The sequence below is a fragment of the Kitasatospora sp. Ki12 genome (assembly GCF_054601375.1).
The window spans coordinates 168,175-224,907 of the sequence record NZ_BAAIHT010000002.1 but is presented as its reverse complement, the minus strand read 5'-3'; the positions used below and the strand labels follow the sequence as shown (position 1 = coordinate 224,907).

Annotated in this window: 50 protein-coding genes (2 of these 50 cut by a window edge); 29 read left to right on the top strand and 21 right to left on the bottom strand. The window is 73.4% G+C overall.

Annotation, left to right across the window (positions count from 1 at the left end):
• The 3 genes in view from ACYP53_RS18715 to gcvPA are tightly spaced (each overlapping or abutting the next) and all read right to left on the bottom strand, a layout consistent with a single transcriptional unit that may run on beyond the window.
• Positions 1-923, bottom strand: partial view of an ATP-NAD kinase family protein gene (locus tag ACYP53_RS18715; protein WP_459648158.1) — the 5' portion only. Its footprint begins 208 nt before the window's first position; the window shows 923 of its 1,131 coding nt (coding positions 1-923); the start codon lies at positions 921-923; the stop codon falls past the left edge of the window.
• Positions 920-2,539 (bottom strand): aminomethyl-transferring glycine dehydrogenase subunit GcvPB, encoded by a 1,620-nt coding sequence (gcvPB, locus tag ACYP53_RS18710; RefSeq protein WP_459648157.1) that lies wholly within the window; start codon positions 2,537-2,539, stop codon positions 920-922. Before gcvPB ends, ACYP53_RS18715 begins: the two co-directional genes overlap by 4 nt.
• Positions 2,536-3,894 (bottom strand): aminomethyl-transferring glycine dehydrogenase subunit GcvPA, encoded by a 1,359-nt coding sequence (gcvPA, locus tag ACYP53_RS18705; protein WP_459648156.1) that lies wholly within the window; start codon positions 3,892-3,894, stop codon positions 2,536-2,538. Before gcvPA ends, gcvPB begins: the two co-directional genes overlap by 4 nt.
• 153 nt (positions 3,895-4,047) lie before the next feature.
• On the opposite strand from gcvPA, the gene ACYP53_RS18700 reads away from it, so the two are divergent.
• From ACYP53_RS18700 to ACYP53_RS18675, 6 genes are read left to right on the top strand one after another with little or no spacing between them, the layout of a single operon-like run.
• Positions 4,048-5,382 carry an ABC transporter substrate-binding protein gene (locus ACYP53_RS18700; RefSeq protein ID WP_459648155.1) on the top strand — a complete coding sequence of 445 codons (1,335 nt, stop codon included), beginning with the start codon at positions 4,048-4,050 and terminating at the stop codon, positions 5,380-5,382.
• Between the two features lie 11 nt (positions 5,383-5,393).
• On the top strand, positions 5,394-6,332 hold the full coding sequence (locus ACYP53_RS18695) for a carbohydrate ABC transporter permease (RefSeq protein ID WP_459648154.1): 939 nt from the start codon (positions 5,394-5,396) through the stop codon (positions 6,330-6,332).
• Positions 6,329-7,192, top strand: a complete 864-nt coding sequence (locus ACYP53_RS18690) for a carbohydrate ABC transporter permease (RefSeq protein ID WP_459648153.1) — start codon at positions 6,329-6,331, stop codon at positions 7,190-7,192. The genes ACYP53_RS18695 and ACYP53_RS18690 overlap by 4 nt, the downstream gene beginning before the upstream one ends.
• A 5-nt stretch (positions 7,193-7,197) precedes the next feature.
• Complete coding sequence (locus ACYP53_RS18685; protein WP_459648152.1) at positions 7,198-9,333, top strand: beta-galactosidase; 2,136 nt, start codon at positions 7,198-7,200, stop codon at positions 9,331-9,333.
• Positions 9,330-11,504, top strand: coding sequence for an MGH1-like glycoside hydrolase domain-containing protein (locus ACYP53_RS18680; RefSeq protein WP_459648151.1), 2,175 nt, complete (start codon positions 9,330-9,332; stop codon positions 11,502-11,504). Before ACYP53_RS18685 ends, ACYP53_RS18680 begins: the two co-directional genes overlap by 4 nt.
• 53 nt (positions 11,505-11,557) lie before the next feature.
• Complete coding sequence (locus tag ACYP53_RS18675) at positions 11,558-12,280, top strand: ribonuclease H family protein (protein ID WP_189925608.1); 723 nt, start codon at positions 11,558-11,560, stop codon at positions 12,278-12,280.
• A 108-nt stretch (positions 12,281-12,388) separates the two neighbouring features.
• On the opposite strand, the gene ACYP53_RS18670 is transcribed toward ACYP53_RS18675, so the two are convergent.
• The gene (locus ACYP53_RS18670; protein WP_459648150.1) at positions 12,389-13,651 is read right to left on the bottom strand and encodes a hypothetical protein; all 1,263 of its coding nucleotides are present in this window, start codon (positions 13,649-13,651) and stop codon (positions 12,389-12,391) included.
• Positions 13,652-14,038: 387 nt separating this feature from the next.
• Here ACYP53_RS18670 and ACYP53_RS18665 point away from each other — a divergent pair, with 387 nt between their 5' ends.
• Entirely contained in the window at positions 14,039-14,803 is a 765-nt protein-coding gene (locus ACYP53_RS18665) for a hypothetical protein (RefSeq protein WP_459648149.1), read from the top strand.
• A gap of 75 nt (positions 14,804-14,878) precedes the next feature.
• Here ACYP53_RS18665 and ACYP53_RS18660 read toward each other — a convergent pair whose 3' ends face one another.
• Both ACYP53_RS18660 and ACYP53_RS18655 read right to left on the bottom strand, forming a co-directional pair.
• Positions 14,879-15,451, bottom strand: a complete 573-nt coding sequence (locus ACYP53_RS18660) for a hypothetical protein (protein WP_459648148.1) — start codon at positions 15,449-15,451, stop codon at positions 14,879-14,881.
• Positions 15,452-15,501: 50 nt separating this feature from the next.
• The gene (locus ACYP53_RS18655; protein WP_459648147.1) at positions 15,502-16,203 is read right to left on the bottom strand and encodes a hypothetical protein; all 702 of its coding nucleotides are present in this window, start codon (positions 16,201-16,203) and stop codon (positions 15,502-15,504) included.
• 222 nt (positions 16,204-16,425) lie between these two features.
• On the opposite strand from ACYP53_RS18655, the gene sph reads away from it, so the two are divergent.
• Together sph and ACYP53_RS18645 are read left to right on the top strand one after the other, a co-directional pair.
• The gene (gene sph, locus ACYP53_RS18650; RefSeq protein ID WP_189925618.1) at positions 16,426-17,418 is read left to right on the top strand and encodes a sphingomyelin phosphodiesterase; all 993 of its coding nucleotides are present in this window, start codon (positions 16,426-16,428) and stop codon (positions 17,416-17,418) included.
• Between the two features lie 185 nt (positions 17,419-17,603).
• Entirely contained in the window at positions 17,604-18,434 is an 831-nt protein-coding gene (locus tag ACYP53_RS18645) for a thioesterase family protein (protein ID WP_459648146.1), read from the top strand.
• A 63-nt stretch (positions 18,435-18,497) separates the two neighbouring features.
• On the opposite strand, the gene ACYP53_RS18640 is transcribed toward ACYP53_RS18645, so the two are convergent.
• Positions 18,498-19,823 carry a radical SAM protein gene (locus ACYP53_RS18640; RefSeq protein ID WP_189925622.1) on the bottom strand — a complete coding sequence of 442 codons (1,326 nt, stop codon included), beginning with the start codon at positions 19,821-19,823 and terminating at the stop codon, positions 18,498-18,500.
• A gap of 198 nt (positions 19,824-20,021) precedes the next feature.
• Here ACYP53_RS18640 and ACYP53_RS18635 point away from each other — a divergent pair.
• The 3 genes from ACYP53_RS18635 to ACYP53_RS18625 all read left to right on the top strand — a co-directional run bounded on the left by ACYP53_RS18635 (position 20,022) and on the right by ACYP53_RS18625 (position 23,993).
• Positions 20,022-20,911 (top strand): IS5 family transposase gene (locus ACYP53_RS18635; RefSeq protein ID WP_459648145.1). Its coding sequence is split into 2 segments (ribosomal slippage): positions 20,022-20,376 and positions 20,376-20,911, totalling 891 coding nucleotides; the frame shifts between segments, so codons are not numbered across the junction.
• Between the two features lie 718 nt (positions 20,912-21,629).
• The gene (locus ACYP53_RS18630; protein ID WP_459648144.1) at positions 21,630-23,057 is read left to right on the top strand and encodes a family 2 encapsulin nanocompartment cargo protein terpene cyclase; all 1,428 of its coding nucleotides are present in this window, start codon (positions 21,630-21,632) and stop codon (positions 23,055-23,057) included.
• A gap of 57 nt (positions 23,058-23,114) precedes the next feature.
• Entirely contained in the window at positions 23,115-23,993 is an 879-nt protein-coding gene (locus ACYP53_RS18625; RefSeq protein WP_189925623.1) for a geranyl diphosphate 2-C-methyltransferase, read from the top strand.
• 111 nt (positions 23,994-24,104) lie between these two features.
• On the opposite strand, the gene ACYP53_RS18620 is transcribed toward ACYP53_RS18625, so the two are convergent.
• The gene (locus tag ACYP53_RS18620; RefSeq protein ID WP_459648143.1) at positions 24,105-24,749 is read right to left on the bottom strand and encodes a dihydrofolate reductase family protein; all 645 of its coding nucleotides are present in this window, start codon (positions 24,747-24,749) and stop codon (positions 24,105-24,107) included.
• Positions 24,750-25,079: 330 nt separating this feature from the next.
• Here ACYP53_RS18620 and ACYP53_RS18615 point away from each other — a divergent pair, with 330 nt between their 5' ends.
• Both ACYP53_RS18615 and ACYP53_RS18610 read left to right on the top strand, forming a co-directional pair.
• A complete protein-coding gene (locus tag ACYP53_RS18615; protein WP_459648142.1) occupies positions 25,080-26,144 on the top strand; it encodes a phosphatidylinositol-specific phospholipase C domain-containing protein in 1,065 nt (354 codons plus the stop codon).
• Between the two features lie 89 nt (positions 26,145-26,233).
• On the top strand, positions 26,234-26,584 hold the full coding sequence (locus ACYP53_RS18610) for a 5-carboxymethyl-2-hydroxymuconate Delta-isomerase (protein WP_189925630.1): 351 nt from the start codon (positions 26,234-26,236) through the stop codon (positions 26,582-26,584).
• A gap of 81 nt (positions 26,585-26,665) precedes the next feature.
• On the opposite strand, the gene ACYP53_RS18605 is transcribed toward ACYP53_RS18610, so the two are convergent.
• Positions 26,666-28,282 carry an alpha/beta hydrolase gene (locus ACYP53_RS18605; protein WP_189925633.1) on the bottom strand — a complete coding sequence of 539 codons (1,617 nt, stop codon included), beginning with the start codon at positions 28,280-28,282 and terminating at the stop codon, positions 26,666-26,668.
• Between the two features lie 144 nt (positions 28,283-28,426).
• On the opposite strand from ACYP53_RS18605, the gene ACYP53_RS18600 reads away from it, so the two are divergent.
• The 3 genes from ACYP53_RS18600 to ACYP53_RS18590 all read left to right on the top strand — a co-directional run bounded on the left by ACYP53_RS18600 (position 28,427) and on the right by ACYP53_RS18590 (position 32,595).
• Complete coding sequence (locus tag ACYP53_RS18600; RefSeq protein WP_459648141.1) at positions 28,427-29,779, top strand: MFS transporter; 1,353 nt, start codon at positions 28,427-28,429, stop codon at positions 29,777-29,779.
• Between the two features lie 143 nt (positions 29,780-29,922).
• Positions 29,923-30,750 carry an SAM-dependent methyltransferase gene (locus ACYP53_RS18595; RefSeq protein WP_229929230.1) on the top strand — a complete coding sequence of 276 codons (828 nt, stop codon included), beginning with the start codon at positions 29,923-29,925 and terminating at the stop codon, positions 30,748-30,750.
• Positions 30,751-30,942: 192 nt separating this feature from the next.
• A complete protein-coding gene (locus tag ACYP53_RS18590) occupies positions 30,943-32,595 on the top strand; it encodes a purple acid phosphatase family protein (protein ID WP_459648140.1) in 1,653 nt (550 codons plus the stop codon).
• Between the two features lie 96 nt (positions 32,596-32,691).
• On the opposite strand, the gene ACYP53_RS18585 is transcribed toward ACYP53_RS18590, so the two are convergent.
• From ACYP53_RS18585 to ACYP53_RS18565, 5 genes are all read right to left on the bottom strand, one after another.
• A complete protein-coding gene (locus ACYP53_RS18585; protein WP_459648139.1) occupies positions 32,692-34,179 on the bottom strand; it encodes a cytochrome P450 family protein in 1,488 nt (495 codons plus the stop codon).
• Between the two features lie 149 nt (positions 34,180-34,328).
• Entirely contained in the window at positions 34,329-34,946 is a 618-nt protein-coding gene (locus tag ACYP53_RS18580) for a GTP-binding protein (RefSeq protein WP_189925643.1), read from the bottom strand.
• Complete coding sequence (locus ACYP53_RS18575) at positions 34,927-35,286, bottom strand: DUF742 domain-containing protein (RefSeq protein WP_189925645.1); 360 nt, start codon at positions 35,284-35,286, stop codon at positions 34,927-34,929. Before ACYP53_RS18575 ends, ACYP53_RS18580 begins: the two co-directional genes overlap by 20 nt.
• Positions 35,287-35,357: 71 nt before the next feature.
• Positions 35,358-35,744, bottom strand: a complete 387-nt coding sequence (locus ACYP53_RS18570; RefSeq protein WP_189925672.1) for a roadblock/LC7 domain-containing protein — start codon at positions 35,742-35,744, stop codon at positions 35,358-35,360.
• 17 nt (positions 35,745-35,761) lie between these two features.
• On the bottom strand, positions 35,762-37,504 hold the full coding sequence (locus tag ACYP53_RS18565) for an ATP-binding protein (RefSeq protein ID WP_189925647.1): 1,743 nt from the start codon (positions 37,502-37,504) through the stop codon (positions 35,762-35,764).
• Positions 37,505-37,936: 432 nt separating this feature from the next.
• On the opposite strand from ACYP53_RS18565, the gene ACYP53_RS18560 reads away from it, so the two are divergent.
• From ACYP53_RS18560 to ACYP53_RS18535, 6 genes are all read left to right on the top strand, one after another.
• The gene (locus tag ACYP53_RS18560) at positions 37,937-38,872 is read left to right on the top strand and encodes a class I SAM-dependent methyltransferase (RefSeq protein WP_459648138.1); all 936 of its coding nucleotides are present in this window, start codon (positions 37,937-37,939) and stop codon (positions 38,870-38,872) included.
• Positions 38,856-39,452 (top strand): N-acetyltransferase family protein, encoded by a 597-nt coding sequence (locus ACYP53_RS18555; protein WP_459648137.1) that lies wholly within the window; start codon positions 38,856-38,858, stop codon positions 39,450-39,452. The genes ACYP53_RS18560 and ACYP53_RS18555 overlap by 17 nt, the downstream gene beginning before the upstream one ends.
• 370 nt (positions 39,453-39,822) lie before the next feature.
• Entirely contained in the window at positions 39,823-39,972 is a 150-nt protein-coding gene (locus ACYP53_RS18550; RefSeq protein WP_189925660.1) for a keywimysin-related RiPP, read from the top strand.
• Between the two features lie 56 nt (positions 39,973-40,028).
• Positions 40,029-41,825: an asparagine synthase-related protein gene (locus tag ACYP53_RS18545; protein ID WP_459648136.1), complete on the top strand. Its 1,797-nt coding sequence runs from the start codon at positions 40,029-40,031 to the stop codon at positions 41,823-41,825.
• Positions 41,826-41,904: 79 nt separating this feature from the next.
• Positions 41,905-42,162, top strand: coding sequence for a lasso peptide biosynthesis PqqD family chaperone (locus ACYP53_RS18540; RefSeq protein ID WP_459648135.1), 258 nt, complete (start codon positions 41,905-41,907; stop codon positions 42,160-42,162).
• Positions 42,159-42,593: a lasso peptide biosynthesis B2 protein gene (locus ACYP53_RS18535; RefSeq protein ID WP_459648134.1), complete on the top strand. Its 435-nt coding sequence runs from the start codon at positions 42,159-42,161 to the stop codon at positions 42,591-42,593. The genes ACYP53_RS18540 and ACYP53_RS18535 overlap by 4 nt, the downstream gene beginning before the upstream one ends.
• 41 nt (positions 42,594-42,634) lie before the next feature.
• Here the strand turns inward: ACYP53_RS18535 and ACYP53_RS18530 are convergent, their stop codons facing one another.
• Positions 42,635-43,516, bottom strand: a complete 882-nt coding sequence (locus tag ACYP53_RS18530; protein ID WP_459648133.1) for a S1 family peptidase — start codon at positions 43,514-43,516, stop codon at positions 42,635-42,637.
• 318 nt (positions 43,517-43,834) lie between these two features.
• Here ACYP53_RS18530 and ACYP53_RS18525 point away from each other — a divergent pair, with 318 nt between their 5' ends.
• The 3 genes from ACYP53_RS18525 (at position 43,835) to ACYP53_RS18515 (ending at position 46,180) form a co-directional block, all read left to right on the top strand.
• Positions 43,835-44,341 carry a SigE family RNA polymerase sigma factor gene (locus tag ACYP53_RS18525; RefSeq protein ID WP_189922479.1) on the top strand — a complete coding sequence of 169 codons (507 nt, stop codon included), beginning with the start codon at positions 43,835-43,837 and terminating at the stop codon, positions 44,339-44,341.
• A 74-nt stretch (positions 44,342-44,415) separates the two neighbouring features.
• Complete coding sequence (locus ACYP53_RS18520; RefSeq protein ID WP_459648132.1) at positions 44,416-45,219, top strand: hypothetical protein; 804 nt, start codon at positions 44,416-44,418, stop codon at positions 45,217-45,219.
• A 157-nt stretch (positions 45,220-45,376) separates the two neighbouring features.
• Positions 45,377-46,180, top strand: coding sequence for an alpha/beta hydrolase (locus tag ACYP53_RS18515; protein WP_459648131.1), 804 nt, complete (start codon positions 45,377-45,379; stop codon positions 46,178-46,180).
• 20 nt (positions 46,181-46,200) lie between these two features.
• Here the strand turns inward: ACYP53_RS18515 and ACYP53_RS18510 are convergent, their stop codons facing one another.
• Positions 46,201-48,942, bottom strand: a complete 2,742-nt coding sequence (locus ACYP53_RS18510; RefSeq protein WP_459649785.1) for a helix-turn-helix transcriptional regulator — start codon at positions 48,940-48,942, stop codon at positions 46,201-46,203.
• Positions 48,943-49,383: 441 nt separating this feature from the next.
• Here ACYP53_RS18510 and ACYP53_RS18505 point away from each other — a divergent pair, with 441 nt between their 5' ends.
• Positions 49,384-49,845, top strand: coding sequence for an SsgA family sporulation/cell division regulator (locus ACYP53_RS18505; protein WP_459648130.1), 462 nt, complete (start codon positions 49,384-49,386; stop codon positions 49,843-49,845).
• Positions 49,846-49,974: 129 nt separating this feature from the next.
• A complete protein-coding gene (locus tag ACYP53_RS18500; RefSeq protein WP_459648129.1) occupies positions 49,975-51,426 on the top strand; it encodes a WGR domain-containing protein in 1,452 nt (483 codons plus the stop codon).
• Positions 51,427-51,510: 84 nt separating this feature from the next.
• Here ACYP53_RS18500 and ACYP53_RS18495 read toward each other — a convergent pair whose 3' ends face one another.
• On the bottom strand, positions 51,511-52,518 hold the full coding sequence (locus ACYP53_RS18495) for an NADP-dependent oxidoreductase (RefSeq protein ID WP_189922487.1): 1,008 nt from the start codon (positions 52,516-52,518) through the stop codon (positions 51,511-51,513).
• Between the two features lie 118 nt (positions 52,519-52,636).
• Here ACYP53_RS18495 and ACYP53_RS18490 point away from each other — a divergent pair, with 118 nt between their 5' ends.
• Positions 52,637-53,125, top strand: a complete 489-nt coding sequence (locus ACYP53_RS18490; RefSeq protein ID WP_459648128.1) for a Uma2 family endonuclease — start codon at positions 52,637-52,639, stop codon at positions 53,123-53,125.
• A 34-nt stretch (positions 53,126-53,159) separates the two neighbouring features.
• Here the strand turns inward: ACYP53_RS18490 and ACYP53_RS18485 are convergent, their stop codons facing one another.
• The 4 genes from ACYP53_RS18485 to ACYP53_RS18470 all read right to left on the bottom strand — a co-directional run.
• Positions 53,160-53,903, bottom strand: a complete 744-nt coding sequence (locus ACYP53_RS18485; RefSeq protein WP_459648127.1) for a hypothetical protein — start codon at positions 53,901-53,903, stop codon at positions 53,160-53,162.
• A gap of 62 nt (positions 53,904-53,965) precedes the next feature.
• The gene (locus ACYP53_RS18480) at positions 53,966-55,042 is read right to left on the bottom strand and encodes an LLM class flavin-dependent oxidoreductase (protein ID WP_459648126.1); all 1,077 of its coding nucleotides are present in this window, start codon (positions 55,040-55,042) and stop codon (positions 53,966-53,968) included.
• Positions 55,043-55,287: 245 nt separating this feature from the next.
• Positions 55,288-55,677, bottom strand: a complete 390-nt coding sequence (locus ACYP53_RS18475) for an SCO5389 family protein (protein ID WP_459648125.1) — start codon at positions 55,675-55,677, stop codon at positions 55,288-55,290.
• A gap of 134 nt (positions 55,678-55,811) precedes the next feature.
• On the bottom strand, positions 55,812-56,733 hold the 3' portion of the coding sequence (locus tag ACYP53_RS18470) for an MFS transporter (RefSeq protein WP_459648124.1). The gene runs 623 nt beyond the window's last position; only the last 922 of its 1,545 coding nucleotides appear in the window; its start codon lies beyond the right edge, outside the window; it ends in the stop codon at positions 55,812-55,814.

The window sequence follows — 56,733 nt, the reverse complement described above, 5'->3', positions numbered from 1 at the left end:
CGGCCGAGCAGGAAGCCCTGGCCGCCGATGGGGGAGAGGACGATCCAGGGGGTGGCGGGCAGGGTGCGGAGCTGGTCGGCGCGGGTGTCCCGGAGCACCAGCCGGGCGGCCCCGGTGCTCTCCAGCCGCAGCAGGTCGACGCCGGTGAGGCTGGCGTCCGGCGCGCCGAGGGCGGTGGCGACGGCGTGGGTGGTGGAGCCGGGGCCGAGGACCAGCAGGCCGTCGGGGCCCACCCGTTCGGCGACCTCGGCGGCGAGGGCGGCCGGTGTCGCCGGGTCGGGGCCCGAGCTGCCGGTCTTGCGCTGCTGGACGCGTTCGGGCAGCACCGGGACGGTCAGCCGGCCGTACAGCCGTGCGCCGACCCGGCCCTCGCGCAGCGCCGGCTCGTCGCGGTCCACGACCTCGGCGGCTTCCAGTTGAACGCAACCCCGCCCGGCGGCCCAGGCGGCGGCCACCTCGGCGGCGGCCCGGGGGTGCACGGCGAACACGGCGGAGTGCATCTTGACCCCGGCCGGGATGCCGAGGACGGGCAGCCGGGGCTCGGGCCCGAGCGCCTCGAGCAGGTCGCGGGCGGTGCCGTCGCCGCCGCAGAACAGCAGCAGCCGGGCGCCGGCCGCGACCAGGGCGCGCACCGCCGCGCGGGTGTCCGCGGCGGTGGTGTCCGGTCCGGCGGGCCGGTGGACGACCCGTGCGGCTCGGCCGGCCGCCCGGGCCGCGTCGGCGCCCATCGGGCCGGCGGCGGTGAGCAGCTCCACACCGGGGAGGTGGCGCAGCGTCAGCGCGGCCCGGTCGACCGCCTCCGGCCGCGCCCCGAGCGCCCGGGCTCGCCGCTGGACCTCGGCGCCGTCGCTGCCCTTGAGGCCGACCCGGCCGCCGAGGCCGGCGACCGGGTTGACCACGAGCCCGACGGCCGGTGCCGTCACGGCCGCTCGCCGAGGACCTTGCGGCGGTAGGCGCGCCAGCTGACGGCCCAGACCGCCGGGTCGTCCAGCGGCTCGTGCCGGATCCGGTGCACCGTGGAGCGGTGCGGGGCGGTCCGGACGGTCTCGGGCTCCTCGTACGCCTCGCGGGCGACCTCGGCGAGGATCGCCGCGTACTCGTCCAGGTCGGCGCGGGAGTAGGACTCGGTGGGCTCCAGCGTCATCGGCTCGGGGACGACGTACGGGTGGTGGCTGGTCCAGTAGTGGGTGCCGAAGTCGGCGGCCCGGCGGCCGAGGTCCTCGCTGTGCAGGCCGGTGTCCTCGTTGAGCCGCTGCCAGCTGTAGCGCACCTGCTCGACCCGGGGCCGCCCCTCGGCGTACGGGACGGAGACGCCGGGGATCCGGCGGACCCGGTCCAGCAGGTAGTTGTTGTTGAGGACGGCGGTCTCGGCGACCTCGCGCAGGCCCTCGGCGCCGAGCGACATGATCCAGGCGTAGGCGCGCACCAGGTTGGGGACGACGCCCAGGTACGGGCGGATCTTGCCGATGGACTCCGGCCGGTCGTGGTCCGGCAGGTACCGCTCGCCGTCGAACTCGACGGTGGGGCCGGGCAGGTGGGGCGCCAGCTCGGCGGTGACGCCGCAGGCGCCGGCCGCCGGGCCGCCGCAGGCGTGCGGGGTGGAGAAGGTCTTGTGCAGGTTGAAGTGACACAGGTCGAACCCGGCCTCGCGGGCCCGGGTGATGCCGAGGATGCCGTTGGCGTTGGCCTGGTCGTAGGCGCACAGGCCGCCGGCCTCGTGGACGATCCGGACGAACTCGGCGATCCGGGGGTTGTAGATCCCGGTGTCCTCCGGGTTGGTGATGAGCAGTGCGGCAGTGCGCGGGCCGACGGCGGCGCGCAGCGCCTCGATGTCGGGGTAGCCGTCGGCGTCCGGGGGCAGGGTGATCACCCGGTAGCCCGCGGTCTTGGCGCAGGCCGCGTTGGAGGGGTGCGAGAAGGCGGTGGTGACGACCTCGTCGCGCTGCCCGGCCTCGCCGCGGGCGGCGTGGTACGCGCGGATGACGGAGACGTTGGTCCAGATCGCGGCTGAGCCGGCGCCGGGCTGCAGGCTGACCCGGTCCATGCCGGAGATCTCCTTGAGCAGCTGCTCCAGCCGGTGGACGAGTTCGAGCACGCCCTGGACGGTCGAGGCGTGCTGGTCCGGGTGCAGCACCGCGATCCGGGGGTCACGGACGAAGGTGTCGTTGACCTTGGGGCTGTACTTCATGGTGCAGGTGCCCTGGCCGACGTCCACGTTGAGGTCGGCGCCGAGGTTCTCCTGGGAGAGCCGTAGGTAGTGCCGGAGCACCTGCTGCTGGCCGAGTTCGGGCAGCGCGGGCGGGGCGGCGCGGCGCAGTGCGGGGGGCAGCCGGTCGGCGGGGTCGCCGACGGCGGCGGTGACGGCGGGCTCGGGCAGCGGCGGCAGCACGCCGCGCTCGCCGGGGGCGCCCAGCTCGAAGACGAGCTTCTCGTCCCAGCGGGCCTGGTGGAAGCGGCGCAGCGCGGGTTTGGGGGCGATCCGGGGGTGGGTGGTCCGGGGGTGGGTGGGACGGGGATCGGTGGTCCGGTGGTCCGTCACTTGACGATCTCCTGAAGCGCGTCGGCGAGCCGGTCGATGTCGGCACGGGTGTGCAGCTCGGTCACGCAGTACCGGCCCTCGGCGGGCCCGGCCGGGGTGCCGCCGTGCAGGCCGCGGGCGAGCAGGGCCTCGGCGATCTCGGCGGCGGTGCGGGCTCCGGTGTAGCGGACGGTGAAGTCGGCGAAGTGCACGGCGTCGGGGTCGTCCAGTTCCACGCCGGGGACCTCGGCCAGCCGCTGCCGGGCGTAGGCGGTGGTGGCGAGGATCGTCCCGCCGATCTCGCGCATGCCGTGCGGTCCCATCAGCGCCAGGTAGACCCCGGCGGCGATGCCGTGCAGGGCGGCGGCGGTGCCCACCCACTCCTTGCCCTCCTCGCGCAGGGCGAAGGAGGTGCGCTCGTACGCGACGTCGCCGAAGCCGTACTCGCCGGGGACGTCGGTGGGGGCCAGGCCGAAGAGCCGGCTCGGGTACTCGGCGACCAGGCGCTGGTCGTCGGCGCTGCCGATGAAGCCCGCGTTGCCGCCGCCGAAGCTCGGGTGGATGCCGAGCGGCTGGAGGTCGCCGCAGGTGAGGTCGGCGCCGAAGGAGGCGGGCGGGGCGAGCACGCCGAGGCTGATCGGGTTGACGTGCACCACGGCCAGGGCGCCCGCCGTGTGGGCGAGTTCGACGTACCGCGGCAGCTCCGGGTCCACCCGGCCGGTGTGGTCGGTGAGTTGGGCGTAGACGGCGGCGACGTCGCCGCCGGTGAGCGCGGCCCGGACGGCCCGCGGGTCGGCGGCCACCGGGTGGAGCTCGTGCACGCCCCGGACGTAGTCCTCTATCCGGGAGAGCCGGTCGGGGTCGATCGCGCCGACCAGCAGCAGCCGGCGCCGCCCGGTGGCCCGGCCGGCCATCCGCAGCGCGGTCGCGGCGGCCTGGAAGCCGTCGTACGTGGGCACGTTGACGACCTCGACGTCGAGCAGTTCGGCCATCAGCGACTGGTACTCCCACAGCGCCTGGAACCGGCCGTGGTCCTCGTAGGGCTCGCCCGCGTAGGCGGTGAGGAACTCGCTGCGGTTGACGATCTCGTCCACCACGGCGGGCACGTGGTGGCGGTAGCAGCCGGCGCCGAGGAAGCTGCGGCCCGGCGGGACGGCCGTGTTCCGGGCGAGCAACTCGTCCAGGTGGGCGACCAGTCGGGCCTCGGAGTCGAAGGGCTCGGGCAGCCGCAGCGGGCGGTCCAGCCGGAGCGCGGCCGGGATGTCGGCGTAGAACTCCTCGACGTCCTGCGCGCCGACCGCCGCCAGCATCGCCTGGCGCACCTGCGGGGCGGAGTTGGGGATGTACGGGTGGGTCCGGGGAACGCGTGCGCTCATGCGGGCACCTTCCGCGATTTCCGTCACAAGCCTTGACGGGCTTGTGAATGCTGAGTTCTGTATACAGCATTCGGCATTCACCAGTCGGGAGGCAAGATGTCCGCACGAACCCGGCACCGAAATCATCACCAACCAACCGATGACCAACTGGAGTTGAGGCACGCGCCGACCCGGCGCCGACTGCTCTCGGCCGGACTCGCGGGCGGAGCCCTGCTGTTGACGGGTGCCACCGGTTGCGCCACCGGTGGCGCCGGCACCCAGGACGCCAAACGGCTCACCGGCGGCACCGGCGCCACCCCCACCGGAAAGGTCACCGTCTGGTCCTGGGACGTCGCGGCCAAGGCCCTCAAGCGGCTCGGCGCCGCCTTCGAACAGGCCCACCCCGGAACGACCGTCGAGGTCGTGGACATCGGCTACGACAACGCCTACGACAAGATCACCGTCGGACTCGGCGCCGGCAGCGGCCTGCCCGACATCCTCACCGTCGAGGGCCACAAGCTGCCCGCCTACATCGGCAACTTCCCGAACGCCCTGGTCGACCTCACCAGCCGGGCCGAAGGGCTCAAGTCCCAGTACCCGGCGGCCTCCTGGCGCACGGTGACGGACGCCGGGGGCCGGGTGTTCGCGCTGCCCTGGGACAGCGGCCCGTGCGCCCTGTTCTACCGGCGCGACCTCTTCCAGCAGGCCGGCCTCGACCCGGCCGCACTCGCCACCTGGGACGACTACCTCGCCGCCGGGACCACCCTCAAGAACGCCACCGGCCGGAAACTCCTCATCCTCGACGGCAAACAGGACACCACCTTCGCCCAACTGCTCCAGCAGCAGGGCCAGTCCTGGTTCGTCGACGGCAAGGTGGCGGTCGCCACACCCGCCGCCGAACGCGCCCTCACGCTGCTGAAACACCTCGTCGACCGAGACCTGGTGGACTTCGAGAACGGCTGGGACGGCCTGGTCTCCGGCACCCACGACGGCAAGGCCGCCACCACCCCCACCGCCGCCTGGTGGGACGGCACCCTCACCACCGACCTGGCCGACCTCGGCGGCAAGTTCGGCGTCGTCCCGCTGCCCGCCTTCACCCCCGGCGGCACCCGCACCTCCAACAGCGGCGGCTCCACCCTCTGCGTCACCGCGCAGAGCCGGAACCCGGAGACCGCCTGGGCGTTCGTCTCCCACCTGCTCGCCGACAAGGCCAACCAGGTCTCGATGATGCGGCAGGAAGGGCTCTTCCCCGCCTTCCTCCCGGCCCTGGACGACCCCTACTTCCAGCAGCCCGCGCCCTACTACGCCGGCCAGCCCGCCATGCGGCTGTTCGCCGAACTCGCCCGCGCCATCCCCACCGTGGAGCGCACCGCCGACGACTCCAAGGCCGGCGACATCGTCACCACCGCCGTCAACCAGGTGCTGCACAACGGCGCCGACCCGGGCACCGCGCTGCGCTCCGCCGCCCGCCAGATCGCCACCGCGACCGGCCGCCAACCGGTCTCGTAGGAGCGGGCGCCATGACCAGCAGCCTCCCCGTCCCGCTGCGCAAGCCGGACCGCGCGTCCGCCCCCGCGGCCGCTCCCGCCCGCCGACGGCGCTCCCCGCGCACGGCCGCCTGGCTCTTCGCCGGGCCCACGGCCGCCCTCTTCACCGCCTTCTTCGCCTACCCGCTGGCCGCCAGCCTCTACCAGAGCCTCACCGCCCGCCGCGACGGCGTCGACGTCTTCGTCGGCCTCGACCAGTACCGCCGGATGCTGCACGACCCGGCCTTCCTGCACTCCCTCGCCAACACCGGCCTGATCCTCGCCGTCCAGGTGCCGGTGATGATCGGCCTGGCCCTGGTCCTCGCCGTCCTGCTCAACCAGTCCTGGCTGCGCTTCCGGGCCGGCTGGCGGGCGGTGTTCTTCCTGCCCGCGATCACCACCCTGGTCGCCTACGCCGTCGTCTTCCAGGTCCTGCTGCGCACCGACGGTGGCCTGGCCGACCAACTGCTCCAGGCACTCGGCGCCGGCCCGGTCGACTGGCTCAACTCGCCGACCTGGGCGCGGATATCGCTGATCGGCTCGGTCACCTGGCGGTGGACCGGCTACAACGCCGTCATCCTGCTCGCCGGACTGCAGGCGATCGGCCGCGACCAGTACGAGGCCGCCGCCCTCGACGGCGCCGGCACCGCCCGCACCTACACCGGCGTGATCCTGCCGCAACTGCGGCCCGTGGTGCTGTTCTGCGTCATCACCTCCACCATCGGCACCCTCCAACTCTTCGACGAGAACTACGTGCTGACCCGCGGCGGCCCCGGCGACGCCACCCTCACCCCGGTGGTCTACCTCTACAAGGTCGGCTTCCAGCAGCTGGACTTCGGCTACGCCGCCGCGATCGCCTGGGTCGTCGTGCTCATCATCGCGGCCGTGTCGCTGCTCCAGTTCCGGCTCTACGGAAGGGAACGCCGCCGATGAGCCCGCGACCCGCCACCCGCCCGGGGCGAGCCACCCGCCCGGGGCCCGCCTTCGGCCGTGCCGCCGTCCTCGCCGTGCTCACCCTCGGCGCCGTCCTCAGCCTGGTGCCCTTCGCCTGGATGCTGATCGCGAGCACCCACAGCAGCTCGGAACTCTTCCACTCCCCACCGCCCTTACTGCCCGGCGGCGAACTGCTGCGCAACCTCGCCCACCTCCAGGAGACCATCGGCTTCGGCCGGGTCATGCTCAACAGCCTCGGCATCGCCGCCGTCCACACCGCGCTCAGCGCGCTGCTGTCCGCGATGTGCGGGTACGGACTGGCCAAGTACCGCTTCCGCGGCCGGGGGCTGCTGCTCGGCGTGGTGCTGGCGACCATGATGATCCCGCTGCAGGTGCTGCTGGTCCCGCTGTTCCAGATGATGGCGAGCCTCGGCTGGATCGACAGCTACCAGGCCGTCGTCCTGCCCTTCCTGGCCAACTCCTTCGGCATCCTGCTGATGCGCCAGGGCTTCCTGGACTTCCCCGACGAGCTGCTGGAGTCGGCCCGGATCGACGGTGCCGGAGAGCTGCGCACCTTCTACCAGGTCGTCCTGCCCTGTGTGCGGCCGCAGCTGGGTGCCCTGGTGATCTTCACCTTCATGGGCCAGTGGAACAGCTTCATCTGGCCGCTGCTGATGCTCAACACCCAGGAGAACTACACCGTGCCGGTCGCGCTCAACACCCTGACCGGGCTCTCCCACGTCGACTACTCCGGCCTGATGCTCGGCTCCCTCCTGGCCACGCTGCCGCTGATGCTGCTCTTCCTCCTCTTCCAGCGGCAGTTCGTGGCCGGTCTGCTGGGCGGAGCGCTGAAGGGATGACGACGATGACCGCAGACCACCTCACCCGGGTCCCCGGACTGCTGTACGGCGGGGACTGGAACCCCGAGCAATGGCCCGAGCAGGTGTGGGCCGAGGACGTGAAGCTGATGGCCGAGGCCGGGGTCAACCTGGTCACGGTCGGCGTCTTCTCCTGGGCCAGGATCCAACCCGACGCCCACGACTGGGACTTCGGCTGGCTGGACCGGCTGCTCGACCTCGTCCACCGGCACGGCATCGCCGTCGACCTGGCCACCGCCACCGCCTCGCCGCCGGCCTGGCTGGTACGCGCCCACCCCGAGCTGCTGCCCGTCACCGCCGACGGCGTCCGGCTGGAGTTCGGCTCCCGCCAGCACTACTGCCCCTCCTCGACCGCCTACCGGGCCGCCGCCGTCCGGCTCACCCGGATGCTCGCCGAGCGCTACCGCCACCACCCGGCGCTCGCCCTGTGGCACGTCCACAACGAGTACGGCGACCACGTCCAGGAGTGCTTCTGCCCCGCCTCGGCCGCCCACTTCCGCCACTGGCTGCGCGAACGGCACGGCGGCATCGAGGAGTTGAACCGATCCTGGGGGACGGCCTTCTGGTCCCAGCGCTACAACTCCTTCGAGCAGATCGAGCCCCCGCGCACCGCGCCCGGACCGGTCAACCCGACCCAGCTGCTGGACTGGCGCCGGTTCTGCTCGGACGCGCTGCTCGACCTGCACCGCGCCGAGAAGGCCGTCCTGGACGAGGTCTCGCCCGGCGTGCCGGTCACCACCAACTTCATGTCGATGCTCAAGGCCCTCGACTACTGGGAGTGGAGCCGGCACGAGGACTTCGTCTCCGACGACGCCTACCCCGACCCGGCCGACCCCCGCGCCCACGTCAACGCCGCGATGACCTACGACCTGATGCGCTCGCTCAAGGGCGGCCGGCCCTGGCTGCTGATGGAACAGGCCCCCTCCGCCGTCAGCTGGCGGCCGGTCAACCTGCCCAAACGCCCCGGCCTCTACCGCCTCTGGTCCCTCCAGGCGCTGGCCCGCGGCGCCGACGGCGTGCTGCACTTCCAGTGGCGCGCCTCCTCCGCCGGGGCCGAGAAGTTCCACAGCGCCATGCTCCCGCACCGCGGCACCGCCTCCCGCGGCTGGCAGGAGACCGTCCGCTTCGGTGCCGAACTGCGCCGCCTCGGCGAGCTCGCCGGCAGCCGGCTGCGCGGGGACGCCGCCGTCCTGCTCGACTGGGACAGCTGGTGGGCCCTGGAACTGGACGACCACCCCTCCGCCCGGATGCGCTGGCTCGACCTGCTCCGCCCCTGGTACGCCGCCCTGTACGACCGCGGCGTCACCGTCGACTTCGTCCCGCCCACGGCCGCCCTCGACGGCTACCGGCTGGTGCTCGCCCCCAACCTCTACCTGCTCGACACCGCCACCGCCGACCGGCTCACCGCCCACGTCCGGGACGGCGGCCACCTGCTCTGCGGACCGTTCAGCGGCATCGCCGACCGGGACGACCACATCCACCCCGGCGGCCACCCCGGCCCGCTGCGCGAGCTGTTCGGGCTGGTCGTCGACGAGCACTGGCCCATCCCGGACGGCGCGACCACGACCGTCACGCTCGACGGCGCCGACCAGCACGCCGGTACGGGGCTGAACACGGGCACCGAGCTGCACGCCGAGCACTGGAGCGAGTGGATCGAGACCGAGGGCGCCGAGACCCTCGCCCGCTACGGCTCCGGCGTACTGGCCGGCCTGCCCGCCGTCACCCGCCACCGGTACGGGAAGGGCAGCGCCTGGTACCTCAGCTGCCACCTCGGCGCCGGCCTCGGCCGGGTGCTCGACCTGCCGCTCGCCGAAGCCGGGGTCGGCCCGGTGCTGCCGGGCCTCCCGGCGGGCGTCGAGGCCACCCGCCGGTACGCCGCCGACGGCCGCCGGTACCTCTTCCTGCTCAACCACGGCCCCGCCGAACGCCGGGTGCCGCTCGCCGAGCCCGGCACCGACCTGCTCACCGGCACCGCCACCGGGGAGGCCGTCACCCTCGCGCCGCTCGGCGCCGCCGTCCTCCGGCTCCCCGCCGTCTCGCGCGACCCTGCCGATCCGCGCACCCCCGCCGTCCACCCGCCGACCGCCGTCCAGTCGCCGACCGCCACCGAGGAGCACGAGTGACCCCGCTGACCCGCCGCCACCTGCTGGCCGGCTCCGCCGCCCTCGCCGCCGCCGGCAGCCTCGGCACCGTCGGCGCCCCCGCCGCACACGCGGAACCGGCGGACGCCGCAAAGCCCGACGAGCGCTACGCCGACGTGCTCGACCTGCACGGCACCCCCGCCCAGGCCTACCCTGGCGACCAGGGCGGCAACAACCCGATCAACGTCTTCGCCGACCTCGGCGCCTGGCACGCCTACGCCCTGCCCCGCCCCGCCGACCCGCCCGGCGGCTTCACCGGCCCGCTGTACCTCGCCCAGGAGTACCCCTGGTGGCTCAGCGACGGCCTCACCCGCCTCCACCTCAGCGAAGAGGGCCGCGACCTCGACCTCACCGCCGGCGGCCCCCCGCGCACCGCCGCGCTGCCCGGCCTGCTCCGCCAGGCGTACGACCTCGGCGGCGGCCTCTCCCTCACCCTGGACCTGCGCTTCGCCGGCAGCCGCACCGCCCTGCTGCGCGCCCGGCTCGCCAACACCGGCACGGCAGCCCGTACCCTGAGCGCCGCCTGGACCGGCGGCCTGCTCCGCCCCGCCACCGGCCCGCAGCGCGAGGCACCGCGGCTGGTGGCGGGCGAGCAGGGCGTGGAGGTGCACTTCGCCCGCGTCCGGCAGACCTGGGACTACCTCACCGACGGCACCGAGCGCTTCGCCGTCCGGCACGCCCGGCCCGTGCGGGTCACCCTGACCGGCGACACCCACCGCACCGAACTCACCGAAGCCGTACGGCTGGCGCCCGGGCAGACCCGCACCCTGGACTGGACCGAGAGCTACACCTTCACCGAGGCCGAGCGGGCCCGGGCGGCCGCCGAATCGGAGGCCGCGCTGCGCGCCCCCGAGCGGATCGCCGCGGCGGGCGCCGCCCGCTGGGCCGGGTACGTCGCCCGGGCGACCGAGGGCGTCCCGGCCGCCCGGCGCCGCACCGCCGTCAAGTGCGTGCAGACCCTGGTCACCAACTGGCGCAGCCCGGCCGGCCGGATCCGGCACGACGCCGTCACACCCACCCTCTCCTACAAGTGGTTCAGCGGCGTCTGGGCCTGGGACACCTGGAAGCAGGCCGTCGGCACCGCCCTCTTCGCACCCGGCCTCGCCGCCGACCAGATCCGGGCCGTCTTCGACCACCAGGTGCCCGCGGGCTCCGCCGACCGCCCGCAGGACGCCGGGATGGTCCCGGACTGCGTCTTCTACAACGACCCGGCCACCGGCGGCGGCAACTGGAACGAGCGCAACTCCAAGCCCCCGCTGGCCTCCTGGGCCGTCATGGAGGTCTACCGGCGCGGCGGCGACCGGGCCTTCCTGCGCGAGATGCTGCCCAAGCTGACCGCCTACCAGGACTGGTGGTACCGCACCCGGGACCACCACGGCGAGGGCCTGTGCGAGTACGGCGCCACCGTGGACCCGGCCAACGCCACCCCGGAGGACTGCCGGCAGGCCGCCGCCTGGGAGTCCGGCATGGACAACGCCCCGCGCTTCGACGCCGCCTCCGTGGTCCCCAACCGGGCCGCGGACGGGACACTGCTCGGCTGGTCGCTCACCCAGCGCTCCGTCGACCTGAACGCCTACCTGGCCGCCGACCACCGCCACCTGGCCGCGATCGCCGCCGAACTGGGCGACCGCGCCACCGCCGCCCGGCTGCGCGCCCGGGCCGAGCGGATCGACACCGCCGTGCGCGACACCATGTACGACCCGGCCACCGGCTGGTTCCACGACACCGACCTGGCCACCGGCGCCCGGCTCACCGCCCGCGGCCGCGGCATCGAGGGCGCGATCCCGCTCTGGTCCGGCACCGCCACCCCCGCCCAGGCCCGTACCGTCCGGCGCCTGCTGCTCGACCCCGCCGAGTTCGGCACCGCGCTGCCCTTCCCGACGGTCGCCCGCAGCTCGGCGTCCTTCGACCCGGCCGGGTACTGGCGCGGCCTGGCCTGGCTCGACCAGACCTACTTCGCGATCGAGGGCCTGCGCCGCCACGGCTGGGACGAGGACGCCCGCCGGACGGTCGAGCGGCTGCTGGCCACCGCCGCCGGGCTCGCCGGTGACGGTCCGCTGCGGGAGAACTACGACCCGCTGACGGGGGAGGGGCGCAACTCGACCAACTTCAGCTGGTCGGCGGCGCTGCTGCTGCCGCTGCTCCGCATCTGAAACGGGGGCGGCCGGCTTTGGCTCCCGGCGGCCCGACCAGGCATGATCGGGGCATGGTCGAACGAGTCATTGCAGCGTGTGACGGAGCAGCCAAGGGCAACCCCGGGCCGGCGGGCTGGGCGTACGTGGTGGCGGACGCCACCGGCGCGCCCCGGCGCTGGGAGGCCGGCGCGCTCGGGCACAGCACCAACAACGTGGGCGAACTGACGGCGCTGCGGCGGCTGCTGGCGGCGACGGACCCGGCCGTCCCGCTGGAGGTGCGGCTGGACAGCACCTACACCCGCGACTCGGTGACCAAGTGGCTGAAGGGCTGGAAGCGCAACGGCTGGAAGACGGCGGCCGGGAAGCCGGTCGCCAACCAGGAGCTGATCCAGGCGATCGACGCACTGCTGGAGGGCCGGGACGTCACCTTCGTCTACGTGCCGGCCCACCAGGTGGACGGCGACCCGCTGAACGCCATCGCCGACAAGGCCGCCAGCGACGCCGCCCGCACCCAGCGGGACGCCTCCGGCACCGACGCCGACCTGCCGGTGCCCGACCCGGCCGCCGCCCCGAAGGCACGCACCAGCCGGGCCGGGGCCCGTACGGGCGGCGCCGGCGCCACCGGCGGCTCCGGTGGGACCGCCGCCAAGCGCAGCTCCTCGGGCACTTCCCGGACGCTGGCCGCCCGCTTCCCGGGCACCTGCCCGTGCAGCCGCGCGTACGCCAAGGGCGACAAGATCACCAAGGTCGGCGGCAGCTGGGGCCACCCGGAGTGCGCCGCCGCCCACGCCTGACGGGTCCGTGCCTGACCGGCCCAAGCCTGGGGAAGGCGCCGGAAACGCGACCGGCCGACCGCGGGTGCGGTCGGCCGGTCGTGGCTGAACAGGGGATCGGGGGAGGGATCAGCCCTCCTGCGCGATCTCCTTGATGTCCTCGAAGGTCATGCCGAGGGAGTTGAACGAGCGGGCCTGGGTCTCCGGGACGCCGAGCGCGGCGAGCTCCTTGAGCTGCGCGGCGGTCAGCGGCGCGGCGGTGGTGGCCGGACCGCCCGCGGTCCCGGGGATGAGGTGGCTGCCGGCACCGGCACCCGGACCGGCGGCGAAGCCGAGCACCGCCTTCATCAGGTCCTCGGAGGTCAGCTTGGTCGCGTCGGCCGGGGCCTGGACGTTCGGGGCCGACTTGTCGAAGGCCAGCTTCACCGGGAAGTTGACGCCGGGCTCGATCTTGTCCGCGAGCTGGGCGAAGTCGAAGGTGGCCGAGGAGAAGGCGCCGTCCTTCAGGTAGAGGTCCACGCCGACCTTGCGGTCCGGCACGTCGCTCGGGGCCTTGCTCGGGAACTTCTTGAACTGCTGCGGGAACTTGTCCGCGACCGGCTTGACGGCCTTGAACAGCTCGTCCACCAGCTGGCGGGCCGGGGCGCTCATCCAGATGTGCTCGGTGCCGTCCTTCTTGCCCTTGTCCTCGTACGTGACGGTGCGGCCGAGCACGTCCTTGAGCGAGTTGAGGAGCTGCTTGGCGGCCTCCGGGTCGGCGGTGGGCGCGGCGCTCGGGCGGGCCTTCTTGCCGTCGTTCTTCTTCGCCTCGTCGGCGAGCGCCTGGAGGTCGAGCTCGACCCACTTGCCGGCCAGCACGTCCTTGACCGCGGCCATGTCCGGCGGCAGGTCCTTGCTGACGGCGTCCACCTCGGACGGGTCCTCGCCGGTCAGCTTGACGACGCCCTTGGCGTCGACGTGCAGGTAGCCCTTGGCGTCGACCTGGCGGTACTCCAGCAGCGGGGTGCCGTTGCGGTCGGCGACCACGTAGGAGACGCGCACCGACTTGTCGAGCGTCAGGTCGTTGTTCGCGGTCGAGCCCTTGGCGTTCTTGAAGGCCTCGATCTCCTTGAGCGGCTTGTCCGCGGAGACGGCGACGGCGAGCGAGAGCCCGGACATCGCCTTGGCGCTCTTCTCGTCCAGCCCGTCGTCGGCGCCCTTCTCCCCGGTGGCCTTGGCGAAGGCGACGATCTGCTCGGGGGTGGCGTCGATGGAGAGCTTGAAGCCGGCCGACTTGCCGTCACCGACCTTGCCGAAGGCCTTGGACACCTTCTGGGCGGCGTTGAGCTGCTCGACGGTGCCGCAGGCGGCGAGAGCGGTGGCGAGGACGGATGCGGTGACGGCGACGGGCATCGCACCGCGAGCGGCCTTGCGGATGGCGGTGTTGATGGTGCAACTCCTGTGTGACTGGGCCCGATCGGTCGACCGGGCCTTTCTCTCCCCTGTGGCCTCAAGCGCCACAGTGCATACACATGTGATCACATTATCAGCAAGGCGTCGCACCATTATTTGGGGCAGGCTTTAAGCGATGTGGCTGGAATCGTCCGCAATGGCCGGATCCGTCCGACGGCCTCCGCATACCGTCCGGCGGACCCGTCCCGCACGACGGCGAGCCATGGCGAAGCATGGCGGAACCTTTGCCAAGAAGGGGTGTTCAGACCCTCACCACCGGCTGCTAGCCTCAGCCGATTTCCCGCCGGGCAAGGTCGGCGGACATGACGGGTAAGAGGTACCGGAAGCATGGCAATACGCCGGGCGAAGCAGAAGGCCCAGGTCATCGAGAAGCTCTCCCAGGTGGCACCGCCGGGGGACGCGTTCATCGCGTGCGTGCACGTGGAGACCGGACCCAGCCCGTGGCTCAACGCGGTCTTCGACGAGATCCCGCTGCTCGGCCTGATCGTCGCACTGACCCGTCGGTTCTACTTCCTGACGCTCACCAACAGCTCCGTCGTGGTCAACACGGCCAGCCGTTGGACCAACCGCCCCGGCGAGGTCGTCGCGGTCTTCCCGCGGCACGCCTTCCCGGTCAGCCGGGTCAAGCGGGCCTCGATCTGGAGCTCGATGTACCTGCAGCTGCCCGACGGCGCCAAGCCGACCCGGCTGAACGTCCACCGCTACTGGCGGGCCGAGCTGGACCAGTTGAGCACGGTCTTCCCGCCCGGCTCGATCGACCCGGGCTCGCAGTCCTTCGAGCTCGCGCCGAAGGACACGGGCTACCCGGGGCCGCAGGGCCAGCCGTTCCCGCAGCAGCAGGCCTACCCCGCGCCGCCGGCCCAGCCCTACCCGCCGCAGCAGGCCTACCCGGCGGCACCGCAGGGCCAGCCGTACCCGCCCCAGCAGCCGTACCCGGCGGCACCGCAGGCGCAGCCCTACCCGCCGCAGCCGTACCCGTCCCAGCAGGCCTACCCGGCGCCGCAGGGCCAGCCGTACCCGCCGCAGCAGCCCTACCCGGCGGCACCGCAGGCGCCCTACGGCGGGCAGCCGGGCTACCCGTCGCAGCGGTGACCCGGCCCGCGGGAGGCTGAACGGACGTCGGCCCCGGCTCCCACGAGGGAGCCGGGGCCGTTCCGTTGCCGCGACTTACGACGACTGCAGGCCCACCACGAGGACCACCGCCGTGACGATGACGAATGCGAGGAGCAGGCCCACCACGGTGGGCGTCAGCCGGTCCCGGAACTGCTTGGCCGGCCGGATCCGCCAGGTCGGGTGCGTGCTGTACTCCCACCAGTTCACCAGCCGCTGGAAGTTGACGTCGAACTCGGCGGCCGGGTAGATCGAGCTGGTCTGCAGGCCCGGCAGCGAACGGCGCCGCCCGCCGGCGAGGAAGATCCGCGCGGAGGACGAGGCCGTGCCGTTGCCCTTGGTCTCCCGGACGTCGACCCACCGGATCTCCGGCCACGGGTAGGTCCGGCCGCGCCCGAGGCCCCAGCAGATGGTGACGCCCTGGGCGTCGACGCGGCTCCAGCAGCGCCAGCTGAGCGCGAAGGACCCGCCTGCCAGCACCAGGGTCCCGAGGACCAGCCAGAAGGTGCCCATGGCACCGAGATGCGTGCTGCCGATGGCCAGCTGGAGCACCAGCACGATGACCAGCGGCCCGAGATTCGACCACGAGGGCCGGAACAGGTCTTTCCCCCGGAAGATCAGTTCGTTCACACGGCGCACATTACGCCTGCGCCCCCGGGGGCGGGCGAGGGGGGTACGGCTCACGCCTTGCGGCCCCGCGCACCCCCGGCCGCGGCGGTCTCCCGCAGGGTGCGGCGCGTGGCGGCCAGCGTGAGCAGGCCCCACAGGGCGGCGAGCACGGCGGTGACGTACACGCCGGTGCCGAGGAAGTCGAGGTCCTCCTCCGTCGAGACGGGCGGGGCCCAACCCGCCGGGTCGACCAGCACGTTCATGGTGTCGCCGATGTCGGACCGGCCCGAGCAGCCGAAGCCGCCGACCTGGCCGTGCGGCAGCGGCTGCCCGTCGGTGCGGCGGATGTCGCAGGTCCAACTGACCCGGCCGCTCCTGTCCTTGGCCTTGTGGGCGTCGGTGATCACCACCTCGGTCTCCACCGCGCGGTGGGCCATGAGCTGCGCGCGGATGCTCGTCGTCGGAAGGACCATGAGCAGTACCCCGAACAGCACGGCGAGCAGGATCACCCAGCCCTTGGGCCGGATGAGCCCCATGCCGATGATCCCGGCCGAGAGCGCCAGGAAGGCGGGGATCATGCAGAGGACCTGGTAGTCCGGGTTGGTGGCGACCGCCAGCAGGCCGACCATCAGCACCGGGACGGACCCGACCAGCCACGCCGCGCGGCGGACCGTCCGGGGTGACGGCGGTGGCGCGGGTCGTCTGCGCACCCGCTTCGGGGGCTTGGCCACCCCTTCGGCGAGTGGCCGCTTCCGCTTCTTCCTGCCTGCCATGGGGCCCCCGTTCGGTGTCTTCCGTGCCTGCGACAGTGTGACCGCAGGTCCTGACGTCCGGAAGGGCGGGTGCCGGTCTCCGGCCGGTCCGGAGTTACCGACGAGTTCACCGAATGCTCGCCGGAAGTCTTGCGGGTCGTGCCGACGGGCAAGTTGGATACACAACATCCCTCGACCCGACGGGTCCACGACACCTTCCACGACACCTTCCACGGAGCCCAGATGCCGCTGTCGTCCGTCCGCCGTGCCCTCGCCGCCGGCGCCGCCGCCACCGTGATCGCCACCCTCGGCACGGCCCCCGCCTCGGCCGAGACCGCGCCGGCCCCCTCCTCGACAGAGAGTGCGCCCCCGCTCGACGTGCTCACCTACAACGTGTTCCTGATGAGCACCTCGCTCTACCCCAACTGGGGCCAGCAGTACCGGGCGCAGGCGATCGCCTCGGCGGACTTCTTCCAGGGCCACGACGTGGTCGTCCTGGAGGAGGCCTTCGACAACGCGGCCTCCGACGCGCTGACCGCCAAGGCCTCGGCCGCGTACCCGTACCACACCCCGGTGGTCGGCCGCTCGACCGCCGGCTGGGACGCCACCTCCGGCAGCTACAGCTCCACCACCCCTGAGGACGGCGGGGTCACCCTGCTCAGCAAGTGGCCGATCCTGCACAAGGAGCAGTACGTCTACAAGGACGCCTGCGGCTCCGACTACTGGTCGAACAAGGGCTTCGTCTACGCCGTGCTGGACGTCGACGGCCGCCGCACCCACGTGGTCGGCACCCACCTGCAGTCCACCGACTCGGGCTGCTCCAGCGGCCAGGCCGCCGGCATCCGGGCCAAGCAGCTCACCGCGATGCGCGCCTTCCTGGACGCCAAGCGGATCCCGGCCGACGAGCCGATCGTCCTCGCGGGCGACCTCAACATCGACTCGCACGGGTCCGAGTACCAGGCGCTGCTGACCAACGGCAACCTCGCCCCGGCCTCCGCCCGCACCGGCTGGCCGTACTCCTTCGACACCGTCGACAACTCCGTCGCCGCCTACCGGTACCCGGGCGAGCCCAAGGAGGACCTCGACTACGTCCTCTACCGCGCCGACCACGCCCGCCCGCAGCAGTACACCAACCAGGTGGTCCGGGTGCACAGCGCGCCCTGGACGGTGAGCAGTTGGGGCAAGAGCTACACCTACACCGACCTCTCCGACCACTACCCGCTCGCCGCGCACTGACGCTCCGCCGGAGCGGGGGCCGGCCGCCGTGTGCGGCACGGGGTGCGGGACGCCCTGTGGGATGCGTCACCGTCACGCCCGGCAAGCGGTTCGGCCCCTTACGATCCTGAACGCCGAGGTCGGGCGCCGTCGTACCCCGGCGGCGCCCGCCCGGCGCCCAGTGATCCGCCCGAGGAGAAGCGCACGTGACCACCCCCACCGCCGCGCCCGACAGCTACGACCAGAGCTACTACCAGCGCACCGGCGAGAACCGCTACAAGCCCACCGCCCAGGCCCAGGGCGCCTGGCACCCCGACGAGCAGCACTTCAGCCCGCTCGGCGGCCTGATCGTCCACGCCATCGACCAGTACCGCGCCGACCGCGGTCACGCCGGCGGCTCCGGCGACGGACTGGCGCTGGCCCGGATCAGCTTCGACATACTCGGCCTGATCGCCCTGGAGGAGTTCGAGGTCACGGTGGAGACCGTCCGGCCCGGGCGCACCATCGAGCTGATCGAGGCCACCGTGGTGATCGGGGAGCGCGCCGTGGTCCGGGCCCGGGCCTGGTTCCTCGCCGAGCTCGACACCACCGCCGTCGCGGGCACCCACGACCCGCGGCTGCCCGCGCCCGAGGAGTTCGAGCCCTGGGAGATGAGCGGGCTCTGGGGCGGCGGCTACATCTCCTCGATCGACGTCCGCCACCGGGCGACCGCCCCGGGCCGGGCCGCCGCCTGGATCGCGAGCCGGGCCCAGCTGGTCGCCGGGGAGCCCTGCAGCCCGCACGCCTCCTTCGTCGCCCTGGTGGACACCGCCAACGGCATCGCCGCCCGCCAGGACCCCACGGAGTGGATGTTCCCCAACACCGATCTGACCATCCACTTCCACCGCTGCCCCGAGGGCCGCTGGACCGGCCTGGACACCGGCGTCAGCTTCGGCCCGGCCGGTCACGGCGTCACCAGCACCGTCCTGCACGACGAGCGGGGACCGGTGGGACGGGCCGAGCAGATCCTCACCGTCCGCCCGCAGCCGGTGAGTTGACGGGCCCGGTCACCACGTCGGCGCCGCCACCGTTCTCGGTGGCGGCGCCGACGACACCCGTGCTCAGCCGGACAGCGAGTCCATGAAGGAGCTGACCGAGAACACCGCGTTCCCCGGCCCGGCCGGGCCGTAGCCGGGCGGGGAGGAGAGGCCGAACTCCTCCAGGGTCGCGCGGTAGGTCCGCAGCAGCCGGATGTGGTACTCCAGCGGCGCGCCCTGCGGGTTGGCCTTGCCCAGCGGGGTGGTGGGCTCGGGGCACCAGGTGGTGAAGCGCGGGACCACGCCGTGCGACATGAAGAAGCGCAGGCCCTCCTCGGTGGAGGCGATCGCCTCGTCCACCGTGGTGAAGCCGAAGGGCTCCGCCATCTCCACGCCCGCGACGAAGTTGGGGATCACGTTCTCCGGGCCGAACACCTCAGTGGAGTCGAGGATCCGGCGGTGCCACTCGTCGCGGCCGACGTAGCGCTCCTTGCCCGGGCAGTAGAGCTCGAAGAGCCGCTTGTCCCACACCTCGAAGTTGGGGTGGTAGATCCGCACGCCGTAGTCGTGGAAGCGCTGGACGTCCTCGCGCGGCAGCGCCTGCGCCACCACCTTGCCGATCCAGCGCCCGGGGAAGCGCTCCTCGATGGCCTTGGCGTACTGCCCGTAGAAGTCGGCCTCGTCCCGGCCGCCGACCTGCGAGGTGATGGCGCCGCCGGTCAGGGTGTACGCCTGGGAGGCCCGGGCGGTGTCGTGCTCGTCGATCAGCGCCAGCGCCTCCAGCACCTCCTCGACCGGCTTGACCCCGGTGTACGGGCGGCCGGCGGCCTTGTGCTGGCGCCAGTTGTGGTTGATGTCGCAGTACTGGCACTCCTCCTTGGCGCCGAAGTACTGGCAGACCCGGAACACCGTGAGGTAGATCAGGTAACCCCACTGGATGGTCGGGGCGACCTCCATCACCGACTTCCCGTTGGCGAGGGTGTGCCGGTAGTAGTCGGGCATCGGCGGCAGGCCGACGTCGGCGATCCGCGCGCCGTCCAGGTAGAGGCCGAGCGTGCCGTCCTCCCCGGCGCCGACCCGGTACGGCGAGTCCGGGTTGACCCGCACCGACACCACCGTGCGGCGCAGCCCGTACGGTCCGCCGGTCAGCACGACCTCCTCCGGCGGCCGGTTGAGCGCGGCGGCGCCCAGCTCGGGCAGGGTGCGGTGGTCGAAGGAGAAGATGAAGTAGGACTTCGGCTTGACCTCGCCGCCCCCGTCGGCGCCGGTGCTGCCACTGAGCGCGGACTCGTCGAAGGCCATGCCGCCGCGCAGCAGGTCCTCCTTGATCACCGCCTCCCGGGGCACGTCCGGATAGCGCTCCATGAGCCCCTCGACGAGTGCGGTGCGGCTACGGGCCTGGCTCTCCATGCGCGTGGTCTTCCTTCCTGGCCCCGATCCTCCACGGCGCCGTGCCCATTCTCGTCCTCCTTACGGGCACGGCCGTGAGCGGCCGCGCCCGGGAAGATCAACTCGTCCATGGTGGGGGCGGGGACGGCGCGCCGCCTCGGCCCGCGGACCCACGGCCGACGGGACTCGAGTCCTAAGGCCTGTCTGATAATTGATCTCGTGGCAGGTCGAGGTGAGTTGACGGACGCGGCGTGGGAGCGGATAGAGCCCCTGTTGCCGCAGGTGGATGGGCGTGGCCGCCCGTGGCGTGATCACCGGCAGGTGGTCAACGGTGTGCTGTGGCGGCTTCGGACCGGGGCCCCGTGGCGCGACCTGCCCGAGCGGTACGGACCGTGGCAGACCGTCTACGAGCGGTTCGCCCGCTGGGAAGCGGACGGCACCTGGGCGAGGCTGCTGGAGCACGTCCAGGTCCGCGACGACGCCGTGGGCCGGGTGGAGTGGACCGTCGCCGTCGACTCCACGGTCAACCGGGCCCACCAGCACGCCGCCGGCGCCCGCAAAAAGGGGACGCGGACGGGGACGAACTGGAAGATCCGGGCCGCTCACAGACGCGCCAGGCCCTCGGCCGGTCCCGAGGCGGGCTGACCACGAAGGTCCACCTCGCCGTCGACGGCCGCGGCCTGCCGCTGTCGATCGTGCTCACCCCGGGCAACGTCAACGACGCCACCACGTTCGCCGAGGTCCTGGACGGGATCCACGTCCCGCGAGCCGCAACAGGCCGCCCGCGCACGACACCGTTGCGGGTGCTGGGCGACAAGGCCTATTCCAGCAGGGCGATCCGGCATCTGCTGCGGCGTCGGGGCATCGCTGCCACGATCCCCGAACGCCGCGACCAGGTGGCCAATCGCCGACGCCGCGGGCGCCTCGGCGGTCGGCCGCCCGCCTTCGACAAGGAGATCTACCGCGATCGGAACGTGGTCGAACGATGCTTCGCCCGCCTCAAGCAGTTCCGCGCGATCGCCACCAGGTTCGACAAGCTCGCCGACCGCTACCGCGCTGGAGTCGTCCTGGCCTCCCTGATCCTCTGGCTCCGCGAACCGGCCAGATGATCATTTGTCAGACACGCCTTAGGGCGTGTCTGACAATTCCCGCCGGGCGCGCGACGCCGGGGCACGCACCTCGCCGCGTTGTCGTCGGTCGCCGATGCTCCGCATGGACTCCCTCCTCCGCCTTGCGATGCACGCACCCCAACGCCGCGCGCTGATCCGACGCGAATTGTCAGACACGCCCTAGGCCGACGGACCGCCGGGACCGCCGGAGTGGGAAGTCGGCCGGGCCGACTTCCCACGCGGTCCCACGCGGTCCCCCGACGCGGCGGTCTCGCGCCGCATCGTGAGTGCGGTCGATCGGTGCCGAGGCGCGGCGGGCTGCCGCCGGTCGGTCGTTGGTGTTCGAACAGCCCTGCCGCGAGCGGCGCTACGCGGGCGGTGGGGGCTGGACACGGGTGGGAGTCACCGGGTTGACGCGGGGTGGTGCGGGCGGGGCGCCACGGCGTGGGGCGGGCCGATGCATGACAGGGGCTCATTCAAACGCCGTCAGCCCGAACGTTCACTCTATCGGGTGTAGAAGATCGTCCGTTGCGTTCCGGAACGGGCCCACCCACCTACGGTTGGGACCCGAGCGACACGGGGCCCGCCGCGTGGAGTTCCCCTCGCTGCGGGCGAGCTGACGGCCCGTCTCATCGTGCGACCTTTCCAGAGGAGGCTCCATGCCCCTGCGTGTCAAACCGGGCTCACCACCCGGGCTCGCCGCCCCGGCGGTGGGTCCATGAGCACCCCGGCGATCGAGCGGATCCTGCGCGGGCCCAGCGGACTGGGCACCGCCGGCCTGCGGCTGACGCCGTCGGCCCCGGCTGTCGAGGCCCCGAGTGTCCAGGCGCCGGCTGTCGAGGCGCCGGACGTCGAAGTGGCCGCCCCCGACGTCGTCGTGCCCGAGGGCGCGGTGGCCGAGAACCCGGTGCCGGAGTTCGTCGCGCCCGGTTCTCCGGCGTTCGAGGCCCCGGCTGTGGGGGCCCCGGCGGTGTCGGAGGCCGTGGTGCCGGACGTCCAGGCGCCCTCCCTGGCCGAGCCGTCCCTACCGGCCCTGGACCTACCCGCCCTGGACCTACCCGCCCTGCCCCTGCCCGGCCTGGCACCGGTCGGCGCGGCCTCGCTCGGTGCGGCCCTGCTCGGGGCCGCTCCGGCCGCCGCGGCGCCGAGCGGCGGCAAGCCCGGGCTCGGCGACCCCATCCCCGGCCTGTACCACCACCCGATCGCCGAGCCCGACCCGGCCCGGGTGGAGGCGCTCAGCCTGAAGATCAAGGCCTGGGCGATCGACGAGATCGAGCTCTACCCGCCGGAGTGGGAGAAGGACTTCGACGGGTTCTCCACCGGGCGCTACATGGTGGCCTGCCACCCCGACGCGCCGAGCATCGACCACCTGATGCTCGCGGCCCGGCTGATGGTGGCCGAGAACGCGGTGGACGACTGCTACTGCGAGGACCTCGGCGGGTCGCCGGTCGGCCTGGGCAGCCGCCTGCTGCTCGCGCACACCGCGCTCGACCCGCTGCACACCACGCCGGAGTACCAGCCGGCCTGGGAGGCCTCGCTGTCCGAGGACGCCCCCCGGCGCTCGTACCACTCGGCGATGGAGTACTTCGTCCGTGCCTCCACACCGTCCCAGGCGGACCGGTTCCGGCACGACATGGCGCGGCTGCACCTGGGGTACCTGGCCGAGGCGGCCTGGGCGGAGACCGACCACGTCCCGGAGGTGTGGGAGTACCTGGCCATGCGCCAGTTCAACAACTTCCGCCCCTGCCCGACGATCACCGACACCGTCGGCGGGTACGAGCTGCCGGTCGAGCTGCACGCGCTGCCCGCGATGCAGCGGGTGATCGCCCTCGCCGGCAACGCCACCACGATCGTCAACGACCTGTACTCGTACACCAAGGAGCTGTCCAGCCCCGGACTGCACCTGAACCTGCCGACGGTGATCTCCGAGCGCGAGGGCGTCTCGCGCAAGGAGGGCTACCTGAAGGCCGTCGAGGTCCACAACGAGCTGATGCTCGCCTTCGAGGCCGAGTCGGCGGCGCTGGCCGCGGCCTGCCCGGTGCCGACCCTCCTACGGTTCCTGCGCGGCGTGGCCGCGTGGCTCGACGGCAACCACTACTGGCACCAGACCAACACCCACCGCTACACCCTGCCCGACTTCTGGTGACCGCCCCGCGCGACACCCGTACTCGGTAACCACTCGTAGAAAATTTGGAGTTGACCCATGTCCCTGACCGACGACCTCACCACGACCGGTAACGCCATCCCGGGCCCGGCGACTCCGTACCAGGGCGACATCGCACGCTACTGGGACCACGAGGCACGCCCGGTCAACCTTCGGCTGGGCGACGTCGACGGCCTCTACCACCACCACTACGGCATCGGCGCGATCGACCAGGCCGCGATCGGCGACCCGGCCGACAGCGAGCGGGAGAAGAAGGTGATCGCCGAGCTGCACCGCCTGGAGTCCGCCCAGGCCGACGTGCTGCTCGACCACCTCGGCGACATCCCGGCCGACGGCACCCTGGTCGACGCGGGCTGCGGCCGCGGCGGCTCGATGGTGATGGCCCACCAGCGCTTCGGCTGCCGGGTCGAGGGCATGACCCTCTCCACCCAGCAGGCGGACTTCGGCAACAAGCGCGCCGCCGAGCTCGGCATCGGCGACTTCGTACGGTCCCGGGTCGCCAACATGCTGAACATGCCCGTCGACACCGGCTCCGTCGCGGGTTCCTGGAACAACGAGTCCAGCATGTACGTCGACCTGCACGACCTGTTCGCCGAGCACTCCCGGGTGCTGAGCGTGGGCGGCCGGTACGTGACCATCACCGGCTGCTGGAACCCGCGGTACGGGCAGCCGTCGAAGTGGGTCTCGCAGATCAACGCCCACTTCGAGTGCAACATCCACTCCCGCCGCGAGTACCTGCGGGCGATGGCCGACAACCGCCTGGTGCCCCAGGCCGTCATCGACCTCACCCCGGACACCCTGCCCTACTGGGAGCTGCGGAACACCACCTCGCTGGTGACCGGCATCGAGGAGGCGTTCATCGAGTCCTACAAGGACGGTTCCTTCCAGTACGTGCTGATTGCGGCCGACCGGGTCTGATCCGGCCGGGTCCGACGCGAGCGCGACTGGCGCGAGCGCAGCCGGCCCGAACGGCTGACGGCGGCCTCCCCGCGGACGTGGGGGAGGCCGCCGTCGTGCGTCCGGGGGCCGCTACGGCCGGGTGAAGGTGAGATGGGTGACCCCGCTCGGGGTGGTGACCGCCTCGGTGCGGAAGCGCTGCTCCAGCCCTTCGAGCCCGGCCCAGAGCGGCTCGCCCCGGCCGAGGACGATCGGCACCACGACCACGTGCAGGTGGTCGATCAGATCGGCCTCCAGGAAGGCGCGGACGGTGCTCGGGCCGCCGCCGATCCGCACGTCCTTGCCCCCGGCCGCGTCCCGGGCCTGCCGCAGCGCCTCCTCGGGCGTCGCGTCGATGAAGTGGAAGGTCGTGCCGCCGGCCATCTCCAGCACCGGGCGCGGGTGGTGGGTGAGCACGAAGACCGGGGTGTGGAACGGCGGGTTCGGCCCCCACCAGCCCTTCCACTCCTCGTCCTGCCAGGGGCCTCGCTGCGGGCCGAACTTGTTGCGGCCCATGATCTCCGCCCCGATGTCGTCGCCCCAGGCGCGGGCCATCGCGTCGTCCACGCCGGTCTCGCCGCTCTCGTCGCCGTGCATCCGCCGGAACGTCCGGGTGCGGAAGAACCAGCTGTGCAGGCGGTCGGTGGCGTGGCCGAACGGTGCGTCGAGGCTCTGGCCCTCGCCGGTGCCGTAGCCGTCGAGGGAGATCGAGAAGTTGTGGACCCGGACCAGGGACATCGGCTTCCTCCGCCGTTCGGCGCCTCGGTGCGGGCGGGCCGCCGCACCCTGTTCGCGGGCCCACGCTAACCCGCGGCTCCGACAGGCTGACGCTGCGACACCAGGCGCGGTCGCCGTCGGCGCGGCCCGGTGCGGAGTGCCAGGTCGGGAGGGGTGGGGCCGGTGGGGTGGATGTGGACGAAGGGGAAGGGGCCGGGGGAGAAGCAGTGCAGCCGTCACGCTATTGTCGTGCCTTCTTCACGCGGAGCACGTCCTGGTGGGCGATGCTCCGTCAGGCTGCCCGGAGGAGGGCAGCCGGCACGTTCCGAACCTCGGGGGGTTCCCATGACCATGCGCCGTACTCTGTCCGGATTCCTCGCGGCCGGCCTGCTCGCCGGTGCGGCCGCCCTGATGTCCACCGCCCCGGCGGACGCCGCCCCGACCGGGACGGGCGACCTGCCGTTCGGCTCGGCGACCACCGTCGGCCTGCACAACACCTACGACCCGGCCGCGTTCCCGTTCCTCGCCCAGGGCCTGGACACCGGCACCGGCATGATCGAGCTCGACCTCTGGCCGAACATCGTGACCAAGGAGTGGAAGGTCAGCCACTCCAACCCGCTCGGCAACGGCAACAACTGCACCGCCGCGACCACCCCCGCCCAGCTCTACAGCGGCGGCACCAACAAGAATCTGGAGAACTGCCTGGACGACGTCCGGGTCTGGCTCGCCGCGCACCCGGCGGCCGGGCCGCTGGTCATCAAGCTGGAGCTCAAGCCGGGCTTCTCCGCCAACCTCGGGATGGGCCCCGACCAGCTGGACACGCTGATCGCCCAGCACCTCGGCTCCGCCGTGCTGCGCCCCGCCGACCTGCTGGCCAAGCCGGGCGGCGGCTCGTACGCGAGCCTCGACGCGGCGGTGCGGGCGGGCAACTGGCCGAGCCGTTCGGCGCTGGCCGGCAAGGTGCTGCTGTACGCGATCCCGGGCACGGTCGAGCTGGACAACCCCTTCGACACCCTGCACACCGACGTCGAGTACGGGCGGCACCTGCGCGACCTGGCGGCGGCGGGCCGGATCGGCCAGGCCCAGGTGTTCCCGTCCGTGCTGGGCGCCGCGGCCGGTGACCCGCGCGGCCGGTACACCGGCGCGGACGCCTCGATCCGGCCGTGGTTCGTGGTCTTCGACGGTGACGCCTCGACGTACGTCAACGGCATCGACACCGCGTGGTACGACGCCGCGCACTACCTGCTGGTGATGACGGACTCCCACAAGGTCGCGCCGGAGATCAGCGGCACCGACCCGACGGCGGACCAGGCCCGGGCCCGCGCCGAGCAGTTGGCGAAGGCGCACGCGAGCATCGTGTCGAGCGACTGGCGGAAGCTGCCGACGGTGCAGTCCCTGGTGCTGCCGCGCGGCTGACGCCCGGTGGCGGCGGGCCCGCGCCCCAGGACGCTCCCCGGCCGCGATAGCGTCGGCGCCCGCAGCGTCCGACTCCCTGGGAGGTTCCCGTGCCACAGATCCTGGTCGACCACTCGGCCGAACTCGACATCGACCGGGCGGCCCTCGCCGACGAGGTCCACCAGGCCATCGCCGGCGTCATCGACACCACCGTGGCCGAGTGCAAGACCGTCTTCCGCACCGTCGCCCACCACCGGGTCGGCGACGGCACGACCGGCGAGGCCGTCGTCCTGGCCGAGGTCAAGATCCTGGCCGGCCGTAGCGCGGAGCAGCGTGCCGCACTGACCGACCGGGTCCTCGCCGTCCTGCGCTCGCGGATCGGCGTGCCCGCCGCCATCGGTGTGCAGGTCACCGAACTCGACCGCGACACCTACCGTTTCGTCCACCACCCCGGCCACTGACCGGCGGCCGGAGACGGAAACGGTCCCGTGCGAGCCGGCCGGAGAGGCCGGGCGCACGGGACCGCTGTCCTGGACCGGGGATCAGTCCGTCGGGCAGTGGGTGCCCGCCGTCGGCACGGTGCCGTCCAGCAGGAAGGCGTCGACCGAGGCGCGGATGCACTTGCTCGCGCCGTACGCGGTGTGGCCCTCGCCGTCGCGGGTGAGCAGGACGGCGTTGCCGAGCTCGGCGGCGAGCTTCTCGGCCCACGCGTACGGGGTGGCCGGGTCGCCGGTGGTGCCGACCACCACGATCGGCGCGGCGGCGGCGGACTTGATGGTGTGCGGCTTCTCGGTGGCGCGGAACGGCCAGATCCGGCAGTCCGGGTCGAAGAGCGACGAGAGCGGGTCGTGCTTGCTGACCAGCGGGGCCTTGGCGGCGAGGTCGGTGAGCGCGGCCTGCAGCTGTTCGCCGACCGGCGCGTCGGTGGCGCCGTCGGCGCAGTGGATGGCGGTGTAGGCGTCCGCGGACGCCGAGTAGCGGCCGTCCTTGTCACGGCCGTTGTAGCCGTCGGCCAGGGTGAGCAGGTCGTCGCCCTTGTCGCGGACCATGGCCCAGCCGATGGCGTTGCGCAGTCCGCTCCAGGCCTTCTCGCCGCCGTAGAGCCGGCTGAGGACGCCGGTCCAGGCCGCGCTGGAGGTGAGGGTGCGGCCCTTGGAGGTCTTCAGCGGCTTGTCCTTGAGCCCGTCGAGGAAGTCGGCGAGCTTCTGCGGGGCCCGGGCGGCGTCGGTGCCGAGCGGGCACGGGTTCTTGGTGACGCAGTCGGCGGCGAAGGCCTTCAGGGCGCGTTCGAAACCGGCCGACTGCTCGATGTTGTGCTGGACCAGGGAGAAGGACGGCGAGGTGGCGCCGTCCAGGACGAGCCGGCCGACCCGGTCCGGGAACTCCTCGGCGTAGAGCGAGCCGAGGTAGGTGCCGTAGGACATCCCGAGGTAGCTGAGCTTCTGGTCGCCGAGGGCGGCGCGCAGCACGTCCATGTCCCGGGCGGTGTTGCGGGTGCCGACGAAGGGGAGGACCTGGGCGTACTTGGCCTGGCAGGCGTCGGCCAGCTGCTTGCCGTGGTCGTCGCCGGGCGCGTCGGTGTTGAGCCAGCCGTCCCGGGCCTGGTCGTCGAGGCACTTGAGCGGGCTGGTGCCGGCCACGCCGCGCGGGTCGAAGCCGACGATGTCGTACCGGTCGTGCACCGGGCCGTCGAAGTCCTTCGGGCTGTAGGTGACCATCTGGACGCCGGAGCCGCCCGGGCCGCCCGGGTTGAGCAGCAGGGAGCCTATCCGCTGGTCGGCCTTGGTGGCGGGGTTGCGCACCACGGCGACGTCCAGGGTGCCGGTGGCCGGGGCGGTGTAGTCGAGCGGGACCTTGAGGGAGGCGCACTGCAGGGCCGAGGTGTCCGCCTCGTTCTGCGGGTCCTTCGGGCAGGGCGCCCAGGCGAGTTGCTGGCCGTAGAAGGTCTTGAGTGCCGGGTCGGCGGCGCCGGTGGGCTTGGCCGTCGGCGTGGGGCTGGGGGTGGCGCTCGTCGCGGCGGCGCTCGTGGCGCTGGTGGCGGCGGTGGTGGTGGGCGCGGCCTTGCCGCCGCTGCCGCTGGTGCAGCCGGCCAGCAGGGCGGTGGTGGCGAGGGCTGCGACGGCGGCGGGCAGGGCGCGCCGTGAGGTCCGGGTGATCATCGAATGCACCGCACACAAATATCACCAGCTGGTCACATCAGTCACATCGGTTTGTTCGTGGCCACTCGCAGCCGCCCGCAACCATCCGTGAGCACGCGTGAATGCCCGATTCCACCCGCCCCCGAACGGTGCCATGCTGGGGCCATGACAGAAAGCAAGGTGGTCGCCCCGCTCCGTGACGAACCGGAAGTCGGCGGCCGACGGCGGGAATTGGCGGCGGCGACGGTGGGCTCGGTGGTCGAGTCCTTCGACTGGAACATCTACGCCGTCCTCGCGCCGTACTTCGCGGCGGACCTCTTCGGGCACGGCAAGCACGGGTTCAGCGGGGTGCTCGGGGCGTACGTGACCTTCGCGGTGGGGTTCGTGGCCAGGCCGGTCGGCTCCTACCTGATCGGGCGGCTCAGCGACACCCGGGGACGGCGCTTCGCGCTGAGCCTCGGCATGGCCGTGATCGCCGTGGCGAGCCTGGGCATCGCCGCGATTCCGGGCCAGCGCACGATCGGGTTCTGGGCGGCGGTGCTGGCGGTGCTCGCCCGGGTGGTGCAGGGGCTCGCCTTCGGCGGCGAGGCGCCCAGCGTGGCCGCGTACGTGACCGAGACGGCCCCGCCGCGGCACCGCTTCGCGTTCAGCTCGGTGTCGTACGGCGGGATCATCCTCGGCTCGCTGCTCTCCTTCGGCGTGCTCACGCTTCTGATCCACACCATCGGCAAGTCCGGTCTGGAGAACGGCGGTTGGCGCTGGGGGTTCGTGGTCGCCGCGCTGCTCGGACTGGCCGCCGTCTGGGTGCGGCGGTGGGCGCCGGAGAGCGCGGAGTTCCGCCGGGCCCGGGCCGCCGCGGGCGGGGGCGGCCGTCCGCCGTTCCTGCGCACGCTCCGCGAGCACCGCTGGGCGGCGCTCACCGTCTTCCTCAACACCCTGGGCGGGACGGTCGGTTACTACTTCGCCCTGGTCTACCTGCCGCAGTACGCCGCCGCCTACCACGTGATCGGCAAGGAGGAGGCGGCCTCGTTCATGACCGTGGTGCTCGGCGTGGTGCTGGCCACCATGCTGCTCACCGGCGCCGCCGCCGACCGCTTCGGCCTGCTGCCGGTCGCCCGGATCGGGTTCGGCCTGCCGATCCCGCTGGTCGGGCTGGGGCTCGCCGGACTACGCCAGGGCTGGCTGCCGTTCCAGGTCACCGCCGTGCTGCTGGGCATGCTGGTGGCCACGGTGCTCGGCACGCTCAACGTCTTCACCGGGCTGCTGTTCCCGACCGAGGTGCGGGCGGTCGGCCTCGGCGTGGTCAACGCGGCCACCATCGCCGCGTTCGGCGGCACCTTCCCGCTGCTCGCCGAGTGGCTGGGCGACCGGCACCTGCTCGGGGTGATCCCCTGGTACGTCACCGTCTGCACGACCGGCCCGGCCCTCGCGCTCTTGACGGCGACGAAGGTGCCCTCGTTCACGGCCGCGATCCGGGACTCCGGTGCCGTGACCGGCCGTTCACCGGGATCCACCTGACGAACGATCATCGGCTGTGGTTGAGTGGTCCGGACAAACGCCGAACGGGGAGGGCGAGCGTGGACACCGACACGACGGGCAACAGCCCAGCGGACCGGGCATGGGAGGGCGGCGCGTTCGACATCGGCGCGACCGAGAGCTGGCTGGTCGAGGCCGGTTTCGAGGAACCACCGCAGGTCGACCTGCGGACCGACCGGGCGCACTCCGCCCGGGTCTACGACTACCTGCTGGGCGGCAAGACGAACTTCCCGGCCGACCGCGAGGTCGGCGACCGGGTCCTCGCCGACCTCCCCGGCGCCGGTGAGGCGGCCACCGCCGCACGCGCGGTGATGCACCGGATGGTCCGCCGGCTCGCCGAGGTGCACGGCGTCCGCCAGTTCCTCGACGTCGGCACCGGCATCCCCACCACGCCCAACCTGCACGAGATCGTCCAGTCGATCGACCCGGCGTGCCGCGTGGTCTACGTGGACAACGACCCGATCGTGCTCGCCCACTCGCGCGCGCTGCTCAGCAGCACCCCCGAGGGCCGCACCGCCTACGTCCAGGGCGACCTGCGCGAGCCGGAGCTGTTCCTCGCCGACCCGGCGGTGGCCGCCACGCTGGACCTGAACGAGCCGGTCGCGCTGACGCTGATCAACATCGTGCACTTCCTGTCCGACGAGGCCGCGCACCCGCCCGTGCGCAAGCTCCTGGACGCCCTGCCCGTGGGCAGTTTCCTCGCGCTGAGCGCCGGCACCGCCGACACCGCGCCCGACCGGGCCGAGGCCGGCAGCCGCCGCTACGCGGAAGCCGGGATAGAGGTCCACATGCGCTCCCACGAGGGCGTCGAGCGCTTCTTCGCCGGGCTGGAACTGGACGCCCCGGGCGTGGTCCTGATCAACCGCTGGCACCCGGAGCTGGGCGCGGCGCCGTCCCCCGGGCTGCCCGACGAGCTGGTCCCGGTGTACGGGGGCGTGGGGCGCAAGGTCTAGCCGTCCGTGCGGTGTGCGGACCGACCGCGACCGCCGGTGCCGTCCGCGACCGCCAGTGTCGTCCGAGACCGCTGATATCCCGTCAACTCGACGGCCGTCGAACCGGAGCTTTGTCGAAACGATCGTCTTTACGTGTACGTGTCATTAAAGTGACTGCTTGTCGAACCCCCCACTCGGCAAGCGGAGTCCCCCATGACCATCGCACGCAGGTCCATCCTCAAAGGCACGACCGCGGCCGGCGCCGCCCTGGTGGCGGCAGGCCCGACGGCGGCCGCGCAACCCGCGGCCGCCCAACCGGCCGACGACGCCCCCACCAGCCCACTCCTGCAGAGCACCCCGCACCGCAGCGGAGCCGCCGGCGTGGCCGGCCTGCACCTGCAGTTCGGCACCGACCCGAGCACGGAGATGACCGTCTCCTGGCTCACCCCGCAGTCCGTCCGCCGCCCGCTGGTGCGCTACGGCTCGACGGACGGCGGCCTCGGCCGGGCCGTCGAGGCCGAGACCCGGACCTACCGGGACTCGCTCGACAAGGTGGAGGTGTACGTCCACCACGCCCGGCTCAGCGGGTTACGGCCGGGCACCACCTACCTCTACAGCGCCGGCCACGACGGCGCCAACCCCGAGACGGGCACCTTCACCACCGCCCCGCGCGGCCGCGCCCCGTTCACCTTCACCAGCTTCGGCGACCAGGCCGCGCCCAACCTCCGCCGCCTGGTCACCTTCCCCGACGGCATGCCCTCGCCGCTCGGCAAGTGGCCGGTGTTCATGAGCAGCCAGGTCGGCACCGCCGCCTCCGCCGACATCGTCACCGCGGTGGAACGCGTCGGGCCGCTGTTCAACCTCATCAACGGCGACCTCTGCTACTCCTCCTACGCCGGCCGGCACGGCCAGAGCCGCACCGCGACCTGGGCCGACTGGTTCATCAGCAACAGCCGCTCCACCCGGCTGCGTCCCTGGATGCCCTGCGTCGGCAACCACGAGAACGAGGGCGGCAACGGCCCGATCGGCGCGTCCGGCTACCAGGCCTACTACTCCCTCCCCGACTCCGCGGCCTCGGCCGACGAGGAGACCGCGGGCATGTGGTACGCGTTCACCGTCGGCTCGGTCCGGTTCATCAGCCTCGCCAACGACGACGTGGCCATCCAGAACTCCGGCGACATCTACCTGCGCGGCTACTCCGGCGGCGCCCAACAGCGCTGGCTGGAACGCGAGTTGCGGACGGCCCGGAGCAACCGGTCGATCGACTGGATCGTGGTGTGCATGCACCACCCGATGATCTCCAGCTCCATGCACGGCGCCGGCAGCGACCTCGGCATCCGCGAGACCTGGGGCAAGCTGTTCGACGCCTACGGGGTCGACCTGGTGGTGTGCGGGCACGAGCACTACTACGAGCGCTCCCACCCCGTCCGCGGCACCCTGCCCAACGACACCCGCACCCCGGTGCCGACCGAGACCCGCACCGACCTGATCGACACCGGGCGCGGCACCGTCCACATGATCATCGGTGCCGGCGGCAACGCCGCCACCACCCAGGACGACCTCTTCCCGCAGCCCCAGGGCCGGGTGGTCATCGGGCTGCAGGACCCGAAGCCGGGCATGCCCTATCGGGAGTCGGTCTGGCTCACCGAGGACGCGCCCTGGGCCGCCGTCCAGGACCGGCGACACGGCCACGGCTTCGCGGCCTTCGAGGTCGACCCCGGCGACCGCCGCGGCGGCACCACCACCATGAAGGTCACCTACTACACCTTCGACGGGCCGCACGCCGAACTCAGCCCGGTGGACACCTTCACCCTGTACCGGCGGCGGACCGACGGGCGGGGCGGGCGGGACGGTAACGACGGCTGAGCCCGGGGCGGGCCGGTGCCAGGAGCCCTCGAGAGTCCGGCACCGGGCCGCCTGACTCGTAGGGCTCCTGACTCGTCCGCCCCCGACCGTCCGAGCTCAGCGCCGGAAGAGACCGGTCAGCACGTCCCACCAGCTGCGCCGCTGCGCCGGGACGGCCTGGCGGACGGGCCCGGCCGTCCCGCCGGCGCCCGCGGCCGCGGCCTCGATCCGGGCGGCCCGCTCGGTGTCCGCCCGCCGCTGGGCCTCCGCCGCCACCGCGGCCGCCCGCTCGGCCTCGGCGACCGACTCCGGGTCCGGCTCGATGTCGCGCGGGGTGAACTCCACCGGCAGCGCCGTCAGGTGCCGGGAGATCCAGGCCGAGCTCCAGCTCAGCTCCTCCTCCGGCACGGCCAGCCGGACGTCCGGCAGCAGGGTGAGCAGGATGTCGATGCCGGCCTCGGCGACGTGCCGCCCGATGTCCTGGCCCGGGCACTCGTGCGGCCCCGCGCCGAAGGACAGGTGGGAGCGGTTGCCGTACAGCGGGGTGGCCAGGTCGGGACGGACCACCGGGTCGACGTTCCCGGCCGCGAGCCCGAGCAGCAGCAGGTCCCCCGCCTTGATCTGCTGCCCGCCCAGCTCGGTGTCGGCGGTCGCCCAGCGGCCGGCCACCAGGGACATCGGCGGGGAGTCCCAGAGCACCTGGTCCAGCGCCTCGCCCAGGGTCATCTGGCCGCCGGACAGATGGGCCCGGAAGCGCGGGTCGGTGAGCACCATCTTCAGCGAGTCGGCGATCAGGTTGACGGTGGTCTCGTTGGCGGCGAGCAGCACCACCCGCAGGTGCTCCATCACCTCGTCGTCGGTCAGCCGGGCCGGGTGCGCCAGCAGATGGCTGGTGAGGTCGTCGCCGGGCGCGTCGCGCTTGATGGCGATGGTCCGGCGCAGGCCGGCCACCACGTACTCGTTGCTGGCGATGGCCGTCTCGGTGCCCTTCATCAGGTCCCGGGCGGCGTTCACCAGTTGCGGGCCGTACTCGTCGGGCATGCCGAGCAGCTTGGTCATCACCAGCATCGGCAGGTGCTCGGCGAACTGGGTGATCAGCTCGGCCCGGCCGGTCGGCCCCACCACCTGGACCAGGTCGGTGGTGAAGCGCCGGACGTGGCGGCGGATGCCGCGCCGGTCGAAGCGGTTCAGGCCGTCCAGCACGGCGCCGCGCAGCCGGCGGTGCTCGTCGCCGTCCGCGAACACGCAGATCGGCTGCCAGGCGATCACCGGCATCAGCGGGGAGTCCATCGGGAGTTCGCCGGTGCGGAACGCCGTCCACAGCCGCGAGTCGCGGGAGAACAGGGTCGGGGTGCGCATCGCGGTGATGTTGGCGCCGTGGCCGAGGATCAGCCAGGCCCGGTGGTCGCCGTGCAGCAGCACCGGGGCCACCTCGCCGTAGTCGGCGCGCAGCTTCTCGTAGAGGCCCGCCGGGTCGGCCTCGGCCTCCGGACCGTACAGGCGCCGCAGGCCACCGGGGCCGATCGGGCCGACGGGGCCGTTGGCGTGCGCCGGGCAGCCGGGCGGCGGGGTGGGGACGGCGTCCTCGGGGAACGGGGTGCTCACAGGGTCTCCGGTCGAAGGGGTCGGTCGAGGCGTTCGGTCGGGGTGGCTCGCGTCTGGGTGATGCGGGTCGGGTGACTCGGGCCGGGTGACCCGCGTCGGGGTGGCTCGGGGAAGGCGGCCCGGGGCAGGTGGCCCGGGCCGGGCGCGCGTCAGCGGGCGGGCGGCGCGGCGAGCTCGTACAGGTAGTGCATCAGCGTCATCAGGGTGTCCCGGCTGGACTCGCGGCTGCGCGCGTCACAGGCGACGATCGGCACCCGGTCGGGCAGGTCGAGCGCGCCGCGCAGCTCGTCGAGCGGGACGGCCGGTGCCTCGGGGAAGCCGTTGACGGCCACCACGAACGGCACGCCGCGTTCCTCCAGCCGCCCGATCACCTCGAAGCTGACCTCCAGCCGGCGGGTGTCCACCAGGACCACCGCGCCCAGGGCGCCCTCGAACAGGCCGTTCCAGAGGAACCAGAACCGCTCCTGCCCGGGGGTGCCGAAGACGTACAGCACGAGCCGCTCGCTGATGCTGATCCGGCCGAAGTCCATGGCCACGGTGGTGGAGGTCTTCTGCTCGACCCCGGTCGGGTCGTCCACGCCGACCCCGGCCTGGGTCATGGTCTCCTCGGTGGTCAGCGGGCGGATCTCGCTGACCGAGCCGACCAGCGTCGTCTTGCCGACGCCGAAGCCGCCCACGATCACCACCTTGACCGCGGTGGTGACGGTGTCCGGCAGCAGGTCCGTGCCGGCCGGGCCCACCACCGTGTCAGAGCCGCTGTAGTCCATGGATCACCGCCTCCAGGAGGGCCCGGTCGGGAAGTTCCGCCGCCGGAACGGCGGCCCGGGCCTCGATCAGTTCGTCGTCGAGCAGGTCCGCCAGCAGGACGGTGACCACGCTCGTGGGCAGCTCCAGGTAGGCGGAGACCTCCGCCACCGAGAGCGGGGAGCGGCACAGCCGCAGGATGGCCGCGTGCTCGGGCTGCAGGGCGGGCGTCGGCTCCGCGCGGGAGACGATCAGGGTGACCAGGTCGAAGACGCCCGGCCCGGACGGACCGCTGCGGCCGCGGGTGATCACGTACAGGCGGTCGGGCTCGGGGCCGTCCCAGCCGCCCTGGTCTGCCGTCATGCATCCGCCTCACTGTGCTCGTTCATGTGCCCGTCCCGCCGCTCGGCGCGGAGGTGGGGCCGGGGGCCGCGTCACACGACCACCTCGGGATTGCGCGGCGGGGTGGACAGGTGCTCGCCGATCCGGGCCACCAGGTCACGCATCTGGTGGCTCACCAGCCCGGCGTCCACGCCCTCGTCGGCGAGCACCGCCAGGTAGGCGCGGTCGCCGGCCGCCATCAGGTAGAAGTAGCCGCCGTCCACCTCGATCACGACCAGCCGCATCGAGCCGTCGCCGTGCGGGAACTCGTGCCCGATCGCGCCCGCCAGGCTCTGCAGCCCGGCGCAGGCGGCCGCGAGCCGGTCGGCGGTGTCGGGGTCGGTGCCGTACTGGGCGATCCGCAGCCCGTCCCCGGACAGCACGATGACGTGGCGCACGCACGGGACGCTGTGCGCGAGGTCGTTGAGGATCCAGTCCATGTTGCTGCGGTGCGGAATCACTGCTCGCCTTTCCCTGCCGTGTCTTCACTGGGGTGTCCGGAACTCGGGTGCCCGGTCCCGGGCGCACCGGCCCGGTCGGCCGGACCGGCGGACGGCCCGGGCCCGGTGCCCTTGATGCCGTCCATGAACGCCTCCAGCCACAGGCCCGGCTGCTTCGGTTCCTTGGCGGGGCGGGGCGCCTGCGCCGCCGGGCCCGGCACGGGCCCCGCCGTCGGACCGGCGGGCTGCGCGCCGGCGGAGCGCATGCCGGTGGACTGCATGCCGGACGACTGCATCCCGGAGGACTGCGCGGACTGCGGCCCGGTGGCCGCGGTGCGCGAGGGCGGGGCGAAGGCGCGGGTCATCGGCGGGCGGCGCCGCCGCTGCGGCAGCCCGTTGGCGGTCCGCTCGGTCACGATCACCTCGTCGTCCCCGGCCGGTGCCGCCGAGGCGGGCGGCGAGCCCCACGGGCTGGTCGAGCCGTAGGACGGGCCGACACCGGCCGAGGTGGTCCGGGCGCCCCACGGCCGGGCCGGCGCCGCGTGCCGCGGCGGGCTCGGCGGGAGCGGACGCGGGCCGGAGAAGGCGCCGATGCCGTGCGCCCGGCCGGTCGGGGGAGCGGTGGTGAGCAGTTCCTGCGGCACGACCAGCACCGCGCGCACACCGCCGTACGCGGAGCGGCGCAGCGACACCTGGAAGCCGTACGCCTGGCAGAGCCGGCCCACGATGGCGAAGCCCAGCCGGGGGGACTCGGTGAGGTCGTCGAAGTCCTTGGAGACCATGGCCTCGCGCATCGCGCGCTCGGCGCGGGCCGTGGCCTCGTCGGTCAGGCCGAGGCCGCCGTCCTCGATCTCGATCGCCATCCCGCTCTGCACCTCGGAGGCGCTCAGGTGCACATGGGTGTGCGGCGGGGAGTAGCGGGTGGCGTTGTCGAGCAGCTCGGCGACGGCGTGGATCAGTGGTTCGACCGCCGGGCCGGTGACCGAGATCTGGGCCACCGGGTGCAGGTCCACCCGCTGGTACTCCAGGATCCGGGACATGCCGCCGCGCAGCACGCTGTAGAGGGCGATCGGCCGGGTCCACTGGCGGCCGGGGCGGGCCCCGGACAGGACGGCGATACTGTCGGCGAGGCGGCCGGTCAGGGCGTTGCCGTGGTCCAGCCGCAGCAGGTCGTCGAAGACCGCCGGGTCGTTGCCGTGCCGGTCCTCCATCTCCCGCAGGTCCTTGGCCTGCCGGTGGATGATCGCCTGGACCCGGCGGGCGATGTTGACGAAGGCGCGCTCGGCGGAGTCGCGCCGGCTGACCTCGTCGTCGACGGCGACCGCGATGCCGCGCGCGACGGACACCAGGGACTTGCGGAACCGGGGCGAGACCGCCACGGCGTCCTGCTCGATCGGGTTCAGCAGGACGTCCATCGAATAGCCGTACCGGGCCCCGGACACCACCCGGCGCAGCTCGACCTCCGCCAGCCGCGCGAGCTCGTCCTCCTGCCCGGCCAGCCGGCGCTGGAGGTCCTCCACCTGCCGGGCGCCGCGGTCGCGCAATTCGGCCAACGCCCGCCCCCGGCGGGCCGACTCGGCGGCCACCACGGCCACCAGCACGGTGCCCGTCGCCCCGCACCACAGCACCCCGGCCCGGGCCCCGGCCGACACCACCGCCGCGGCGCACGCCACCGCCGCCGCCATCACGGCCGTCGGCAGCAACCAGCCGAGCAGGGGCGCGGGGCGCCGTCTGGCGGGTGACGATCCAGCTCGAAGCATTCAGCATCCTCAAAAACGATCGGAACAGTGACGGGGACGGGACGGCGACCGGCTCCGGAGGCGTGGTGCTGCAGCATAGCCAAGTTCAGGACAATCCTGACCGAAACTCAAAAATACTGTCTCTCAACCGACTTGTGGCAACTTGCCGGACATGACCGACATCTCGCACACCAGTCCCGCTCCCGGGCGAACGCCGCCCCGCACCAGGCTTCTCGCCCCGCCCTCCCCGCACCGCCAACCCGGCCCGGATTCGCCCATGCGAAGGGTTTCCCCGCCAAGTCCCGGCGCGCCGAGACGAGTTCGTGCTAGGCGAGGCTCGGAGTCGATCCGTGATCACCCATGTGGGGGATCATGCCGCCATGAGCAACAGATGTTGCTCTGCCAGGCAACGATCATTGACGGATCAAGGCGGGGGTCCCTACAGTGCAGCCCATGGAGACGGGCGATCTTGGTCGGCGGGTGGCGGAGGATGTGGCCGGTGGGGGTGGTGTGGCGGGGTTGCGGCGGTTGTCGGAGGTGATCGGGGCCCTGGAGGAGCGGAGGACGGAGCTGGTGGAGGAGTTGCGGCGCGGGCGGGAGGCGACCTGGGAGGAGATCGGGCAGGCCTGCGGGATGACCAGGCAGGGGGCGACGCGGCGGTGGGCCGGGCGGCTGCGGGCGCGCTCCTTCGGGGTCGCGGCGGCCGCGTACCAGGCCGGGCGGCCGGGCTACCCGCAGGCGCTGATCGGCTCGGCGGTGCCGAGGGAGGCCCGCCGGGTGCTCGATCTGGGCGCGGGTACGGGCAAGTTGACCCGGCTGCTGGTCGACGCGGGCCTGGACGTGGTGGCCGTCGAACCCGACGGGGGGATGCGGGCGCAGCTGGCCGCGGCGGTGCCGAAGGCGGCGGTACGGGCGGGCTCGGCGGAGCGCGTCCCGCTGCCGGACGGGAGTGTGGACGCCGTCGTGGTGGCGCAGGCCTGGCACTGGTTCGACCCGGCCGTCGCGGTGCCGGAGATCGCCCGGGTGCTCGCCCCCGGCGGGACGCTCGCCCTGGTGTGGAACGTCCGGGACGAGTCCGAGCCGTGGGCCGCCGAGCTGGGCGCACTGATGCACCGCTCGACCCGGCAGCGGATCGACACCGAGCCGGTCCTGCCGGCGCCCTTCGGCGCGCCCGAGCGGCTGGAGATCCGCTGGGAGCACGCCACCACGCGGGCCGGGATCGTCGACATGGTCGCCTCGCGCAGCTACGTCATCGCGCTGCCGGAGCCCGAACGGGCCCGTCTGCTGGCCGACGTCGAGCGACTGCTGGTCACCCACCCGGACCTGGCGGGCCGGGACGCGATCGCCCTGCCGTACGTGACGAGGTGCACCCGTGTCCGCCTCGGCTGAGCCCACGCCCGTAGCCACGCCTGTAGCCGAGCCCGTAGCCGCGCCCGGCCCCGAGCCCGTCACCGTCCGCCGCCTGGGGCGCGCGGACGCCGTGCCGTACCGGGCCTTCCGGCTGGCGGCCCTGCGCGAGACGCCGAGCGCCTTCACCTCCAGCCACGCCGAGGAGCGCGCCAAGCCGCTGTCCGCCACGCTGGAGCGCCTGGCGGAGGCCGAGGACGGGCCGGGCGCCCTGTTCGGCGCCTTCGACGGCGCCGGCGTGCTGGTCGGCGCCGCCGGGCTGAAGGTGGCGCGGCGGAGCCAGGAACGGCACAAGGGCACGCTGTACGGCATGGCGGTGGCCCCCGAGGCCGCCGGGCGCGGGATCGGCCGGGCCCTGGTGGGCGAGGTGCTGCGGACGGCCGCCGAGGACGGGCTGCTGCGGCAGGTGCTGCTGACCGTCTCGGAGGGCAACGAGGCGGCGCTGCGGCTCTACACCGCCTGCGGGTTCGAGGTCTGGGGCCGGGAGCCGCGGGCCGTGCTGGTCGGCGGGCTGGCGGTCGCCAAGCTGCACCTGGTGCGGCTGCTGGACACCGGGCGCTGACCGGTCGCCCGGGCCGCCCGGCCGGGAGAATGCCGCTCCGGCGGGTCCGGAAATTTCACCCGATTTCTGTTCCTGGAAGCGCTGTTGGTGAATCAATGAATTCAGCGAACGCCCGCTCCAGCGTTCTTGCCCCCCGCCTCGCCGGTTATCCGGCAGGGTTGCCGGTTGCCGACTGAAGAACCCGTGGGTAGTGTCTGTCTCTGCGTCAGGGAGACCGCCACGGGGGTGTGTTCATGGTCCGGCACGCATTTCACGACAGCTGACCGGACATCGGTCATGCGCATATCGATCCCCCCAGGCGGACGTGGAACGTTCTGTGAGCGTTCCTTCCCGCGCGGACATGTTTCGCACCATGAGGGAGGAAAAGGTCATGGACAACAATTCCGTGGAGACCGCTGAGCTCCAGGCTTACGAGACCCCCGAGGTCTTCGAGGTGGGCTCTTTCAGCGAGGACACCGGCTACATGGGCTTCGTCGGCGGCGAGCCCTGGGTGACCAGCATTCCGCGTAGCTGGTGGTAGAACCGCGCCACGGGTGACGTGGCGCGCTGATCCGCGAAGAAGGGGGAGACAGTCCGGTGGATTTCGGTGAGCAGTACTTCGTGGTCCTTCCGGACCAGCAGAGGGCAGTCGCCGCCGCCGACCGGCTTCCCCCGGACGCCACGCCGCTCATGTCGCACCCGTCCGGCCGGCCGTTCCTGGCCGGCCGGACCGGTGCGGGGCAGTTCCTGAAGGCCGAGGCGGGGGAGACGGCGCTCGCGGTCGTGGGTGTCTGCTCCGCCACCCAGGCCGAGCTGGACGCCGAGGCGGCGCGCATCACCCACCCGTCCCAGCTGGACGGGGCGGCGCTGCGCTGGTCGGGCAGCTACCACCTGATCGCCTCGGTGGGCGGACGGCTGCGGGTCCAGGGCACGGCCTCGGGGCTGCGCCGGATCAGCCACGGCAGCTCGGACGGGCTGACCGTCGCCGCGGACCGGGCCGACCTCCTCGCCGAACTGATCGGCGCCGAGCCGGACCGGGGCGCCCTCGCGCTGCGCCTGCTGGAGAACCTGCCGTACCCGCTCTCCGAACGCCCGCTCTGGAAGGGCGTCGAAACCGTGCCGCCCGGCAGCTGGCTGTCGGTCCCGGCGGACGGCCGGGGCGCCACCGTGCACGCCTGGTGGCGGTCGCCGGAGGCCGAACTGCCCCTCGCCGAAGCCGCGGTGGCGCTGCGCACCGAGCTGGCCGCGGCCGTCGACGCCCGGCTCGCCCGCACCACCCGGCTGACCGGCGACTTCTCCGGAGGCCTGGACTCGACCTCGCTGATCGCCCTCGCCGCCCGGGAGACCCCGGTCGTCGGGTTCACGATGGCCAACGACGACCAGGCCGACGACGACCTCCACTGGGCCGAGCTGGCCGCCGCCGAACTGCCCCACCTCGAACACGTCGTCTTCGGGACCCACGAGGTGCCTGGCTCCTTCGCGGGCCTGACCGGACTCGACGCCGTCACCGACGAGCCCAGCCTCGCCCTGCTGAGCGCGCCCCGGCTGCACGCCATGCGGCGGTTCGCCGTCGACCGCGGATCCACCCTGCACCTGGACGGTCTCGGCGGCGACCAGGTGCTGACCGGCCACTTCGCCCACTACCACGCGCTGCTGCGCCGGCGTCCGCTGACGGCCCTGCGACGGCTGCGCACCATCCGGCTGCTGAGCCGACTGGACGTCGGGGCCTCCCGGCGCACCCTGCTGGACGGCAGCTCGTACCGCTCCTGGTTCACGGCCGAGCTGAACGCGCTCGCCTCGGGGCGGGACCGGCGCCGCAACCGGGTCTTCGACTGGGGCGGCGGGCTGGCCTTCCCCGAGTGGCTGACGGCGGAGGCCAGGGAGCTGATCCTGGCCGAACTGCGGCCCGCCGCCGAGCGCGCCCGGCCGCTCGACCCGAACCGGGGCCGGCACGCCGACCTGGCGGCGGTCCAGGACGCCGGGCAGCTGGTCCGGTCGCTGCACCAGGTGGTCGCCCAGCCGGGGTACAGCGGCTCCTCGCCGTTCCTGGACGACCGGGTGGTCGCGGCCTGCCTCGCGGTGCGGCCCGAAGAACGCGTCACCCCCTGGGAGTTCAAGCCGCTGATCAAGAGCGCCATGGCCGGCGTACTGCCCCGGCGGGTGCTGGATCGGCGCACCAAGGCGGACGGCGCGATGATCGCCGCCGAGGGCTTCGCCCGGCACCGGCTCGAACTCGACGAGCTCTGGCGGACCTCCGCGCTGGCGGAGTCGGGGCTGATCGACCCGGCGCCACTGCGCGCGCTCTGCCGCCGCCCGTACGCGACCGCCACGCACACGGGGCGGATGCCCGTGGCGCTGAGCGCCGAGCTCTGGGCGAGGGACCGGCTCGCCTGAACCCCGCTCGGCTCCCTGCCCCTGCCCCTGCCCCTGCCCCTGCGCCTCCGCCCTACCACCACGAGAGGGAACCACCGGCATGACCTTCGCGCTTCACCCGGACGTGTCCACCGCCGACACCGAGTACGGCATCGTGCTGCTGGACGGCCGGGACGGCCGGTACCTCCAGCTCAACGGGACCGCCGCCACGGCCTTCCGGGCCCTGCTCGACGGCGGCACCGTCGAGCAGGCCGCCGAGCGGCTGACGACCACCTTCGACGTCGCACCGGACCGGGCCGGCCAGGACGTCGAGCGGCTGGTCGCCAAGCTGGTCGCGCTCAAGGTGGTGGCCCGGTGAGTGACACGGTGGTGCCGGTCAGGACCGGCCCGAAGCTGACGATCCGTCAGAAGCTGCTCGCGAAGTCGGCGGTGGGCCTGGCCCGGCTGCTCGCCCGCAAGCCGCCGGCCAGGATCCGGGTGCTGCTGGCCCGGCTGAGCAAGGGCGCCCGGCCGGCGACCCACGCCGAGGCGGAGGCGGCACGGGACGCCGTCGTCGCGGTCAGCCTGCGCTGCGCGGCCTTCGAGGGCTGCCTGCCGCGCTCCCTGGCCACGGTGCTGGTCTGCCGGGCCCGCGGCACCTGGCCCACCTGGGTGGTGGGGGTCCGTGCCCGGCCGCCGTTCGGCGCGCACGCCTGGGTGGAGGCCGAGGGACGGATGGTGAACGAGGGCGTGGACCCGGCGTACTTCCGCAGCCTCTTCACCGTCGGCGTGCCCGGCGACCGGCCGTAGAGCCGGCCGCCGGGCACGCCGACCCCGCTCTGGGGGGGCGGTCAGTAGACGCTGACGCCGTACCTGGCGAGCGCCTCGTTGACCGGCTGGAAGAAGGTCGTGCCACCGCTGGTGCAGTCGCCGCTGCCGCCGGAGGTGATGCCGAGGGCCTTGGCGCCGTCGTACAGCGGGCCGCCGGAGTCGCCGGGTTCGGCGCAGACGTTGGTCTGGATCATGCCGCGGACGGTGCCGCCGTCGGAGTAGCGCACGGTGGCGTTGAGGCCGGTGACCGTACCGCCGTGCGTGCCGCTGGTCGATCCGGTGCGCTTGACCGACTCCCCGACGTACGCGTTCGGGGCGGAGGTGTAGCCGCCGGTGTGGCTCAGCGAGCCGTTGTCGTAGCGGACGAGCGCGTAGTCGTTGCCGGGGAAGCTGGAGTCGACGGTCGCCCCGATCAGCGTGGTGTGACCGGAGTTGGTGTACCAGGTGCTCGCGACGTTGCCGCAGTGCCCCGCGGTGAGGAAGTAGTACGTGCCGCCGCTCACCACGTTGAAGCCGAGCGAGCAGCGGTACTGGCCGCCGTAGACGGCGCTGCCCGCGCCGAGCAGCGGGCGGAAGGTGCCGGGGGAGCGCTCGATCCGCATGGCGGCGTCGGGGCCCGCGGCCTGCCTGAGCCTGGCGATCGCGGCCGGGGAGACGGTGTCGTCGGCGGTGACGACGACCCGGCCGGCCGACTGGTCGACGTACCAGGCGATGCCGTTGACGTCGGCCCGCTGCACGGCGTCGCTCACCGCCGTGAGCCGGGCCGCTCCGGTGGGGGCGGCGGGCGCGGCGACCGCACCCGGCGCGGCGACGGCGGTGGCGGACAGCAGTCCGACGGCGGCGGCGAGCAGTCGGGTGGTCCTCGCGGTGCCGGTGTGGGGGGTGGTGCGCGTGGTCCTCACTGATCTCCTCCTGGGTGTGGGGGCCGTGAGGCGCGGTCAGGGAGTGCGCGGACACCCGACGGTGCCCATGGGGGAGCCACCGCGGTGATCTGCCCCTGACAGGCGCTGACGGGAAGTATGAGCAGGCCCGGCGGGTGCCACAAGGCCCCGGACGCGGCCTGCACACCATCTCGACAATCCGCCGGGCCGCAGCCGGGCCGGCGTCGGGCCGGCGTCGGCGGAGAATCGGGCGGCCCGCCCGCGCGACATTCCGCGGTCTCACGTAGTCATCAGGGGTATGCACGAAGATCACAGCATGAGGGAACGGGCGGGAACCGAGTGAAGTCAGCACAGGAGGCCGCGTACGTGGAGTTCGTGGCCGCGAGGGCGAAGGCGCTCTACCGCTCGGCGTACGTCCTCGCGGCCGGGGACACGCACCTCGCCGAGGACCTGGTCCAGGAGACGCTCGGCCGGGTGTACGTGCACTGGAAGCGCGTGTCCGGGGCGGACAGTCCGGAGGCCTACGCCCAGACGGTGCTGGTCCGCACCTTCCTCAGCCTGCGGCGGCGCCGCAGCTCGACGGAGCGCCCGACCGGGGACCTGCCCGACGGCGCGGCGAGCGGCCCGGACACGGCGCTGCGGCTCACCCTGCTCGACGCGCTCGGGCAACTCCCGCCCCGCGACCGGGCGGTGCTGCTGCTGCGCTACTGGGAGGACCGCAGCATCGAGGAGACCGCCGGGATGCTCAGACTGAGCAGCAGCGCGGTCCGCTCCCAGGGCACCCGGGCACTCGCCAAGGTGCGCGCGCTGCTCGGCGACAGCCTGTCCGACCTGGTACCGCGCTGAGCACCGTGCCCGCAGGTCGAGACCACCACGAAACCCCCGTCCGTGACAGCGAAGACAGAGAAGGTGACACCGGCATGCCGTTCGAAACGGACCTCGCACGCGCCTTGGACCGCACCACCGACCCCCTCGAACCCGACCTCACCGCGCTCCTGGCCGGAGCCGTCGACCGCGGGCGCAGCCGCCGGCGCCGGCGCACCGCGGGCCTCGTCGCCGGGGCCGGGGTCGGCGCCTGCGCCGTGCTCACGGCAGCCGGCCTGGTCCTCTCCGGCACGCTCCCCGGGTTCGGCTCCGGCGGATCCGACCTCGAACCGGCGGCGCAGTCGGCGCCCCGTTCCGTGATCACCGGCGCCCAGATGATCCAGACGCTGGAGGCGACGTTCCCCGGGGCCCGGTTCAGCCAGCAGACCGGGCAGGACAACAACCCCTCGGACCCGTCCAGCGGGGCGGTCGCCAACGGCGGACTGGTCGTCGACGACGGACAGGGCGCCGCCACGGTCGGCATCTCGGCCGTACGGCTCAGGCTGCCGCTCCGGGACGGCGACGGGCTGGGCTGCGACCAGAAGCACACGCGCGGCGGCGACACCTGCACGATGAGCGAGCTGCCGAGCAGCGCGGCGATCCCCGGCGGGGCCCTGGTGATGTCGGAGCAGAACGCCTCCCACCAGCCCGCCCAGGCCGACACCCCCCGCCGCTGGACGGTGACGGTGACCCTGAAGTCGACCGGCGCGCAGCTCCAGCTGGTGCAGTGGAACACCGCCCTCGGCACCGGCCCCGGCACGGTGAAGCCGACGCGTGCCGCTCCGCCGCTCTCCGAGCAGCAGGCGGTGGCCGTCCTCACCGGGCCGGTCTGGGCACCGATCCTCGCCGCCGTGGGCTGACCCGGGGACGGCACGGTGGCTCAGCCGGCTTCGGCTCCGGAGGTGTTCCCGGACGCAATTAAGTCATTCGACTGTTTCGGTGCCGCCGTTCCCGTTCGATCCTGGCCGGGTGCCCACACGTCGGTGCTGGGCGGTCATCACACCTGGAGGCCCCGCAGTGCCCGGAACACCCGTCGTGTTCGTCCATGGAGCGTGGTTCCACGCACTGTGCTGGGAGGCGTGGGCCCAGCGCTTCACGGCCCGGGGCTTCACCGTGGTGGCCCCGGGCTGGCCGGGCGAGCTCCCGACGGCCGACGAGGCGCGGCGCCGCCCGGACCGGCTCCCGGACCTCGGACTGGCGGCGCTCACCGAGCACTTCACCGGCGTGGTGGGGGAGTTCGACAACCCGCCGGTGCTCATCGGGCACTCGGTGGGCGGGCTGGTCGTGCAGCGGATGCTGGCGGACGGCCTGGGGCGCGCGGCGGTGGCCATCGCCTCCGCGCCGATCAACGGCGTGCCGCTGCCGAGCCCGCTCGCCGGGCCCGGGGCGCCGCCGGAGGAGAAGGCCGGCCGGGAGGGTGCGCAACTTCCGCTCTCCGCAGGTCAGTTCCGGCACTTCTTCGCGAACACCTCGGACGAGCGCGGCGCCGCCGAGCTCTACCAGCGCTACGCGGTCCCGGCCCCGCGCCGGCTGATCACCGAGGTGGGCGGCGGCCCGTCCGCGCTGACCACCGTGGACGTCGGCCGACGGGCCCGCGGGCCGCTGCTGCTGATCTCCGGCCAGGAGGACCTGCTGGTGCCCGACGCGGTGACCCGCGCCGTCTACAAGCAGTACGGCGACTCCACGGCGGTGACCGAGCTCAAGCAGTTCGCGGACCGCAGCCACTCCCTGGTGGTGGACAGCGGCTGGCGCCCGGTCGCGGACCACGTCCTGGAGTGGCTGGCACGGCAGGACATCCGGGCCGTCGACTCCGGGGCGTAGGTCGAGCACACGTGTGCGCCTCACCCCGCGCCGGGGGCCGGGGCACCGCCGAGCGCGTCGCGCAGGGCGGCCCGTGAGGTGATGCCGAGCTTGGGGAACACCCGGTACAGGTGGGAGCTGACCGTCCGGGGGGACAGGTGCATCCGCTCGCCGATCTCCTTGTTGGTCAGGCCCCCGGCGGCGAGGTCGGCGATCCGGTGCTCCTGCCAGGTGAGGGTGGCCAGGTGGGCCGAGGAGGCCCGGGCGGGCAGCCCGGAGGTGCGCAGTTCGCCGCGGGCCCGCTCGGTCCAGGCAGTGGCGCCGAGCCGCTCGAAGGCCTCGGCCGACTGGGTCAGCGGCCGCCGGGCCGCCGCCGGGCCGCGGGCGAGCCGGGCCCGGTAGCCGTGGGCGAGCCGGATGCGGGCCAGCTCGAACGGGAAGCGGTCGGCGTCCGGCAGCGCCTCCACCCGCTCGAAGAGCCGGGCCGCCTCCTCGGCGTCCTCGGTCGTCATCGCCAGCGCGCCGTACGTCACCAGCGCCAGCCGGGGCGAGATGTCGGGCAGCCCGGCGTCGCGCGCGGCCAGCGCGTGCCGCCGGGCCTGCTCGGTGCGCCCGGTGTGCAGGGCCGCCTCGACCAGGTCGAGCAGCGTCCGGGACGCCTGGTGAGCGTACGGCGTGAACGAGCCCGGGGTGGTGATGCCGATCGCGTACAGGTAGGCGGTCTCGAAGTCGCCCTCGCTGAGCGCGGCGATCGTGCCCACCGAGTCCGTGATCTGGGTGAGGAACCCCACCCCGCGCGGCCGCGCCCAGGCGTCCACGGCGGCCTGCAGCTCGCGGGCCCGCTCCAGCCGGCCGCGCATGGCCGCCACGAGCGCGAGGTAGGCGCGGCTGTGGTGGGCGAAGAGGTCGTGGCCGTGGCCCGTGGCCAGTTCCAGGCCGCGCAGCCCGGTCCGCTCGGCCTCGTCCCACTCGCCGAGGGCCAGCTGGTCGAGCATGATCAGGTGCAGCATCGTCATCCCGGCCGACATCACGCCCGTCGCCACCTCGCGGTCGACGACCCGCTGCAGGTACGGCCGGTACGGGCCGAGGACGTCCAGGTGGTAGGCGGCGACACCGAGCCGGGTGACGTCCCAGAGCTCCAGGTCCCGGGGATCGGCGAACGCGGCCTCCAACCGCTCCCGCACCCCGGCGCCGTGCCGCACCACATCGCCCCAGGCGTCGCGGTAGATCAGCGAGCGGGCCGGCACCAGGTCGCCCAGCCGCTCCAGGAACTCCCGGGTCTCCTGCCACGCGGCGCCGTCGCTGCCGTACTGACAGATCGCCAGCAGCAGGGTGATCAGCCGGGGCGCCGTCTCGTCGCCCTCCCGCGGGCCGTCCGCGTGCAGGGCCTCCAGCGCGGCCATGACCCGGCGGCGCGAGGACCGCACCTCCCCGTCCTGGTACAGCGCCAGGTAGGCGGCGGCGAGCACCGCGGCGGGTGATTCGCCGCCGCCCGGGACGAGGTCGGCGTGCGCCAGCCGCTGCGCCCGGTCGAGCAGCCCGGCCTGCCCGGCGAGGAACGCCGCGTCGCCCAGCCGCCGCGAGCGGTCCGCGTGGTTCTCGCTGAGCTCTGCGGCCCGGGTCAGCCAGGCCACGGCGGCCACCGCGCCGCCGCGCCGGGTCGCGGACTCGGCGGCCGCCTCCAGGTCGGCGGCGACCCGCTCGTCGGGGTCCAGCGTCGCGGCCGCCAGGTGGGTGGCGCGCCGTTCGAGGTCGTCGCGGTGGAAGCGGGCGAGCGTCGCGTGCGCCGCGCGGCGCTCGTTGGGGGTCGCCAGCTGGACGACGGTCGAGCGCACCAGGGGGTGGCGGAAGACGAAGTCGCCGCTGATCGGGTCGATGTCCAGCAGGCCGCGGACGGCCGCCTCGTCGGCGTCGGCCATCCGGTAGCGGGCGCCGCGGGCGTGCCCCGCGGCGGGCCCGGCCGTCACGCCGTCCAGCGCCCCGCGCAGCAGTTCCGTGCGCACCGCCCCGTCCAGGGCCTCGATCCGGGTGCCGTAGACGTACTGGAGGCGGCGTGGCAGCGGGACGCCCGGGTAGTCCGGCGCCTCCTCGGCCCCGTGCGCCGGCCGGCCCCTCAGGTACGGCGGCAGCTCCAGCAGTGCCAGCGGGTTGCCCTGCGCCTCGTGCAGGACGACCCGGCGCAGCTGCGGGTCGAGGCCGGGGTGCCGCCGGTCCAGCAGCACACCGGCCTCCTCCTCCGACAGGGGGGCCACGGACAGTTCGGGCAGGGCCGCGGTGTCCAGCCGGGACGGGATGTCGGAGCGCAGCGCGACGAGCAGCTTCACCGAGCCGCCGCTGAGCCGGCGCCCGGCGAACCCGACCACCTCCGCGCTGGCGGTGTCGAACCACTGCCCGTCGTCGAGGACCAGCAGCAGGGGCTGCTGCGAGGCGGCCAGGGACAGCAGGTCGAGCACCGCGATGGCGAGGGCCATCACCGACGGCGGCTTCTCCTGACTACGGCCGAACACGACGTCGAACACCCCGCGGTAGCCGTTGTCGAGCCGGCTGAGCTGGGGGAGCAGCGGGTGCAGCAGCTGGTGCAGGCCGGCGAACGGCAGGTCCGACTCGGCCTCGACACCGGTCGCCCGGATCACCCGGTGGCCCCGCTCGGCCGCGAGCCCGACGGTGTGGTCGAGGAGCGCGCTCTTGCCCACACCCGTCTCGCCCTTGAGTACCAGCGCCTGCCCCTGCGGTGACGTCACGAAGGACGACAGCACGTCCCCCTCGTACCGGCGGCCGACCATCGTGCGGACGGTCCTGACCGGCTGGTTCACGGGCTCTCCCTACGACTTCGGTTGCACACGGGAAGCCCAGCGGCTGCCGTGTCCTCCGGTCAGTTTCCCACGGGCGAGCAGGTGTTCCGATCACGTTTTCGGCCGAGGTGTGGGGCGGGAAGCCGGTGGGGGTGTCGGTGGGGTGTCGGCGGAGGTGTCGGCCGGCCCGGCTCACACGTGGGTGTGACCGACGCGGGCACGGCGGCACACCCGTCATCTGACGGTTGCTCCCGCCGTCCGGGCCCGCCGAACGCCCCGGTCAGGCCGGCGGAGCGGAGGGTGACGTACGGAAACCGTGGGTCAAGTGACGGATGCCCCGGACCGGCCGGTGGCGGAAGAGTCGGGGGACGGCCGGAACGTCGGGAGACGGCCGGGACCAGGAGACCGGAACGAGGAAAGGGGAGCACCGCCATGAGCGGCGAAAGGCTCGGACACGGCGGCTGCCGCGAGGTGCCGAAGGGCGTCCACGCGCTCGCCCTGGACGTCCACCGGGTGCTGGGGCGGACAGCGCGCCAGCCGCTACGGGCGGAGTTCCGCTTCGACCCGGCCACCCCGGACCTCGTCACCCTCACCCTCACCCCGCCCCGCGGCCGCGCCGTCACCTGGCGCATCGGCCGCGGGCTGCTGCACCGCGGCCTCACCGAGCCCAGCGGCGAGGGCGACGTCCGGATCTGGCCGCTGCCCGGTGAGCGCGGCGCCCTGGCCTGGCTGCGCCTGGCCTCCCGGGAGACCGGCGCCGTCCTGGAACTGCCCGTCGGCGAACTGGCCGAGTGGTTCGAGGAGACCGATCGCCTCGTCCCGCCCGAGCGCGCCCGCGAGGCCGCCGAACGCGACTGGCAGGCCTTCCTCACGGAGCTGCGCACCGACCGGTGAGCCCGGCCGTGCGCGGCCCGGGGCGGGCCCGGAAGCGGACTGTCGGTGCCGGGGCATAGCGTGTTCCACGTCGGCGGGCCGGAGCAGCCCCCGCGCCTCCATCTCCGTTGTCCGAAAGGGGCTTTCGCCGTGTCCGTCGCCGTGGAAGAGCAGGTCACCTACCTCGAACTGTCCGAGGACGAGGGGAGTGCGCACAAGTTCTACGAGGTGCGGCTCGCCGGGACGGTCGTGACGGTCCGGTACGGGCGGATCGGTGAGCCGGGGCAGAGCAAGGCCACCGGCTACCCGACCGCGGAGAAGGCGGCCTCGGCGGCGGCCAAGAAGGTCGGCGAGAAGGTCCGCAAGGGCTACGCGCCCGCCGTGCGGGGCGTGCGCCAGCGCCGCGCGGTGACCAGGCGCCAGATCGTCAGCAGCCGCTCCACCGCCCGTCAGGCGCCGCTGCTGTGGCGGTTCCGCTCCGGCTCGCCGGCCTTCGGGATCTTCGTCGGCGAGGAGCACGCCTGGGTCGGCAACGAGCGCGGCGACGTCTACACCCTCACCCACGACGGCGAGGTCACCGCCCGCTACGGCCTCCCGGACGGCGTCAAGTGCATCGTCGCCGACGACTGGTGGATCTACGCCGGCTGCGACGACGGCAAGGTGTACGACCTGGGCGGCAAGGTCCCGCGGGTCGCCTACGAGATAGCCCAGGACGTCGACATCTTCTGGCTCGACATCCACGACGGCGTGCTCGGCGTCGCCGACGAGCGCGGCGGACTGACCACGGTGGACCACGAGGACGAGTTCCAGTGGCGCCGCCAGGCCGACGGCCGCGACGGCTGGATGGTGCGCTGCGACGCCGACGGCGTCTACCACGGCCACTCGCGCGGCGTCGCCCGCTACGACAACCGCAGCGGCGACCCGCGCTGGCACACCCCCACCAAGGGCGAGGTGCTGTTCGGCTGGCAGGAGGCCGAGGAGGTGTTCGCCGGCACCGGGCGCGGCTGGGTGCACCGGCTGCGCAAGTCGGACGGCTCCGAGGTGGCCTCCTACCGCTGCGACGCCGCCGTCTTCTCCTGCGCGGCCTCCCCGGACGGCGAGTACGTCTTCGCCGGGGACAACCACTCCTCGGTGTACTGCTTCGCCGCCGACGGCACCCGGCTGTGGAAGCTCGCCACCGGCTGCGGCTCGGCGTACAGCATGCAGTACCGGGACGGCCGGCTCTACCTGGTCACCACCGACGGCTCGCTGGCCTGCCTGGACGCGAGCGAGCAGGCCGTCCGGGCCGCCGAGGACGGCACCCTGCCGAAGACCGCCGAGGTGAAGGGTGCCGGCTGGGAGCCCGTGCTGGCCGGTGCGGCGCTGGAGACGGTCGAGGTCACCGCGGTCGGGGCGGCCGGCGGCGGGATCGAGGTCGAGTGCGTCCAGGACGGCGCCCGGCTGCGGGTGCGGGTGGTCTCCCAGGGCTTCGACCCGACCTGGCGGGTGCAGTTCCCGAAGGACGTCCGGGTCGCCGGGGCGCGCTACCTGGTCGCCGAGGTGCGGGAGTCCGCCTCGGGCGGCTTCTACCGGGCCCGCGGCGAGATCAAGCGCCTGCTCTGACCGGGTCCTCGGGCGGCCGCGGCCGGGGGGATCCGGCCGCCCGAGGATTCCTGTCCCGCCGAGGCGGGACCAGGTGAGGCGGGATCAGGCGAGGCGGAGCACCAGCTTGCCGGTGTTCTCGCCGCGGAACAGCATCTGGAAGGTCTCCGGGAAGTCGTCCACGGTGCCCTCCACCACCTGCTCCTTCACGGCGATCCGGCCGTCGCCGATCCAGCCCGCGATCTCGGCGGCGGCCTCCGCGTACCGGCGGGCGTAGTCGAACACCACGAAGCCCTCCATCCGGGCCCGGCGCACCAGCAGCGCCAGGTAGTTGGACGGGCCCTGGACGGCGCTCTCGTTGTTGTACTGGCTGATCGCGCCGCAGACCACCACCCGGGCGTGCAGGGCGAGCGAGGTCAGCGCGGCGTCCAGGACCGGACCGCCGACGTTGTCGAAGTAGACGTCGACGCCGTCGGGGGCGTGGGTGCGCAGCGCCTTGCGGACGTCCTCGGCGCGGTAGTCGATCGCCGCGTCGAAGCCCAGCTCCCCGGTGAGCAGCGCGCACTTCTCGGGGCCGCCGGCGATGCCGATCACCCGGCAGCCCTTCACCTTGGCGATCTGCCCGACCATGCTGCCGACCGCCCCGGCGGCGCCGGAGACGAGGACGGTCTCGCCCTCCTTGAGCGCCCCGACCTCCAGCAGCCCGAAGTAGGCCGTCATGCCGGGCATCCCGAGGGCGCCGAGGTAGGTGGACAGCGGCGCGAGCGCGGGATCCACGGTGATCGCGCCCTTGCCGTCGGAGAGCGCGTACTCCTGCACCCCGAAGGCCCCGACCACGTGCTCCCCGACCGCGAACCGCGGGTGGTTCGACGCGACGACCTCGACCACCGAACCGGCCCGCATCACCTCGCCCAGCCCCACCGGCGGCAGGTACGAGGGCCGGTCGTCCAGCCACCCCCGCATCGCCGGGTCGAGCGACACGTACTTCGTCCGCCCCAGGAACTCCCCGTCCCCGGGCACCCCCACCGGCTCGCTCCCGTGCCCCCAGTCCTCCGCCCGGACCTCCCCGACCGGCCGACGGGCAAGGCGGATCTGACGGTTGACTGCGGTCATGACGTCTCCTGGTCACACATCGGGGCTCTGAAACCGAACGAGCCCCGATTCTAAGCAAGCGCTTATTCATCTGACCAGGGGCCTGCGCAGAGGAAAGAGCCGAGCGGAAGACCCGCGTATGCTGCGCTCCGTGGAGACGGAGATCATCGAGGGAGTGCCCACCCCGGTGGCGCACTCCTGGGCCCACCAGACCACGGTCGACCTGGTCCGGTTGCAGATCGGCCCGCGACAGCGCGAACTCGGTTTGCGCGCGGGCTCGGGAGACCTCGCCCTCCCGGGGACGGGGGACCGGTACGTGCCCGACCTGGCTGTCGTGCCGCGCGAACTGGCCAAGGCGAAGGGCGCCTTGCTGCCCGACCAGACGGTCCTCGTCGTCGAGGTCACCTCGCCCTCGAACGGCGACACCGACCGGACCGTGAAGCGCCGCTGGTACGCCCAGTTCGGTGCGCCGCTCTACCTGCTGGTGGACCGGCAGGAGCGGGCCTGCACGCTGTTCTCCCAACCCGGCACACTGGGTTACACCCGGCTCGAGGGGCCGCACCCGTTCGGGATCCCGGTGCGGCTTCCCGAGCCGTTCGAACTGGACCTGGACACCACCGAGTTCTGACGCCCCATGGGCCGCCCGGCTGCCGTGGTGGCGGTCAACTCCCGTCGATCACCCGACTGTCGGACGCCCCGAGGGGGTGGCAGGTCCAGTCGATGCGGAGCGGGGTGTCACCGGCGAGGAGGACCGCGTCGACGGCGGAGTACTCCTCGCCCCACGAGCGCGCGTCGTGGCGCTGCCCGCCCCGGGGCTCGGCCCGGACCTCCAGGGGCGGCCGGCTGTCGGCCGGCCGGTACGGGGACGGGTCCCAGCCCGGGGCGGTGAGCAGGCCGGGCCGGTCGGCGGTGGCCTCCAGCCGGGTGTAGAGCAGCCCGCCGACCCGCAGTGCCCCGCTGTGCCAGACCCGGATGCCGTTCTCCCCGCCGCCGGGCGGGTCCAGCGGCGCGGGTTCGGCGACCAGTTCGGCCACCGTGGACGGGGTCACCGCGGCGTCGAGGAAGAGCCCCACCGACCGGGGCAGCAGGGAGTGGTGCACCACGAGCACCGGCCCGCTCCGCTGCGCCACCCGCCCGAACTGGCAGACCACGAACTGGACGCCGTACTCCGGGTCGTCGACGAGCCCGGGCAGCGCCAGCGTGCCGTACGGGCGCCCGGGCACGGTGAGGTAGACCAGCCACGGTGACACGGCCCCGCCGGCGGGCGGCACCGGGCGGTGTTCGAGGGCGAGCACGGTGAGCAGGCCGGCCGGGGTGTCCAGGAGGCCGCCGTGGCTGAGCCGGGTGCCGGGGGTGTCGACGAGTGTCTCGGGCGGGCGCAGCAGGGTGGGGCCGTCGGAGTGCATGGCCGCGAGGGTAGGCGACCTGTCGGTGCGGTCCCCGGCCGCCGCACCGACAGGTCAGCCGGTCAGCCCTCGCCGGGGGCCGCGGCGGGGTGGGCGTCGGCCGGCTGCCAGCCGAGCGCCGGTCCGAGGCGGGTGGCGAGGTCGGTGAGGATCTGGACGTAGTCCTGGTGCTCGAAGCTGAACGGCAGCGCGAAGGCGACCTCGTCGACCTCCCGGTACCCGGCGTGGGCGTGCAGCCGTTCGACGAGTTCCGGGGTGGTGCCGACCAGGTCCGGGGCGAACAGCAGCCGGGCCGGGCCCTGCGGCGCGAGGGTGCGCGGGGTGCGGGAGCGGGCGTACGCCTCGTACCTGGCGCGCTGTTCGGGGGTGGCGGTGTCGGTGGGGATGACCACCAGCCCCTGGGAGACCCGGGCCCGCTCGCCGTCGGGGTGGTGTTCGCGGAAGGCGCGGATCTGGGTGGCCTGGATCGCGGCGAAGTCCGGCTGCGCGTCCGGGGTCGAGGCCCCGTCCTCGCTCTCGGCCTTGACGACGCTGCTGGTGAGCAGGTTGAGCCCCTGCTCGCCGGCCCAGCGGGCGGAGCGCAGGCTGCCGGCGCCGTACCAGAGCCGGGCGGCGAGGCCGGGGGAGTACGGCTGGACGCGGCGGGAGTACACCTCGATGCCCTCGGTGCCGGCGAAGTCGGAGGCGTCCTCGCCGCGGACGAGGGCGAGCAGGCGTTCGGCGCGGCGGGGGCTGAAGTCCTCGGCCCCGGCGGTGTCGGGGTAGAGCGCGTCACGGACGTGCTCGTAGTGGGTGGGCGGGCCGACGCTGAAGCCGGGGTTGAGCCGGCCGCCGGACAGGACGTCCACGGTGGCGAGGTCCTCGGCGAGCCGCAGCGGGTTCTCCCAGCCGAGCGGGGTGACGGCGGTGCCGAGCTGGATGCGGCTGGTGCGCTGGGTGGCGGCGGCGAGGACGGCGACGGGGGAGGAGATCCCGTACTGGAGGTGGCGGTGGCGCAGCCAGGCGCTGTCGAAGCCGAGCTGCTCGCCGAGGGTGATGAGGTCGAGGGTGGACTCGTGGCCGCGGCGCGGGTCCGCCTCGTCGAAGAGCCCGATGGTGAGGAAGCCGAGCCTGCGCAGCGGGCGGGGGTGCGGCGACATGGTGGCGGCTCCGCGGGTGAGGCGGCCCCGGGGAGGGCCGGTCGACTGGTGCCCTCCGAACGTACGCACCGGTGCCCGGGGCCGACAAGATCGGCACACGATCCGGCCACGGCGTCGCAACCGGCCGTAACAAGGCGCAACCGGCCGCAACCAGCCGTAACGGGGCGCAACACGGCGCCACGGGTGCGGGGCCCCGCCCGCCCGGATGGACGCCCGGACGGACGGGGCCCCGCGTCGGTCGGCCGTCAGCAGCTGCGCAGCTCCGGGCTCTGGTTGCGGATCTGGTTGTGCAGCGAGGTGAACTCGCGGTACGCCACGCTGTCCTCGGCGCCGGGCCGGAAGGCGCCGACACGGTGGCAGTTGACGAAGGCGAGCTTCACGCCGAAGTGGTCCTCCAGGCTCCCCCGGATGGCGTTGCTGGCGAGCGCGCGCAGCAGCTGGGCCCGCTCCTCGTCGCTGGGCGTGGTGTTGTCGGTGGTGAACTCCTCGTCACAGGCGGCGAGTTCGGTGCTGAGCCCGGCGACGACCTGGTAGGCGTACGGGAGCGAGGCGCGGACGGTCTCGAGGAAGTCGGCCTCCTCGACGCGGCCCTCCTGGGCCTGGGCGAGGAGGGTGGGGGAGACGTCGAGCGACATGGGTGTCCTCTTTCGGGAGTGCAAAAGGGGGTACGGGGGTTCGGCTGCCGGTGGGCAGCAGCCATCGGCACGCAACGGCTATCGAAGATGAAAACCATTGCAAGAAAGACTCTCCCGGTCCCCATGACGCCCTGTCAAGCACCGCCCCCCGAAGGGCTGACGGCCGTCGGCTCCGGCAGCCGGCGCACCTTGATGACGAGCGCCGCGATGACGACGGCCAGCGCGGCGAAGACCAGGCCCAGCTGGAAGGCGCTGGAGATGCCGTGCACCAGCACCTGCGAGGAGTACGGCTGCGGGAGCTGTCCGGTCGCCTTGAAGCGCAGGGCCTCCTGCGGGGTGGCCTGCTGGAGGAACTTCCCGGCCTGCCGCCGGGCCTCGTCGCGGCTCGCCGTGCCGTACACCGTGACCAGGATCGACAGCCCCAGCGAACCGCCCACCTGCTGGGTGGTGTTGAGCATGCCGGTGGCGGCGCCCGTCTCGTGCGGGGCGACCTTGGAGACGGCGGTGAGCATCACCGGCACGAAGATCGAGCCCATGCCGAAGCCGAACAGCAGGGTCGGGCCGAGGATGCCGCCGACGTAGCTGCTGTTGATGTCGATCCGGCTCGCCCAGGCGACTCCGGTGAGCACCAGGACCGATCCGGTGACCAGGAACGGCTTGGGGCCCCACCGCAGTTGGTTGCGGGCGGCGAACTGGGCGGCGCCGATGATGGCCGCGCTGATCGGCAGGAAGGCGAACCCGGCCCGCAGCGGGCTGAAGCCGAGGATCTCCTGCACGAACAGGGTGATGAAGAAGAAGATGCTGAACATCGCCGCGGCCACGCAGAGCATCAGCCCGTACGCGCCGGAGCGGTTGCGGTCGCGGAACAGGTGCAGCGGGGTGATCGGCTGCGGTACGCGCCGCTCGTTGAGCAGGAAGGCGGCCAGCAGGACGACGGCGAGGCTGAACGCGGTCAGTGTCACCTGGTCCGTCCAGCCGTGCTCGGAGGCGCGGATGAAGCCGTACACCAGCGAGACCATGCCGGCCGTGGCGGTGAACGCGCCGGTCAGGTCGAAG

Excerpts from the sequence above, each read along its gene's own strand:
- gcvPA (WP_459648156.1), bottom strand. The coding sequence starts at position 3,894 with ATGAGCGCACGCGTTCCCCGGACCCACCCGTACATCCCCAACTCCGCC.
- ACYP53_RS18695 (WP_459648154.1), top strand. The coding sequence starts at position 5,394 with ATGACCAGCAGCCTCCCCGTCCCGCTGCGCAAGCCGGACCGCGCGTCC.
- ACYP53_RS18690 (WP_459648153.1), top strand. The coding sequence starts at position 6,329 with ATGAGCCCGCGACCCGCCACCCGCCCGGGGCGAGCCACCCGCCCGGGG.
- ACYP53_RS18685 (WP_459648152.1), top strand. The coding sequence starts at position 7,198 with ATGACCGCAGACCACCTCACCCGGGTCCCCGGACTGCTGTACGGCGGG.
- ACYP53_RS18675 (WP_189925608.1), top strand. The coding sequence starts at position 11,558 with ATGGTCGAACGAGTCATTGCAGCGTGTGACGGAGCAGCCAAGGGCAAC.
- ACYP53_RS18670 (WP_459648150.1), bottom strand. The coding sequence starts at position 13,651 with ATGCCCGTCGCCGTCACCGCATCCGTCCTCGCCACCGCTCTCGCCGCC.
- ACYP53_RS18665 (WP_459648149.1), top strand. The coding sequence starts at position 14,039 with ATGGCAATACGCCGGGCGAAGCAGAAGGCCCAGGTCATCGAGAAGCTC.
- ACYP53_RS18655 (WP_459648147.1), bottom strand. The coding sequence starts at position 16,203 with ATGGCAGGCAGGAAGAAGCGGAAGCGGCCACTCGCCGAAGGGGTGGCC.
- sph (WP_189925618.1), top strand. The coding sequence starts at position 16,426 with ATGCCGCTGTCGTCCGTCCGCCGTGCCCTCGCCGCCGGCGCCGCCGCC.
- ACYP53_RS18640 (WP_189925622.1), bottom strand. The coding sequence starts at position 19,823 with ATGGAGAGCCAGGCCCGTAGCCGCACCGCACTCGTCGAGGGGCTCATG.
- ACYP53_RS18630 (WP_459648144.1), top strand. The coding sequence starts at position 21,630 with ATGAGCACCCCGGCGATCGAGCGGATCCTGCGCGGGCCCAGCGGACTG.
- ACYP53_RS18625 (WP_189925623.1), top strand. The coding sequence starts at position 23,115 with ATGTCCCTGACCGACGACCTCACCACGACCGGTAACGCCATCCCGGGC.
- ACYP53_RS18620 (WP_459648143.1), bottom strand. The coding sequence starts at position 24,749 with ATGTCCCTGGTCCGGGTCCACAACTTCTCGATCTCCCTCGACGGCTAC.
- ACYP53_RS18615 (WP_459648142.1), top strand. The coding sequence starts at position 25,080 with ATGCGCCGTACTCTGTCCGGATTCCTCGCGGCCGGCCTGCTCGCCGGT.
- ACYP53_RS18605 (WP_189925633.1), bottom strand. The coding sequence starts at position 28,282 with ATGATCACCCGGACCTCACGGCGCGCCCTGCCCGCCGCCGTCGCAGCC.
- ACYP53_RS18600 (WP_459648141.1), top strand. The coding sequence starts at position 28,427 with ATGACAGAAAGCAAGGTGGTCGCCCCGCTCCGTGACGAACCGGAAGTC.
- ACYP53_RS18590 (WP_459648140.1), top strand. The coding sequence starts at position 30,943 with ATGACCATCGCACGCAGGTCCATCCTCAAAGGCACGACCGCGGCCGGC.
- ACYP53_RS18580 (WP_189925643.1), bottom strand. The coding sequence starts at position 34,946 with ATGGACTACAGCGGCTCTGACACGGTGGTGGGCCCGGCCGGCACGGAC.
- ACYP53_RS18575 (WP_189925645.1), bottom strand. The coding sequence starts at position 35,286 with ATGACGGCAGACCAGGGCGGCTGGGACGGCCCCGAGCCCGACCGCCTG.
- ACYP53_RS18570 (WP_189925672.1), bottom strand. The coding sequence starts at position 35,744 with ATGGACTGGATCCTCAACGACCTCGCGCACAGCGTCCCGTGCGTGCGC.
- ACYP53_RS18565 (WP_189925647.1), bottom strand. The coding sequence starts at position 37,504 with ATGCTTCGAGCTGGATCGTCACCCGCCAGACGGCGCCCCGCGCCCCTG.
- ACYP53_RS18560 (WP_459648138.1), top strand. The coding sequence starts at position 37,937 with ATGGAGACGGGCGATCTTGGTCGGCGGGTGGCGGAGGATGTGGCCGGT.
- ACYP53_RS18550 (WP_189925660.1), top strand. The coding sequence starts at position 39,823 with ATGGACAACAATTCCGTGGAGACCGCTGAGCTCCAGGCTTACGAGACC.
- ACYP53_RS18540 (WP_459648135.1), top strand. The coding sequence starts at position 41,905 with ATGACCTTCGCGCTTCACCCGGACGTGTCCACCGCCGACACCGAGTAC.
- ACYP53_RS18520 (WP_459648132.1), top strand. The coding sequence starts at position 44,416 with ATGCCGTTCGAAACGGACCTCGCACGCGCCTTGGACCGCACCACCGAC.
- ACYP53_RS18510 (WP_459649785.1), bottom strand. The coding sequence starts at position 48,942 with ATGGTCGGCCGCCGGTACGAGGGGGACGTGCTGTCGTCCTTCGTGACG.
- ACYP53_RS18505 (WP_459648130.1), top strand. The coding sequence starts at position 49,384 with ATGAGCGGCGAAAGGCTCGGACACGGCGGCTGCCGCGAGGTGCCGAAG.
- ACYP53_RS18495 (WP_189922487.1), bottom strand. The coding sequence starts at position 52,518 with ATGACCGCAGTCAACCGTCAGATCCGCCTTGCCCGTCGGCCGGTCGGG.
- ACYP53_RS18490 (WP_459648128.1), top strand. The coding sequence starts at position 52,637 with ATGCTGCGCTCCGTGGAGACGGAGATCATCGAGGGAGTGCCCACCCCG.
- ACYP53_RS18485 (WP_459648127.1), bottom strand. The coding sequence starts at position 53,903 with ATGCACTCCGACGGCCCCACCCTGCTGCGCCCGCCCGAGACACTCGTC.
- ACYP53_RS18480 (WP_459648126.1), bottom strand. The coding sequence starts at position 55,042 with ATGTCGCCGCACCCCCGCCCGCTGCGCAGGCTCGGCTTCCTCACCATC.
- ACYP53_RS18475 (WP_459648125.1), bottom strand. The coding sequence starts at position 55,677 with ATGTCGCTCGACGTCTCCCCCACCCTCCTCGCCCAGGCCCAGGAGGGC.